General features: G+C 56.8%; 47 protein-coding genes (2 of these 47 only partly in view). 21 read left to right on the top strand and 26 right to left on the bottom strand.

The genetic code is table 11. The features are described from left to right. Positions 1 to 68 carry the beginning of an FAD-dependent oxidoreductase gene (locus EUU25_RS02330; RefSeq protein ID WP_158897933.1) on the bottom strand. The gene continues 2347 nt to the left of window position 1, outside the view, so only the first 68 of its 2415 coding nucleotides appear in the window; the start codon lies at positions 66 to 68; its stop codon lies off the left edge, out of view. Positions 69 to 283: 215 nt separating this feature from the next. Between EUU25_RS02330 and EUU25_RS02325 the strand changes: the two genes are divergently transcribed. Both EUU25_RS02325 and EUU25_RS02320 read left to right on the top strand, forming a co-directional pair. Further along, on the top strand, positions 284 to 1066 hold the full coding sequence (locus EUU25_RS02325; protein WP_246162863.1) for a lysophospholipid acyltransferase family protein: 783 nt from the start codon (positions 284 to 286) through the stop codon (positions 1064 to 1066). Between the two features lie 194 nt (positions 1067 to 1260). Continuing rightward, a complete protein-coding gene (locus tag EUU25_RS02320) occupies positions 1261 to 2214 on the top strand; it encodes an NAD(P)-dependent oxidoreductase (RefSeq protein ID WP_158897931.1) in 954 nt (317 codons plus the stop codon). On the opposite strand, the gene EUU25_RS02315 is transcribed toward EUU25_RS02320, so the two are convergent. The 7 genes from EUU25_RS02315 to EUU25_RS02285 form a co-directional block, all read right to left on the bottom strand. Then, the gene (locus tag EUU25_RS02315) at positions 2211 to 3140 is read right to left on the bottom strand and encodes a LysR substrate-binding domain-containing protein (RefSeq protein ID WP_158897929.1); all 930 of its coding nucleotides are present in this window, start codon (positions 3138 to 3140) and stop codon (positions 2211 to 2213) included. The genes EUU25_RS02320 and EUU25_RS02315 overlap by 4 nt on opposite strands. A gap of 75 nt (positions 3141 to 3215) precedes the next feature. Then, complete coding sequence (locus EUU25_RS02310) at positions 3216 to 4832, bottom strand: GMC family oxidoreductase (RefSeq protein WP_158897927.1); 1617 nt, start codon at positions 4830 to 4832, stop codon at positions 3216 to 3218. After that, positions 4829 to 6016, bottom strand: a complete 1188-nt coding sequence (locus EUU25_RS02305; protein WP_158897926.1) for a mandelate racemase/muconate lactonizing enzyme family protein — start codon at positions 6014 to 6016, stop codon at positions 4829 to 4831. Before EUU25_RS02305 ends, EUU25_RS02310 begins: the two co-directional genes overlap by 4 nt. Beyond that, complete coding sequence (locus EUU25_RS02300) at positions 6013 to 7449, bottom strand: aldehyde dehydrogenase family protein (RefSeq protein ID WP_158897924.1); 1437 nt, start codon at positions 7447 to 7449, stop codon at positions 6013 to 6015. Before EUU25_RS02300 ends, EUU25_RS02305 begins: the two co-directional genes overlap by 4 nt. Continuing rightward, entirely contained in the window at positions 7442 to 8752 is a 1311-nt protein-coding gene (locus EUU25_RS02295; protein ID WP_158897922.1) for a spinster family MFS transporter, read from the bottom strand. Before EUU25_RS02295 ends, EUU25_RS02300 begins: the two co-directional genes overlap by 8 nt. A gap of 11 nt (positions 8753 to 8763) precedes the next feature. Continuing rightward, on the bottom strand, positions 8764 to 10770 hold the full coding sequence (locus EUU25_RS02290) for a tetratricopeptide repeat-containing sulfotransferase family protein (protein ID WP_246162861.1): 2007 nt from the start codon (positions 10768 to 10770) through the stop codon (positions 8764 to 8766). Positions 10771 to 10893: 123 nt separating this feature from the next. Next, the gene (locus tag EUU25_RS02285) at positions 10894 to 13599 is read right to left on the bottom strand and encodes a TonB-dependent receptor (protein ID WP_158897920.1); all 2706 of its coding nucleotides are present in this window, start codon (positions 13597 to 13599) and stop codon (positions 10894 to 10896) included. A 234-nt stretch (positions 13600 to 13833) separates the two neighbouring features. Between EUU25_RS02285 and purU the strand changes: the two genes are divergently transcribed. Genes purU through fdhD form a run of 8 tightly spaced genes read left to right on the top strand, consistent with a single transcriptional unit; the run spans position 13834 to position 22135 of the window. Beyond that, on the top strand, positions 13834 to 14694 hold the full coding sequence (gene purU / locus EUU25_RS02280) for a formyltetrahydrofolate deformylase (RefSeq protein ID WP_158897919.1): 861 nt from the start codon (positions 13834 to 13836) through the stop codon (positions 14692 to 14694). Between the two features lie 56 nt (positions 14695 to 14750). Next, a complete protein-coding gene (locus EUU25_RS02275; protein ID WP_158897917.1) occupies positions 14751 to 15860 on the top strand; it encodes an S-(hydroxymethyl)glutathione dehydrogenase/class III alcohol dehydrogenase in 1110 nt (369 codons plus the stop codon). Beyond that, positions 15861 to 16271, top strand: coding sequence for an NAD(P)H-dependent oxidoreductase subunit E (locus tag EUU25_RS02270; protein WP_158897915.1), 411 nt, complete (start codon positions 15861 to 15863; stop codon positions 16269 to 16271). Then, positions 16268 to 17710, top strand: a complete 1443-nt coding sequence (locus EUU25_RS02265; protein ID WP_246162859.1) for an NADH-ubiquinone oxidoreductase-F iron-sulfur binding region domain-containing protein — start codon at positions 16268 to 16270, stop codon at positions 17708 to 17710. Before EUU25_RS02270 ends, EUU25_RS02265 begins: the two co-directional genes overlap by 4 nt. Next, entirely contained in the window at positions 17707 to 18246 is a 540-nt protein-coding gene (mobA, locus tag EUU25_RS02260) for a molybdenum cofactor guanylyltransferase (protein ID WP_158897913.1), read from the top strand. The genes EUU25_RS02265 and mobA overlap by 4 nt, the downstream gene beginning before the upstream one ends. 31 nt (positions 18247 to 18277) lie before the next feature. Continuing rightward, positions 18278 to 21136, top strand: a complete 2859-nt coding sequence (gene fdhF / locus EUU25_RS02255; RefSeq protein WP_158897911.1) for a formate dehydrogenase subunit alpha — start codon at positions 18278 to 18280, stop codon at positions 21134 to 21136. After that, the gene (locus EUU25_RS02250) at positions 21133 to 21345 is read left to right on the top strand and encodes a formate dehydrogenase subunit delta (protein WP_246162857.1); all 213 of its coding nucleotides are present in this window, start codon (positions 21133 to 21135) and stop codon (positions 21343 to 21345) included. Before fdhF ends, EUU25_RS02250 begins: the two co-directional genes overlap by 4 nt. Beyond that, a complete protein-coding gene (gene fdhD / locus EUU25_RS02245; protein WP_158897909.1) occupies positions 21332 to 22135 on the top strand; it encodes a formate dehydrogenase accessory sulfurtransferase FdhD in 804 nt (267 codons plus the stop codon). Before EUU25_RS02250 ends, fdhD begins: the two co-directional genes overlap by 14 nt. Here fdhD and EUU25_RS02240 read toward each other — a convergent pair. Beyond that, entirely contained in the window at positions 22083 to 22997 is a 915-nt protein-coding gene (locus EUU25_RS02240) for a LysR family transcriptional regulator (RefSeq protein ID WP_222848821.1), read from the bottom strand. The genes fdhD and EUU25_RS02240 overlap by 53 nt on opposite strands. 176 nt (positions 22998 to 23173) lie before the next feature. Between EUU25_RS02240 and EUU25_RS02235 the strand changes: the two genes are divergently transcribed. From EUU25_RS02235 to EUU25_RS02200, 8 genes are read left to right on the top strand one after another with little or no spacing between them, the layout of a single operon-like run. Then, the gene (locus EUU25_RS02235; RefSeq protein ID WP_158897907.1) at positions 23174 to 24385 is read left to right on the top strand and encodes an aromatic ring-hydroxylating oxygenase subunit alpha; all 1212 of its coding nucleotides are present in this window, start codon (positions 23174 to 23176) and stop codon (positions 24383 to 24385) included. Beyond that, positions 24378 to 25631 carry a cystathionine gamma-synthase family protein gene (locus tag EUU25_RS02230; RefSeq protein WP_187351287.1) on the top strand — a complete coding sequence of 418 codons (1254 nt, stop codon included), beginning with the start codon at positions 24378 to 24380 and terminating at the stop codon, positions 25629 to 25631. Before EUU25_RS02235 ends, EUU25_RS02230 begins: the two co-directional genes overlap by 8 nt. Then, positions 25631 to 27094 (top strand): FAD-dependent oxidoreductase, encoded by a 1464-nt coding sequence (locus EUU25_RS02225; RefSeq protein ID WP_158897903.1) that lies wholly within the window; start codon positions 25631 to 25633, stop codon positions 27092 to 27094. Before EUU25_RS02230 ends, EUU25_RS02225 begins: the two co-directional genes overlap by 1 nt. After that, positions 27091 to 28227 carry an NAD(P)/FAD-dependent oxidoreductase gene (locus EUU25_RS02220; RefSeq protein ID WP_158897901.1) on the top strand — a complete coding sequence of 379 codons (1137 nt, stop codon included), beginning with the start codon at positions 27091 to 27093 and terminating at the stop codon, positions 28225 to 28227. Before EUU25_RS02225 ends, EUU25_RS02220 begins: the two co-directional genes overlap by 4 nt. Next, positions 28224 to 29480: a sarcosine oxidase subunit beta family protein gene (locus EUU25_RS02215; RefSeq protein WP_158897899.1), complete on the top strand. Its 1257-nt coding sequence runs from the start codon at positions 28224 to 28226 to the stop codon at positions 29478 to 29480. Before EUU25_RS02220 ends, EUU25_RS02215 begins: the two co-directional genes overlap by 4 nt. Then, the gene (locus tag EUU25_RS02210; protein ID WP_158897897.1) at positions 29480 to 29743 is read left to right on the top strand and encodes a sarcosine oxidase subunit delta; all 264 of its coding nucleotides are present in this window, start codon (positions 29480 to 29482) and stop codon (positions 29741 to 29743) included. The genes EUU25_RS02215 and EUU25_RS02210 overlap by 1 nt, the downstream gene beginning before the upstream one ends. Next, entirely contained in the window at positions 29740 to 32508 is a 2769-nt protein-coding gene (locus EUU25_RS02205) for an FAD-dependent oxidoreductase (protein WP_158897895.1), read from the top strand. The genes EUU25_RS02210 and EUU25_RS02205 overlap by 4 nt, the downstream gene beginning before the upstream one ends. Beyond that, positions 32501 to 32989 (top strand): aminomethyltransferase family protein, encoded by a 489-nt coding sequence (locus EUU25_RS02200; RefSeq protein ID WP_158897893.1) that lies wholly within the window; start codon positions 32501 to 32503, stop codon positions 32987 to 32989. The genes EUU25_RS02205 and EUU25_RS02200 overlap by 8 nt, the downstream gene beginning before the upstream one ends. A 4-nt stretch (positions 32990 to 32993) precedes the next feature. On the opposite strand, the gene EUU25_RS02195 is transcribed toward EUU25_RS02200, so the two are convergent. The 16 genes from EUU25_RS02195 to EUU25_RS02120 all read right to left on the bottom strand — a co-directional run bounded on the left by EUU25_RS02195 (position 32994) and on the right by EUU25_RS02120 (position 53161). Next, positions 32994 to 34298: an alpha/beta hydrolase family protein gene (locus tag EUU25_RS02195; RefSeq protein WP_158897891.1), complete on the bottom strand. Its 1305-nt coding sequence runs from the start codon at positions 34296 to 34298 to the stop codon at positions 32994 to 32996. Beyond that, a complete protein-coding gene (locus EUU25_RS02190) occupies positions 34295 to 35284 on the bottom strand; it encodes a LysR family transcriptional regulator (protein WP_246162854.1) in 990 nt (329 codons plus the stop codon). The genes EUU25_RS02195 and EUU25_RS02190 overlap by 4 nt, the downstream gene beginning before the upstream one ends. A gap of 115 nt (positions 35285 to 35399) precedes the next feature. After that, positions 35400 to 36677 carry an MFS transporter gene (locus EUU25_RS02185; protein WP_158897889.1) on the bottom strand — a complete coding sequence of 426 codons (1278 nt, stop codon included), beginning with the start codon at positions 36675 to 36677 and terminating at the stop codon, positions 35400 to 35402. A 10-nt stretch (positions 36678 to 36687) separates the two neighbouring features. Beyond that, a complete protein-coding gene (locus EUU25_RS02180; protein ID WP_158897887.1) occupies positions 36688 to 38052 on the bottom strand; it encodes an FAD-dependent oxidoreductase in 1365 nt (454 codons plus the stop codon). After that, a complete protein-coding gene (gene betA, locus EUU25_RS02175) occupies positions 38049 to 39707 on the bottom strand; it encodes a choline dehydrogenase (protein ID WP_158897885.1) in 1659 nt (552 codons plus the stop codon). The genes EUU25_RS02180 and betA overlap by 4 nt, the downstream gene beginning before the upstream one ends. After that, positions 39700 to 41298, bottom strand: coding sequence for a BCCT family transporter (locus tag EUU25_RS02170; protein ID WP_222848820.1), 1599 nt, complete (start codon positions 41296 to 41298; stop codon positions 39700 to 39702). The genes betA and EUU25_RS02170 overlap by 8 nt, the downstream gene beginning before the upstream one ends. A gap of 29 nt (positions 41299 to 41327) precedes the next feature. Next, positions 41328 to 41834, bottom strand: a complete 507-nt coding sequence (locus EUU25_RS02165; protein WP_158897881.1) for a sarcosine oxidase subunit gamma — start codon at positions 41832 to 41834, stop codon at positions 41328 to 41330. Beyond that, complete coding sequence (locus EUU25_RS02160; protein WP_158897879.1) at positions 41827 to 44688, bottom strand: 2Fe-2S iron-sulfur cluster-binding protein; 2862 nt, start codon at positions 44686 to 44688, stop codon at positions 41827 to 41829. Before EUU25_RS02160 ends, EUU25_RS02165 begins: the two co-directional genes overlap by 8 nt. After that, a complete protein-coding gene (locus EUU25_RS02155) occupies positions 44685 to 44957 on the bottom strand; it encodes a sarcosine oxidase subunit delta (RefSeq protein WP_158897877.1) in 273 nt (90 codons plus the stop codon). The genes EUU25_RS02160 and EUU25_RS02155 overlap by 4 nt, the downstream gene beginning before the upstream one ends. Beyond that, positions 44957 to 46210: a sarcosine oxidase subunit beta family protein gene (locus tag EUU25_RS02150; protein WP_158897875.1), complete on the bottom strand. Its 1254-nt coding sequence runs from the start codon at positions 46208 to 46210 to the stop codon at positions 44957 to 44959. The genes EUU25_RS02155 and EUU25_RS02150 overlap by 1 nt, the downstream gene beginning before the upstream one ends. Next, on the bottom strand, positions 46207 to 46542 hold the full coding sequence (locus EUU25_RS02145) for a cupin domain-containing protein (protein ID WP_158897873.1): 336 nt from the start codon (positions 46540 to 46542) through the stop codon (positions 46207 to 46209). Before EUU25_RS02145 ends, EUU25_RS02150 begins: the two co-directional genes overlap by 4 nt. Continuing rightward, entirely contained in the window at positions 46539 to 47789 is a 1251-nt protein-coding gene (locus EUU25_RS02140; RefSeq protein WP_158897871.1) for an aromatic ring-hydroxylating oxygenase subunit alpha, read from the bottom strand. Before EUU25_RS02140 ends, EUU25_RS02145 begins: the two co-directional genes overlap by 4 nt. A gap of 4 nt (positions 47790 to 47793) precedes the next feature. Beyond that, positions 47794 to 50301, bottom strand: coding sequence for a GcvT family protein (locus EUU25_RS02135; protein ID WP_158897869.1), 2508 nt, complete (start codon positions 50299 to 50301; stop codon positions 47794 to 47796). A 133-nt stretch (positions 50302 to 50434) separates the two neighbouring features. Continuing rightward, positions 50435 to 51151: a hypothetical protein gene (locus EUU25_RS02130; protein ID WP_158897867.1), complete on the bottom strand. Its 717-nt coding sequence runs from the start codon at positions 51149 to 51151 to the stop codon at positions 50435 to 50437. A gap of 15 nt (positions 51152 to 51166) precedes the next feature. Further along, entirely contained in the window at positions 51167 to 52375 is a 1209-nt protein-coding gene (locus EUU25_RS02125) for a toxic anion resistance protein (RefSeq protein WP_158897865.1), read from the bottom strand. Between the two features lie 81 nt (positions 52376 to 52456). Further along, positions 52457 to 53161: an arylesterase gene (locus EUU25_RS02120; RefSeq protein ID WP_158897863.1), complete on the bottom strand. Its 705-nt coding sequence runs from the start codon at positions 53159 to 53161 to the stop codon at positions 52457 to 52459. Positions 53162 to 53203: 42 nt separating this feature from the next. Here EUU25_RS02120 and EUU25_RS02115 point away from each other — a divergent pair, with 42 nt between their 5' ends. Both EUU25_RS02115 and EUU25_RS02110 read left to right on the top strand, forming a co-directional pair. Continuing rightward, positions 53204 to 53875, top strand: a complete 672-nt coding sequence (locus EUU25_RS02115; RefSeq protein ID WP_187351286.1) for an ABC transporter ATP-binding protein — start codon at positions 53204 to 53206, stop codon at positions 53873 to 53875. Next, complete coding sequence (locus EUU25_RS02110; protein ID WP_158897859.1) at positions 53872 to 56370, top strand: ABC transporter permease; 2499 nt, start codon at positions 53872 to 53874, stop codon at positions 56368 to 56370. The genes EUU25_RS02115 and EUU25_RS02110 overlap by 4 nt, the downstream gene beginning before the upstream one ends. On the opposite strand, the gene EUU25_RS02105 is transcribed toward EUU25_RS02110, so the two are convergent. Then, complete coding sequence (locus EUU25_RS02105) at positions 56367 to 57329, bottom strand: bile acid:sodium symporter family protein (RefSeq protein ID WP_246162853.1); 963 nt, start codon at positions 57327 to 57329, stop codon at positions 56367 to 56369. The two genes, EUU25_RS02110 and EUU25_RS02105, sit on opposite strands and share 4 nt — an antisense overlap. Positions 57330 to 57456: 127 nt before the next feature. Here EUU25_RS02105 and EUU25_RS02100 point away from each other — a divergent pair, with 127 nt between their 5' ends. Beyond that, a protein-coding gene (locus EUU25_RS02100) for a tetratricopeptide repeat protein (protein ID WP_158897857.1) crosses the window boundary here: on the top strand, positions 57457 to 57671 show its start. It continues 721 nt past the right edge of the window; 215 of the gene's 936 nt are visible here — the first part of the coding sequence; the start codon lies at positions 57457 to 57459; its stop codon lies beyond the right edge, outside the window.

Here is a 57671-nt window from a genome sequence, read left to right as displayed (position 1 = left end):
AGATGGTAAAGCAGGGACGCCCCCATGATGCCGCCACCGATTATGACAACTCGCGCATTGGTTTGCATTTAAACTCCGTCTCTCCAGCGACATCCAACTTTTGCGATATTTGAAGGCATCCCGGATGAATGACAAATGTGCAATTCGCCGCGACTGGTTCAAAAAATTTCATTGTTGCACATAAGGCGCTTACCGACGGCGATGTAAAACGTCACAGCAGAGTCACAGACCTGCTGCATCAATCGATTGATAGCTCAACAATCCCACGCTAGGGCCGAATCGAATGTCTACAATCTCCATTTCGCTCCCGAAGGCAGAGCCTCAGGCCTATTTGCTCTGCGCGATGCGGATCATCTGGATTGCTCTCCCGTTACTATTCTTGCTGCCCTTGCATCTTGTCTGGCACCTGCTGAAGCTGCCGTCGCCGTGGGCTATGCTTTTCTTGCGGATCGCTGCCCGCGCATTGGGGGCCCGTGTAAAAGTCCATGGAACCCCGCTGCGTCGTGATGTTTTCTTCGTCGCCAACCATCTGTCATGGCACGATATTCCCATATTGGCAGGTATCACCGGAACGGCCTTTGTGGCGCAGGACGGTGTTCGCGACTGGCCGATTATCGGATGGCTTGCGACGCTCAACCGTACTATTTTTGTTAGCCGGACCGAAAAGCAGAATGTCGCAGGGCAAGTGGCCGAACTGCGCGAGGCCATTGCGGAGAACTGGTCTGTTACCTTGTTTCCGGAAGGTACAACCTCGGACGGGCGTCAGTTGCTGCCTTTCAAACAGTCGCTATTCGCAACGCTGGCCCCACCACCAAAGCCGATGCTCATTCAACCCGTGCTTCTCGATTTTGGCGATGCTGGCCCAGATATCGCTTGGCTTGGGGAAGAAACGGGCTGGGAAAGCGCATGGCGTGCCTTTACGCGTCCCGGAACCTATGACGTCGGCGTCCATTTTCTAGAGCCTTTCAACCCGGCCGAAATGGCTGACCGTAAAGTAGTCTGCGCTCTTTCCAGAGCGCGTCTTGCATCCGCCTTGTCCGCGACACTCGGCTATACAGTTACGTGAGCATCGGATTTGGCTAAGACCTAGCCGCCACTCTGGTTGAAAAATATTTCACCCGATAAGCCAAATTTTTCAATTGTGGTCTGCCCCGGCTGACGCTCTAACTTTGCTTTAAATTGCACAATTGCCGTGCCGTCCAGCGTCGCTCTGACACGACGTACAAGGGCGACATTTTGGGGGATGGACGGGGCACTCACATGAAAATTGGATTTATCGGCCTTGGTAATGTCGGCGGAAAGCTCGCCGGAAGCCTCATCCGGAACGGCCATGACGTTACCGTTCGCGATCTCGATGACAGTCTTGTCGCCGAATATGTCGGGCGCGGGGCAAAGTCGGCGACGTCTCCCAAAGAATTGGGAGAGATGGTCGACTTGATCGTGACGTGCCTGCCGTCCCCAGCGGCTAGTTCTGCCGTGGCCGAAGGCGAAGATGGATTTCTTCAAGTAATGCATCCGGGCCAAGTTTGGCTGGAAATGAGCACCACCGATTATAGCGAAATTATTCGCCTCGGTGCCTTGGTCGAAGCGCGTGGGGCGATGTTTATGGAATGCCCTGTTTCGGGCGGCTGCCATCGTGCCGACACCGGAAATATTGCCATATTCGCAGGCGGCCCAAGAGCGGCTTTTGAATTTGTCCTTCCTGTTTTGACAACAATGGGCCGCCGGATATTGCACACAGGTGATTTGGGGACGGCATCGCAATTGAAGGTAATGACCAATTATCTATGCACCGTGCATTTGGTTGCACTGGCGGAAGCTTTGACGACATGCAAAGCCATCGGCCTCGATATGAACACAACCTATGAAGCGATCCGCATTTCTTCAGGGAACAGTTTTGTCCATGAAACTGAAAGCCAGGTCATCCTGAACGGCAGCCGCGATATCAACTTCACGATGGATCTGGTCAGCAAAGATGTTGGCCTGTTCGATAAAATTGCCCATGAAGCGAAGGTTCCTGTCGAACTGTCCCCTTTGATTGTCAAAATCTTCAAGGAAGGCGAGGCGGCCTTTGGTTCGCGCGAGTTCTCGCCGAACATTATCCGCCGCTATGAAGAGCCTCTGGGCATAAAGGTGCTTGGAACAGGCTTCCCTGCAGAAATGGTCGACGATGAGCCCGAAGAGCCTGGATATGAGGTCGTCGCCAAACGCTAGGTCGTAAAGGCCATTCGGCTGGTTTCGACATTTTGCGTGATCCAATCCATGAACGTGCGGATACGCAGATTTTCTTTCATGTCGGCACGGCAGATTAATCCCCATGCACCGGGGCAGATTGCCTTATGGGCGATCGGCTGAACCAGGCGGCCAGCGGCGAGGTCTTGATCGACAAACGGACCATTCACTAGAGCAATGCCCTCACCATTCAACGCCATTTCGAGCGCAACCGCCAAGGTGTCGACCATCAGATAGGGTACCGACGGTTTGAACATTTCGCCCGCTGAAACAAACCATGTTTCCCAGTTCTGGACCTCGGTATAGATCGCAACAAGAGGCTTTGCCATGAGTTCGCGGGCGCAGGGATTTGGCCCTAGTGTCTTTGCCACATCCGGACTGCACACAGGGAAAAGCGCATATTCGTAAAGCGGCACCCAATGATATTTGGCGGGGTCCGGCGCGGTTTCGCAATAGACCAATCCTACATCGGCATGGACATCATCAAATTCCCACTCGACCGCACAGGTATTGAGTGTCAATTTTATCTCGGGATGATCGGCCAGAAATTGAGGAACGCGCCTTGCGAGCCAGCGAATGGAAGCCGTGACATAAGTCTGCACCCTCAAGGGCTTATCTAGCGCACTGCGATGTACTTCTTCAACGCCTTCCAAAAGGGATTCAAAGGCGGCCCGGACATAGGGATAAAGTACTCTGCCCTCTTCGGTCGAAACGATGTGCCTCCCCTCCTGCGCAAAGAGGCTGACGCCCAGGGCATCCTCGATCAGCTGGACTTGGTGGCTCACAGCGGGGTGCGTCAAACATAGCTCATCAGCGGCATCCCGAATGCTCTGGTGCCGCGTCGCTGCCTCAAAACCTTTCAGCGCTTTGAGCGGCGGTAATTGTCGAAGATCTATCTTTGGATGCATCGCCCTTCCCTCCCCGGACTCGCGTTGTGTTTGGATTAGCATAGCTGGGAAGGACTGGTAAATTAATTTAACGCATCATTTTGCGTCCGCGAGGACCATCGCCGCGCCCTTTTCCGCAACCATAACAGTCGGCGCATTTGTGTTACCCGAAGTAATCGTCGGAAATACCGATGCGTCGATCACGCGCAACCCCGCGGTGCGATGGACATTCAAACGCGCATCGACAACGGAAGACGTCGGGTCCGGACCCATCATGCAGGTGCTGGTCGGGTGGTAAACCGTGTCGGCGCGGGCACGGAAATCGGCGAGTAGCGCTTCGTCGCCTTCCACACCAGCACCGGGAATGAGTTCTTCTGTAATGATATCAGCCAGTGGACGGGTCTGTACAAGCTGACGCAACAATCGGTTCCCCGCCAGAACGTCATCGATATCATCTTGGGTAGCCAAATAATTGGGATGGATGACTGGGTAGGTTTGCGGGTCGGAACTCGCCAGCTCGAGGTGCCCCCTGCTCGTAGGGCGGCAGGGATTATGCGAGAGCAGAAAGGCCGAGAACGGGTCCGGGTTCAACAGCTTCCGTTCCGATAGCGGGGTTTTGGTGTAGCTGACGGGGCTAAAATAGAGCTGCAAATTGGGGTAGGCTTTTCGCGGATCACTGCGGACGAAGCCTCCGCTTTGATTAACACTCAGCGATAATGGTCCGGCGCGGTCCGCCATGTAACGCAGTCCAGCACGTATCTTGCCTAACATAGGATGCAGCAGATCGTTCAGCGTCGCTGTGCGCACCTTATAGAAATAGGAAACGGCAATATGATCTTGCAGATTCTGTCCGACGGCCGGTGTGTTCACCACGGATTCAATGCCCAAATTCTTCAGTTTCTGCGCGTCACCGACACCCGACAGCATCAGCAATTGCGGCGAATTAATTGCACCACCCGATAAGATAACTTCCCGGCGCGCCTTGGCTTTGCAGACCCGCCCCTTATGCGCATATTCTACACCGACAGCACGGCGGCCTTCAAAAAGGATGCGCTGCGCATGGGCGTGGGTATGCAGAGTGAGCGAACGCCGCTTGCGCGCAGGATGCAGAAAAGCATTGGCTGTCGATGCACGCCAGCCGCCCTTGGTGTTGATCTGGTAATAGCCCACACCTTCCGGCTTGCCTCCGTTAAAGTCGCTGCTGGCGGGAAATCCAAGCGCCTGTGCGGTTTCAACAAAGCTATGGCAGACAGGGTGCACATAGGGCGATATATCGGTCACATGCTGCGGACCGCCACGCCCGTGATGTGCGCTGTGCCAATCGAAGTCTTCCGATTTTTTGAAATAGGGCAATACATCGTCCCAGCCCCAACCCGGGTTGCCCAGCTCTTTCCAGTCATCAAAGTCACGCGGTTGTCCACGCACATAGACCATCGCGTTAATCGACCCTGACCCGCCAATCACCTTACCCCGCGGCCAATAGCTACGCCTTCCGCCCAGGGATTCCACAGGTTCGGTGTCGTACATCCAGTTAATTCGCCGATCGAAGAAGGTGCGCCCATAGCCGATCGGCATCTGTATCCAGATAGACCGATCGCTACCCCCGGCTTCGACAAGGAGAACCGTGAAACGTCCATCTTCGGTCAGGCGGTTGGCAAGGACGCATCCTGCCGTGCCTGCGCCGACGACGATAAAATCAAATTCGTCTGTCACTGGACCGGATTCTGCGTCATTTCGAGGTGGAGCATGGTTCCGGTGTAAGGGTTCGCATTGGCAACATCCTCATTCAGTTCGACGCCCAAACCCGGATCATTGGAAGGGATAACATGGCCTTCTTCAAAACGAATAGGGGTTTTCAATATCTCGCTATGAAAGCCGCCCCATGTTTCGATGCTTTCGAGGATCAAGAAATTGGGCGAGCAGGTCGCGATCTGGATATTCGCGGCCCCGACGATTGGACCGCAATAAAGATGCGGTGCGATTTGCACATGATCGACCTCGGCCATGGCGGCGATTTTCTTCGCTTCCAAAATACCGCCAACGCGTCCCAAATTCATTTGTAGAATGGCCGCAGCACCGGCCCGCAGTAAGCGCGCAAAATCATATTTTGTTGTCAGCCGCTCCCCCGTCGCAATGGGTATTGAGGTGGCGCGTGCCACCTTTGCCATTTCTTCGGGCGCATCCGGCGGGACAGGTTCTTCCAACCAAAGCGGGTCGGACGGCTCCAGCCTTTTGGCAAGACGGATCGCGCCTGCTGCCGTCATTTGTCCATGGGTGCCAAAAAGCAGATCCGCTTTCATGCCCACTGCTTCGCGTAGCTGGCGCGCAAAACGCTCGCATAGATCCAACGCCTCAAGCGATAATTGCCGGCCGTCAAAGGCCGAATAGGGTCCCGCTGGGTCGAATTTCAGGGCAGTAAAGCCTTGGTCCAGATATTCGGCCGCCCTCGTCGCAGCGAGATCGGGGTCATGATAAACATCGCTTTTGTCGCCGGGTCGCGGATAAATATAGGTGTAGGCACGCAACCGTTCGTGTACCTGCCCGCCCAGCAATTTATACACCGGCTTGCTGGCCTCTTTGCCAATAATGTCCCAGCATGCCATTTCCAGCGCGGACAATACGCCCATCAACGTGAGGTCCGGATGCTGGGTAAAGCCGCTGGAATATACGCGCCGCCACATGTTTTCGATATTATGGGGATCGTTTCCGGCGACATAGCGCGCGAAAACATCCTCAATCATCCGGGCGACAAGATGCGGTTCAAACGGAACGCAATAAGCCTCACCCACCCCCGACACGCCGCTGTCGGTGGTCAGTTTCACAAATACAAAATAGCGTCCGCCAAAATGGGGTGGCGGATTACCGACGACGAAAGTCTGGATGTCGGTAAGTTTCATCCTTCGAAACCGTTGATGACCTTGATTTCGAGGAAGTCATGCAGACCCCACTCGCCCCATTCTCGCCCATTGCCGGATTGTTTGTAGCCGCCGAAGGGCGAAGCGTAATCCTGACCAGCGCCGTTTATGCTGACTCCGCCCGCTCGCATCCGGCGGGATACACGGCGCGCACGTTCCATGTCACCGCTCTGCACATAGGCGGCCAATCCATAGGGTGTATCGTTGGCGATCTCGATGGCTTCCGCCTCATCCTTGAACGGAATCATGACCAGTACGGGGCCGAACACTTCTTCCTGGGCAATCGCCATCTTATTGTGGACGCCAGCAAATACTGTCGGCTTCACATAATAGCCACGATTGAACCCCTCGGCACGACCGACACCGCCCGCCACGACTTGAGCACCTTCGTCAATACCGATTTGGATCAGGCGCTGTATCTTATCAAACTGCAATTTGCTGACGACAGGGCCGAAATGGCGACCCTTTTCCATCGGATCACCTAGCTTGGCCGCTTTGGCCGTTTCCGCTGCAATAGCGACCGCCTCATCATATACCGATGCCTCTACCAGCATACGTGTTGGCGCATTACAGGACTGCCCGGCATTTTCGAAACAATGCAATACGCCGCGCTTCACTGATGCAGGCAGATCGGAGTCCGCAAAGACAATATTGGCGGACTTGCCACCCAGTTCCTGCGACACGCGTTTGACGGTATCCGCAGCCGATTTGGCGACCTGGATACCCGCCCGCGTCGACCCGGTGAAGGAAATCATGTCCACTTCCGGATGGCTGGTAAGGGCATCCCCTATCGCCGGGCCCGTGCCGTGCACCATATTGAATACGCCCGCCGGGAATCCAGCTTCGTCGATAAACTCAGCGAACAATTGAGCAGACAATGGCGCAACTTCGCTTGGTTTCAAAATCATCGTGCATCCAGCAACTAAGGCTGGTCCGATTTTCGCGGCAAGTTGGTTTACCGGCCAGTTCCACGGCGTGATAAGAACGCAAACGCCTATGGGTTCGCGGACAAGTCGTGCATTACTACCGATCTTGCGTTCCCATTCCATTTCGCGGGCTGCTGCAATAGTTTCCTTTAGGTGGCCAGGACCACATTCCGCCTGCGAATTATACGACAAGTCATAGGGCGCTCCCATCTCGGTCGAGATGGCAGTGACCATTTCATCATAGCGCCGCTCGAATATTGCGATCAGATTTTCAACAAGTGCGATGCGGTCATCGAGAGACATGGCGGCATAGCCATCAAAAGCCGCCCGCGCTGCCCGCGCAGCGCGATCTACATCATCATGGCCGCACACAGCTACCGTAGCGCAGATTTCCTCAGTCGCGGGATTGGTAGCCGTTACGATGTCCGTCGACGTCGCGGGAAGGACCCATTCGCCGTCGATATAAGATTTGAGTGTGCCTTCAGACATAACCAACAGCCCTTTTTTGATCTTCAATAATGTATTTTTCAGCGCGCCAATAATGCCAGGCGGCCCAGAACCCTGTCGGAGCCAGAACGAGCAGCGCAAGTCGTAACGAAGCCGCGTCAGCCCCTGCAGGCCCGGCAAAATAGTCGCTGAGCAATCCAACGCCTTGTGGTGCAACGATGAGGTTAAACACATTCGCGATTAACAAGGAAATCGCGATAAACATCGCTCGCATTTTGGGTGGCGCCAGATTTTGAGCCAAGGAAAAGGCTGGGCCAATGTAGAAATAAATGGCCGGAATGAATATCCACCACATTACGGTCGCGACACCCAACGACTGGGTGTAATAGGCGATGATTGATGGGATAGTCGCCAGACCCGTTACTACGCCAAGCAAACGCAATATTTTCCGTGGGTCTGTGTAGGCGGGACGTGCCACAAGCCAAGCAGTAAACAGCGAGGCCGCAATGCCCATGACGAGATGGATTGGCCCGACCACCGCGCCTGCTTCGCCCACATCCAGTCCGTAGGTGCGCTGGATAAAGGTCGGCGTGAACCACATCAGCCCCCAACCCCAAAGGGCAGATAGACCGCTGCCCATCATTGCGTGAACGGCGGCTTTTTGCGACCAGAGGAATTTGAGCGTCTCGAGTATCGGTGGCGCGGGTTGGTCAGAGACTGCATCCAGCCGTCCCCGTGCCGGTTCCTTGATCGTTAGATACACAACCAAGGCTAGAACAACGCCGGGCACGCCTAAAACGAAAAAGGCGTAGCGCCAGCCATATGTGGCGGCCACCGCCCCTGCCATATCGGCACCCAACCACGCACCTATGGGAGCGCCAAGCGCAAACACCGTCATTGCCATCGCACGGCGGCTCGCAGGGAAATAGTCGGCAACGATCGAATTGCAGGAAGGTGTGCCGCCCGCTTCTCCTATGCCTACGCCAATACGCGCAAGCAAGAGCTGCATATAGCCCTGCGACAAGCCACAAAAGGCAGTCATCGCAGACCACACAGCCATCGAAATAGCGAGCAAGTTTTTGCGATTATAACGGTCGGCAATCCATGATAAAGGAATTCCCATCGTAACGTAAAAAAGGGCAAGCGAAACACCGGTCAAAAAGGCGACACCGCTATCAGTCAGCTTGAGTTCAAGCCGAATAGGCTCAAGAACTGTCGACATGACATAACGGTCTGCAATGTTGATTGTGTATGCAAGCATCATGATGATGAGAACGTACCACCGTTGCCCTAATGTCGAGACTTCGTCGGCATTGACCGGTGTGGTCGGTGCATTACTCGCCATCTAAACTCCCCTCAAGTTGATGCCAATTGCGGCCCTAATATTGTGCGTAAAGGATCCAGATGGGTGCTGAAATTCTCCCATTGGTCCACTCCACTTTTAAAAATCGGTTGGCGCACCTGTTCCGAACTTGCAGTGCGGACGGCGCGTTCTGTCTGATGGAAATTTATGCATGCGTCTTCGAAGGGAAGCTCGCAATAATCGAGCAAACGGCGCACCTGCGTTTCCAGATCCACGACCACATCTTCATAGCGTACGCGCAAGATTTTGCCGGGCAGCACACGATCCCAATGATCCATCAAATCGACGTAATCTTTATAATATTGGCCAACTTCGTTCAGGCCGTAGGTGAATTCCTGCCCTTCGGCAAAAAGCTGTTTGAAACCCGAAAAACAACACCCCATCGCACCGCGCCGCGCATCGATAATTTTCGCGTTCGGCAGGATCATGTGGATCAATCCGATATGGCGAAAATTGTTCGGCATTTTATCGATGAAAAAGGGCGTACCTTCTTTGCGATATACGCGGGTATCACGGATAAATTCTTCACCGAACTGCAACAGATTTTCAGGCGTCAGGGTGCCCAGATTGCCCGGATATTCGGGTTCTTCGCCCACAAGCCGCTGCCGATCCAGACGATAGGCAAGCGCGAAAATATTCGGCAACTCCATTGTTCCTTCGACCTGGCTGTGCGATGCTAAAATCTGTTCAAGTAGTGTCGATCCCGCCCGAGGAAGACCAACGATAAAGATAGGGTCGCGCGCCGGGCATCCCGCACCAGCATAACGCTCAAACAGTTCGGAGGTCACCAATTCGCGCTGCAAATACATTTCCTTAGTCAACCGCGCCGGATCATATTTCAACTCTTCGCGCTTCAGGCGATTGCCCCGCTCATAATATTCAAAGGATCGATCATAATCGCCCCTGTCCTCCAACGCTTTTCCCAATGCAAAGCAGAGATGATAACGGTCATCCAATGCAGTAACAGGAGAAGATTCCCGCGCCTGCATCTGGGCAATTTCATCATCGGTGAACCGGTAGGTTTTCAGATTGGCAAGGCTCCAATACGCATCTCCACAATCGGGGCGTGCTTCATAGGCACGACGATAGGCTGAGATAGCATCGTCCTGACGACCAACAGTTTTGAGGGCATGTCCATAGGTCAGGTTGATACCGGGGTTGTTCGGCATTGATCCCAACAAGGCTTCGTATACGAGCATCGCCTGATCAAAATTGCCTACCGCCAGATTTTCGTTGGCGAAAAGCATTTCAAATTCGGGATTTCCAGGCTCTTTCTCTCGCAGCTCGGAAGCTTCGGCGAGCGCCTGTTCAAACTTCTGCCGCTTGCGCAAGACTTTGACATAGTCAAAATGTGCGCTGACATTTTCAGGCTCCAGAACCTTGCAGGATTCCAGCAGAAATTCGGCCTCGTCATAGGCGTTGAACTTCATACCGATTTCGGCAAGCAACCTCATCGCCTCGATATGATGGCCATTGCTTTGCAGGAATGCCCTGCAGAGTTGCTCAGCTTTAAAAATGCGGCCTTCCTGAATAAAACTCGCGACACTGAGCAATTCGGGTGGCAATTGGGATAGATGGGTAAATTGCGCGCGGGCAAAATCGGCTGGACCATCCCTACCTGCAGCACCATGCATCTCGCTCAACATGCGCCAACTGGCCACAAGAGCGCCATTGTGCGTCACCGCACGCTGATAGGCGGCGATCGCATCTTCACGTCGTCCGCTGTCACGAAGGCAGTGCCCGCGTTCCTGCCATGCGCGGCCGTAACTGGGATCGACGGCAATAAGCTGATCCAGCGTCGCGATTGCCGCGGGAATATCACGAGTCATCCGCTGCGTCACTGCCAGAGTATATAACGCGTCGATGTTTTCAGGCGCGGAATCGAGAACCTGACGGCACGCAACCATTGCTTCTGCCATCCGGGCATTCTGCAAATGCGTACGTGCTTCGCGCAAAGTTGCGTCGATTGTTTCCGGCGAAGCCTCCGCCAATATTGTCACACGACCTCCTGTGTAGTGACGAACAGTGGTGGGATTACTGCCGCACTTCGTGCATCGGACGCAATGCCGAAATGGGATTGCGGCGGAGCACCTGCGTTTATAGCAGGTGCTCCGTCTTTGTCGTTAGATCTTATACGAGAAACGAAGACCAATGGTACGTGGCCGCGATGTGGTGGTCCGAAGCTCACCATCATTTCCGCTCTTGTACAGTTCGGGCCGTTCGTCGGTTAGATTGTCACCGAACACTTCAAGGCGCCATTCATCCTTCGATACGCCGAATGAGGCGGAGAAGGTTGCGTAGGAGTCGAGCTGCTGCGCCGCAGGAATTGGCGCGATGACGTCACCGGGACGCACAAGTACGCCGTTGTAGGTGACCGGGATCGAAGCGACATAACCCAATGTCGGGTTAGATGCTTGATACCGGATGTCGACATTGTCGATCACGTCCGAGATGCTCTTGCCCACATAGTGGAAGCCAACTTGCGCAAATGGTGCGAGACCGGATGCCAATTCTTTTTCCCAGAACAGACGGGCGTTGAACTGGAACTTGGGGCTCAACGCCAACGGTCCGCCAAGAGGACGAAGAACCGTAGTGTTCTTGCGATACTTGGTCAGTTCCGAGTCATTGTATGAGAAGGCGCTGTTAAGCGTCAGCTCGTCCGTTGCGCGCCATGTGATGTCGCCTTCCAGACCGCGTATCCGGGCATCCACCAAGTTGGTGGTGAATGTCTGGTTAGAGATGTTCTGGTCGAACACGGTGATCTGGATGTTGCTCCAGTCAATCTGGTACGCAGCAACATTGACCTGAAGGCTACGGTTCAGCAGCGCAAACTTGCCGCCGATTTCATAGTTCTTCACCTTATCGGGCACGTAGGTACCCAAGCGGACGAAGTCTGCGTTGGTGGGGCAGATCGCACTTGGTACGCGGCACGGACGACGGTTAAAACCACCCGGACGGAAGCCATCCGAATAGGTTGCATAAACCAGCGAACCATCACCGATACGGTAGGTCAGGTTCCCCTTGAACAACACGCCGGTATATTTCGCAGGTGAAGCATCAGCATACAGAACGTTCAGGTTTGCGCTGACGTTGTAGAATGCAGGTGGCGTTGCCGAAGGCGAGTAGGTGCCAGTTGCGGGGTTATATACCCCACGTGCGCCACCGAAGCTGCCGTTCGAGGAACCGTTAATCGATGCCTTTTCATTATAATAGCGCAGACCACCGGTAAGTATCAGCTTTTCAGGAACGATGTCGAAGGAAGCCTCACCATAAGCGGCGAACTGCTTATCCTTACGCTGGATATCGTTGAAAAAGCCGACCTGTACCGGACGAACACTGGTATCATTTGCATTGACCGATGCGTTCGGCGCCCGTCGGTAAATGAAGCCGGCAGCTTCCTGCAGATAAGACCAGTCGGTGTTGTCGAACAGTTTGTTATTATCATAGAACAAACCGAACGTACCGCGGATACGCTTATCGGCAGGCGTGGTGATCCGGAATTCCTGCGTGAAACGCTTGGTCCGGTTGCGGACCTGATAGCTCTTGTTCGGAGCGTAGCAGGTGTTGCCGATGTTACCGTTGTAAGCTGCGGTATAATAAACGCCGCGATCGCACTCATAATAGGGCAGATACAGGCCAATGTTCGAATAACCGGCATAGTCGGCAATCTGTGTAGCACGATGGTTCATATATGAACCCGTGTAGATCAGATCGAGTGCACCCAAGCGGCCATTGATTGTCAGTGTCGACAGGTCGACCTTATCGCGCAACGAGTTTTCGTTGAACTTTGTGACCTGCAGATCGCCTACCGCGGGTTCGAAATCGAACACGCCATCGGTGTCGAGTTCCTGACGGACATGCATCAGGTCCAACGACCAATCATCGGTCACTTTCCAAGTCAGTGCGAGACGACCACCGCGATAGGTCGCGTCGTTATAGTTTTTCTCTACAAATTTGTCGTTGTTGATGACTTGACGTGTTGGTGGTGTGTAAAGGCTGCCTGTGCAGTTTGGAACAGCAGTTGTAGCTGTTGCCTGACAGGACTGGATAGCCCGCATGACAAGAAGCGGGTTGCCGGTCGGAAGCCGCCCAGCAATCCCCACATTTCCGTTGAAGGGCATCTGGAACGTTCCAGCTACGTTATCAATATAGCCGCCCTGACGGTCAGTGTAGAATACCGCCCGAAGCGCCAGCTTATCCTTGACGATCGGGATGTTGATGAATGCATCACCGGCAACGCTCTCATCACCACTTTTGGTGAAAGCATAGCTGGCGTTAAAACCGGCATGGAATTCACTCACATCCGGCTTGTTAGTGATATAGCGGACGGCCCCGCCCATTGCGCTCGCGCCGAACAGCGTGCCTTGCGGCCCTGCCAGGACCTCAACGCGCTGCAGGTCAACGGCATAGAGGTCAAGGTTACGACCAACCAGCGAAGCCGGCGCGTCGTTCACGTAAAGCGCCACGGTCGGCTGGGCGCCCGCAGTACCGGCAATCTGAAGACCCGGAGAGTCCGTCGACAGGCCGCGAATGAAGATCGAAGAAGCACCAGGGCCACGCGAGGCTGAACGCACATTTGGCAGATATTCGATCAGCTTGTCGAATTTGGTGATGTTAAGATCACCCAATGTGTCGCCGCCCAAAGCTGTAATCGCCAGAGGCACCTTATTAGCCGACTCTTCGCGCCGTGTTGCGGTAACGACAATGTCTTGAATGCCACGATCATTCTCTTCGGCCGTTTCCTGTGCAAACGCAGGCGCGGCACCTACGCCGGCACCAAGCGACGCAAGCACAAACGCCGCGGTCGATATCTTCAAATAGGTTTTCAATTTTCTTCCCCTCAACCATCCCCCGACAATGCGGGGTTTACAAATCTCCGCAGGCAGACTGAAACTGGAGTCCCCCTCAAGCAACTGACCAAATTTTCATGATTGGTAAAATAAATTCCTTGATCAATCACATCATCTACATGTTGCGATTAGAAGGGCTAATATATGCGGCGGGATATAGATAGCGCGTAAAGGCGGCGCTAGGCGGTCACCGGATTTGAGAGGGTTTAGACAATGGTGCAATCGGGGGCGGACTTTGTTCTTTTGATAGCTTGCGAAGACCGCAAGGGTATTGTTGCCGCAGTGGCAAATTCCATTGCGAGCCAGGACTGCAATATCATTGAAAGCTCCCAATATGGCGATGCAAGCACCGGCCGCTTTTTCATGCGGGTCGCCATATCCTGCCCGGAAGAGATGACATCTGAGCGCTTTAACTCGGCATTCCTTCCCGTGGCCACCGCATTTCGCCTCGACTGGCGGGTCCATGATTTACGCAAAAAATTGCGGGCGATGATCATGGTTAGCCAAGGCGGGCACTGCTTGAATGATCTGCTGTACCGGACATCGACTAAAAGACTGCCGATGGACGTCACCAGCATCGTCTCCAACCATATGACCTGGAAACGCAGGGCTGACCATGAGGGCATTGAATTCCATCATTTGCCGATCACACCTGAAAACAAGTTGGAACAAGAGGCCAAGTTGCTCGCTATGGTGGAGGAACAGCAGGTCGATCTCATTATACTTGCGCGCTATATGCAGGTGCTGTCCGACCAGTTGTGCCGCAAGCTGGATGGACGCGTCATCAACATTCACCACAGCTTTTTGCCGGGCTTCAAGGGCGCAAAACCCTATCATCGCGCCTATGAGCGCGGCGTCAAAATGGTTGGGGCAACGGCCCATTATGTAACGCCCGATTTGGATGAAGGCCCGATCATTACACAAGACGTCTCAATCGTCGATCATGCCGATACAATCGAAGACCTCATCGCCCAAGGTCAGGATACCGAAAGCCGGGTGTTGGCGCGCGCTGTTAAGCTACACCTCGAACACCGCGTTATGCTCAACGGGAACCGCACAATTGTTTTCAAATAGTTGAATCACGTTTATGCAAATGTGAAATCGCAATATTCGAATTGGAGAAGACCGAAATGAAGACCCGCGCCGCTGTAGCTTTTGAAGCGAAGAAGCCACTGGAGATTGTCGAACTTGATCTCGAAGGCCCGAAGGCGGGTGAAGTTCTGGTAGAAATTATGGCGACGGGCATTTGCCATACCGACGCTTACACGCTCGACGGATTGGACAGTGAAGGCCTCTTTCCCAGCGTTCTGGGCCATGAAGGTGCAGGCATCGTACGCGAAGTTGGTGCGGGCGTCACCAGTGTGAAGCCCGGCGATCACGTTATTCCGCTCTACACCCCCGAATGCGGCAAGTGCAAAACCTGCCTGTCCGGAAAATCGAACCTGTGCACCGCGATCCGCGCAACGCAAGGTAAAGGCCTGATGCCAGATGGCACAACAAGGTTCAGCTATAAAGGTCAGCCGATCTTCCATTATATGGGCTGCTCGACCTTTTCGAACTTCACGGTTTTGCCGGAAATCGCCGTCGCGAAAATCCGTGGCGACGCGCCGTTCCAGACCAGCTGCTACATTGGTTGCGGCGTGACGACGGGCGTCGGCGCTGTCACAAACACCGCAAAGGTGCAACCCGGCGACAATGTCATCGTCTTTGGTCTGGGTGGCATCGGCCTGAACGTGCTGCAAGGCGCGAAGATGGCGGGCGCGAACATGATTGTCGGCGTTGATATTAATCCCGACCGCGAAGAATGGGGCAAGAAATTCGGCATGACGCACTTCGTTAACCCCAAGGATGTCGAAGGCGATATTGTCCAGCATCTGGTGGCGCTGACCGACGGCGGGGCGGAATATACGTTCGACTGCACGGGTAACACGACCGTAATGCGCCAAGCACTCGAAGCATGCCATCGCGGTTGGGGCACCAGCATCATCATCGGCGTCGCCGAGGCAGGCAAAGAAATCAGCACGCGTCCATTCCAGCTGGTGACCGGCCGCAACTGGCGCGGGACTGCCTTTGGTGGGGCGAAAGGCCGTACCGACGTTCCGAAGATCGTCGATCTCTACATGGACGGCACGATCCAGATCGACCCCATGATCACCCATGTTCTGACGCTCGATGAAATCAACAAAGGCTTCGACCTTATGCATGCAGGCGAGAGCATCCGAAGCGTCGTAGTTTATTGAATGATATCGCTTGCCGACATTTTGGCCGAACATGCAGAGCGCGAAGGCCCTTTGCTCCCCATCCTGCATGATGTGCAGAAGGTGTTCGGCCATGTCAGCGAAGAGGCGATGCGGGAAATTGCGCATGCCCTGAATTTGACCCGTGCAGAGGTCTATGGCGTAGTCAGTTTCTATCATGATTTCCGGACAGAGGCCGAGACGCGACCGGTCCTCAAACTTTGTCGCGCGGAAGCGTGCAAGGCGCGAGGCGTGGAAGCGCTGGTTCCGGTCGCCGAGGGCCAGACCCGCGTAAAGGTGGAGCCCATCTATTGTCTGGGGCTATGCTCGGTGGGTCCCGCCGCACTGGTCGGTGAGACCGTACACGCCCGTTTGGATAGCACGCGGCTGACCGCGTTGTTGGCTAGCTTGTGAAAATTCGCATTTCCGATGACGCTCTTGCGATAGCTTGCGGTGCCGACACCGTTGCACAGGCGTTCATGCACGCCGGTGCAGAAGTTGAGCGCGTGTCGAGCTGGGGCATGCATTGGCTCGAACCGCTGGTCGATGTCGAAGGCGTCGGCTACGCGAATGTAACAGCCGATCAGGTTGGTACCATTTTGGCGGGCGAAGCCGAGTCAATCGGTGCGATTGCGGAACATCCGTTCCTCACCGTTCAATCGCGCCTGACTTTCGCGCGGGCTGGCAAGACCCGGCCGACATCGCTCGACGATTATTACGCTAGCGAGGGATGGCTCGGTCTTGCGAAAGCGCGGGCTATTGGCGCGGACGCGACGATTGAAACGGTGTTTGCATCCGGACTACGGGGCCGTGGAGGCGCGGGCTTTCCGGCGGGCATTAAATGGAAGACCGTCGCATCGGCTGAAGCGGATTCGAAGTATATCGTCTGCAACGCCGACGAAGGCGACAGCGCGACATTTGCGGACCGCATGGTGATGGAGGGCGATCCCTTCATGCTGATCGAAGGCATGGCTATCGCTGCGTTGGCGGTGGGCGCTAGCAAGGGATATGTATATATCCGGTCCGAATATCCGCACGCCATCGCCAAAATGGAAGCCGCCATCGCTGCATCGACACATCTGGTGGCACCTTTTGTAGTCGAGGTCCGCGTCGGGGCCGGCGCCTATGTGTGCGGCGAAGAAACATCCTTGCTGAACAGCCTTGAGGGAAAGCGCGGCGAAGTGCGCGCAAAACCTCCCCTTCCCGCGCTGGAAGGGCTTTTCGGCAAGCCGACCGTTGTCAACAATGTGCTGACACTTGCCGCCATTCCATGGATTTTGACGCATGGCGGCGAAGCCTATGCGTCCTATGGCATGGGACGCTCCAAAGGGACGATGCCTGTCCAATTGGCAGGTAATGTCAAATATGGCGGATTGTTCGAGGTCGGATTTGGCATCACATTGGGCGAACTGGTCAACGATATTGGCGGCGGCACCGAAAGCGGACGGCCGGTGCGTTGCGTTCAGGTCGGCGGGCCTTTGGGGGCCTATATTCCCCCTTCCCGTTTCGACCTGCCTTTCGACTATGAAGCCTTTGCCGCCGCCGACGCCTTGATCGGTCATGCCGGAATTACAGTTTTTGACGATACCGTGGACATGGCGCAGATGGCACGGTTTGCCATGGAATTCTGCGCAATAGAAAGCTGCGGCAAATGCACACCCTGCCGTTTGGGCAGCACGCGCGGCGTTGAAACTCTGGACCAAATTATCGCAGGCAAAAATGTCGAAGCGAATTTGGCGCTTCTGGCCGACCTTTCCGAAACGATGAAATTTGGTTCGCTGTGCGCGCTTGGCGGATTTACGCCTTACCCTGTTATGTCGGCCATCACCCATTTTCCGGAAGACTTTCGGTGAAGCGGTTGGGCGCTATCCTTGCCGGGGGGAAATCCACACGCTTTGGAAGCGATAAGGCAGCCGCATTGCTCAATGGCCGCCCCTTGATCGAGCATGTCGCGGAATGCTTGGGCACTCGGGTTGAAGCAATGATCATCTGTGGCCGGGAATGGCCCGGTATCCGGTGCGTTGCCGACCGCCCGGCTACCGATATGGGCCCATTGGGCGGATTGAATGCCGCGCTCCATTTTGCACGGGACAACGGTTTTGACTACGTCCTGACGGCTGGGTGCGACGTCTTGCCACTTCCACTAATTCCGGATCCTGCGGACACGCAATCGGCCTATTTTGTCGAGGGGCATTATCTTTTTGGCCTTTGGCCTGCTTCGCTCGCTCCCGTTCTGGAACGGCATCTGGAACAGCAGTTTAACCACTCAATGCGGCACTGGATTGAAACAATCGGTGCGCAAGCTTTGCCCGCGACCGTTGCCCATGCAAATTTCAATACGCCGGCCGATTTGGAAGAATTTTCGTGCAAATTTGCGGGACAAGGATGATGGCTTTCCCGATTTCGTGTAAGGTGAACCTATGACGTATCAGCCGCAGAAAGATTTCGGTACGCCAGCCAGCGGATCGAGCGATCTTGTGACGTGCACCATTGATGGGCGGCAAGTCACCGTTCCGGCAGGAACAAGCGTGATGCGTGCAGCGGCCGAACAAGGGACGTCGATCCCCAAGCTGTGCGCCACCGACAATATGAAGAGCTTTGGCTCGTGCCGCCTGTGCCTCGTCGAAATCGATGGCCGCAGGGGAACGCCAGCCAGTTGCACAACACCCGTCGAACAGGATATGGTCGTCCACACCCAAACGCCGCATCTGCAAAAGCTGCGCAAAGGCGTGATGGAACTCTATATTTCCGACCACCCGCTTGATTGTCTGACCTGCGCCGCCAACGGCGATTGCGAGTTGCAGGACCAAGCAGGCGCGGTCGGCCTGCGCGATGTGCGTTATGAGGTGCAAAGCACCCATTTGGGTCAGGAAAAGGACCATTCGAACCCCTATTTCGATTTCGATCCCAGCAAATGTATTGCCTGTTCGCGCTGCATACGCGCATGCGACGAGGTTCAGGGAACACTGGCGCTCACCATGGAAGGCCGTGGGTGGGATTCCAAAATTTCTGCCGGTTTGGCGAGCGACAATTTTCTGGGATCCGAATGCGTTTCCTGCGGCGCTTGTGTGCAAGCTTGCCCGACCGCCACGCTTGTCGAGAAAAAAGTCGTCGAGATTGGCACGCCCGAACGCAGTGTGGTCACCACATGCGCCTATTGCGGCGTCGGCTGCACCTTCCGTGCGGAGATGCGCGGCGAACAATTGGTGCGCATGGTGCCCTACAAGGATGGCAAGGCCAACCGCGGACACAGCTGCGTCAAAGGGCGTTTTGCGTGGGGTTACGCCCAGCATCAGGACCGCATCCTGAAACCGATGATCCGCAAATCGATCAACGACGCATGGCGTGAGGTCGAGTGGGATGAGGCATTCGCCTATACAGCTTCCGAACTTAAGCGCATTTCGGACACCTATGGCCGCCATGCCTTGGGCGGAATTACCTCTAGCCGCTGCACCAATGAAGAAACCTTCTTGGTCCAGAAACTTGTCCGCGCCGGGTTCGGAAACAACAATGTCGATACCTGCGCCCGCGTCTGCCATTCGCCTACCGGCTATGGATTAAAGACAACCTTCGGCACCAGCGCAGGCACTCAGGATTTCGACAGCGTTGAGGAATGCGACGTCATCCTCATCATCGGCGCAAATCCGACAGACGGGCATCCCGTGTTCGCCAGCCGCATGAAACGACGGCTGCGGGGACAGGATGGACGTCCGCCTGCAAAGCTGATCGTAATCGACCCGCGCCGCACAGACATTGTGCGGTCTCCGCATATCGAGGCAGATCATCACTTGCCCCTTCGCCCCGGGACAAACGTCGCTGTGCTGACGGCCATGGCGCATGTCATCGTTAGCGAGGGGCTCGCCAATGAGGCCTTTATTAAAGAACGTTGCGATTGGGATGAATATCGCCACTGGGCCGAATTTGTGGCGCAGCCCCGCAACAGCCCAGAAAGCCTGCAACCGGTAACTTTAGTCGATGCCGAAGAATTGCGCGCCGCAGCGCGGCTTTATGCAACCGGCGGCAATGGTGCGATCTATTATGGCTTGGGCGTCACCGAACATTCGCAAGGCAGTTCGACCGTCATGGCCATTGCCAATCTTGCCATGGCAACCGGCAATATCGGACGGCGCGGCGTTGGCGTGAACCCGTTGCGCGGTCAGAATAACGTCCAAGGCGCGTGTGACATGGGCAGCTTCCCGCATGAACTGTCGGGATATCGCCATGTCAGTGATGGTGATGCGCGAAAGCTGTTCGAAAATGATTGGGGCGTAGCGCTTGACCCCGAACCAGGACTGCGCATCCCCAATATGCTCGACGCCGCCGTCGATGGCGTGTTCAAGGCGCTATATGTGCAGGGCGAAGATATTTTGCAGTCAGACCCGAATACAAAACATGTGTCGGCAGGACTTGCGGCCATGGAATGCGTCATCGTGCACGATCTTTTCCTGAATGAGACTGCAAATTACGCACATATATTCCTGCCCGGATCGACCTTCCTGGAAAAGAACGGCACGTTCACAAATGCCGAACGTCGGATCCAACCCGTTCGCAAGGTGATGACACCTCTTAATGGCCTGGAAGATTGGGAGGTCACACAGCGCCTCGCCCAAGCTATGGGGCTCGGCTGGAATTATGCCCATCCGTCCGAAATCATGGACGAGATTGCACGGTTGACCCCAACATTTGCGGGGGTTTCCTTTGCCCGGCTGGACGAAGAAGGATCGCTGCAATGGCCGGTAACCGATGCCGCGCCGGACGGATCGCCGATCATGCATGTCGATGGTTTTGTGCGTGGCAAGGGCAAGTTTGTTGTGACGGATTATGTCCCGACCGATGAAAAAACCGGTCCGCGTTTCCCGCTATTGCTGACGACCGGCCGTATCTTGTCGCATTATAATGTGGGTGCCCAGACGCGGCGGACCGAAAATGTCGCATGGCACCCGGAAGATTTGCTCGAAATACATCCGGTGGATGCCGAAGATCGTGGCATAAAGTCGGGGGATTGGGTCAAACTGGCCAGCCGCGCAGGAGAAACGACGTTGCGCGCGACAGTCACGGACCGTGTCGCGCCGGGGGTCGTTTACACTACCTTCCACCACGCCGTTACACAGGCGAATGTGGTCACAACCGACTTTAGCGACTGGGCCACCAATTGCCCTGAATATAAAGTTACTGCGGTCCAGATCAGCTCGTCCAACGGTCCCACCGATTGGCAGGAGGAATATGAGGCACTTTCCGAACGCGCACGGCGGATAGCGACCGAGGTGCCAGCCGAGTGACAAGCCTTGAACGCCTTGTGTATATGCTCAACCGGATCGCTACTAATCTGGCGACGGACCCGGACCCTGTGACTGCGACGGCTGAGCATATCCACTTGTTCTGGGATCCGCGAATGAAGCAGATGATATTCGAAAGTAACCGCGAAGGTCTTTCTCCTGTCGCGGCGGCTGCGGTGCAGCGTTTAGCGCAAGCACATGCCTCAGCCTGAAAATGGCGCGATCCCGGTCGATTTTGACGTCGTCAAATCGGATGGCAGCGAAAATGCGCAAATCGTTCGGCACACCATAGTCGAAGCGGCAATCGCGATCGAGTATAATGGCATCGGCTATGCCGTCATGATGGCAACGCCTATCGACCTTCATGATTATGCAATAGGATTTAGTCTTTCCGAAGGGCTGATCGACAACCCTGACCAGATTCTAGCGATTGATATACACCAAAGCGAGTTGGGCTTGATTGTTAGGATACAGCTACCCAATGCGAACGCCGAGAAAGTAATCGAGCGCGCAAGGCAACGTGTTTCGGAGAGCAGTTGCGGGCTGTGCGGCATGGATAATCTGCAAGAAGTTATGCGCGCCCTGCCCTTTATAAAAAATTCTCTTGATGTGCCCGACAGCGCCTTATTTACAGCCCTGACTTCGTTGCGCGAGCATCAACGATTGAACGCAGCGACGGGGTCCGCACACGCGGCGGCTTTTTGCGCGCCCGACGGGTCTATACAAATGACCCGGGAAGATGTCGGAAGGCACAATGCGCTCGACAAGCTGATTGGCGCGCTCGCCGCGGCCCAGATTGCGCCCTCGGAGGGATTCATCCTACTGACAGCGCGCTGCAGTTTGGAATTGGTGCAAAAAACAATACTCGCCCAATGCCCGATGCTCGTGACAATTTCGGCGGCGACTGATCTTGCGATCCAAACGGCAGAAAAGAGCGGATTGCGGCTTGTCAGCCTTGCGCGTCCAGACGCGGCTCTGGTCGCAATGCCCCGAACCGGCTGATCAGCCAGCTCCGGATCATCGAAATGGCCGGATCGGCAAGATCATCCGCATGCAGCTTCAGATAATAGCCATAGCCGTCTTCGATAATGGCATCATAGGGCATCACCAACCTACCGTCGGCTATTTCCTGCGCGAACATATCCACGTCGCCCAGGAACACGCCATTGGCGGTCATCGCATATTGGGCTGCCGCAATCGTAGTATCGAACGCGAGGCCACCTTGCGTGGGAACAGCAAGACCACATTGCCGCAGATAGGCCAGCCAAAGCAGGTCGCGAGGTTCGCCATCCAGTTTCAGATGCAATAATTCTTCGCTGCTGAGAAACTGCTCCAGAGTTTGACCCACACTGGATTTGGCGGTTTCGGCAGAGCAAAGCGGGGCCACACGCACCATCCACAACAAGTCTGTAACGCGGTCATCAACATTAGGCCGGTCATAGGCGATGGCCATATCAAAATCCGTCGGCGGCAGTCCCGTGACATGGGCGCTTGAAACATCGAGGCGGATATCCGGATGTTCGGCCCGAAAGTCGCGCAGCATTGGCAAAAACAATTGCTGCAACAGCGATGGGGGAACATGTAATCGCAGCGAACGTCCGGTCATTTCGTCATCGCGGATCGAATTCATTGTCTGCTCAAGCCGGTCCAGACATTTGCTGACGACCGGCAAAAGCTCTTCGCCCGCCGCCGTCAGTGTGAGCCGCGAGGCATCGCGGACAAATAGCTGTTTTCCCAACAATTCTTCGAGGCCACCGACATGTCGGCTCATGGCGCTCTGGGACACGGACAGGGCGGAAGCGCCGCCGGTAAAACTCAAATTTTGTCCTACGGCCTCAAACGCACGAAGGGCATTGAGCGGCAACCAACGGCGGTTGATAGTGCTACGGTTGGAAATGATCTCGACCTTTCAACGTAACGCGACAGAACAGCGTGAGTGGTGCCCGACATTTTGACATAGGGCTATGCGAAAATGCGATTTTATTACACCGCTCAACTGGACCATTCCAGCATTGGAGAGAATTGAGCAAGGGTCAAATCATGGATTTGAAGCGGATAGAGTCGCTGTTCGTTCAGCGTCGCGAAGGGCATACTTTGCCGCAGGGTTTGTATACGGAACAGAATAGTTTCGATTTCGACATGACGGCGATCTATGGCCAGAGCTGGTTGATGGCCGGTCTGGAATGCGAGCTACCGAAAGCGGGTAGCTATGTTTCGATGATGGTCGGGCGGTGGCCGGTGCTGATTACGCGTGACCGGCAAGGTGAAATCCGTGCATTCCACAATAGTTGCCGCCATCGCGGATCGATGATTTGCGCGCCGGGCAGTGGCACTGCACCCAAGCTGGTTTGCCCCTACCATCGCTGGACCTATGATCTCGACGGTTCGCTTTTCGCAGCCGGACGCATGCCGGACGATTTTGACAAGACCGAACATGGCCTGAAGCCTGTGGCGATCGAGTGCATTTCCGGCACAATATTCATTTGTTTGGCCGACACTCCGCCGCCGATTGACGACTTCCGTGAAAAGCTGGAGCTATATGCCGCTCCACATCATCTGAAGGATGCCAAGCTCGCTTTCCAGAGTGTATTGGTCGAAAACGCCAACTGGAAGCTCGTGATGGAAAATGGCCGCGAATGCTATCATTGCAGCACCGGGCACCCCGAACTTTCCAAGACCTTCCCGGTCGGCATGTCGAAGCATTTCGACAGCGGCCATGATGAACGTGTGATCGCTTTCGAAAAAGCAATGGATGCCCATGGACTACCCCAAACGCCGGTTGAGGGACATTGGTGGCAAGTGGCACGCTTCGCGCTGAACGAAGGTTGCGTATCGATTTCAAGCGATGGCCAACACCTGTCCAAAAAGCTGATGTGCGAAGCCAATGGTGGGGACATCGGTTCTATGCGTTGGGCAGTCGATCCCCATTGCTTTGTTCACTGCACCGCGGATCATGTTTTCATGTTCAGCGCGATGCCCGTCGGCCCTGAAGAAACACATGTGACCGGCAAATGGTATGTCCACAAGGACGCCGTGGAAGGTGTCGATTATGACGTCGAAAAACTGGCTGCGCTTTGGACTGTCACCAATGCAGAAGACAAACAGCTGGCGGAAAACAATCAGATTGGCGTCTTGAGTCCAGGCTACACCCCGGGCCCCTATTCGCAGGAAGCCGAAATGCTCGCGCAGCGTTTTACTGACTGGTATTGCGATAAGGGGCGCGCTTATATTGCGGCCCATGCCAATGGATAAACCCAAGGGGATGCGCCCCGAAACGCTTGCTGTCGCTTATGGTTATGACGCCCAGATGGGCATGGGATCGGTAAAACCACCGATCTTCATGACCTCGACCTTTGTGTATCCTTCGGCACAGCATGCCAAGGATGTGCACGAAGCTTATTTCGATGGCACAGGGCCGCTCGTTGGGCAAACCAACCATATCTATTCGCGCCTAGGACATCCCGGCCTGGACTTTCTGGAAAAGCGCCTCGCCGCGATTGATGGTGCTGAAGAAGCGGTTGCCTATTGCAGTGGCATGGCGGCCCATTCCAGCATCGCGCTCGCCCATGTGCGCGCGGGCGATAGCGTGTTGCATGGTCGCCCCATCTATGGCGGTGTCGATATGCTGTACAACAGCATCATGCCCCAATTCGGATCGCACGCCGCCTCATATCTCGACGGGACGGACCAAGCCGATGTGCGCGCTGCGGCGCAGGCAGCAATGGCTAAAGGCACATTGAAACTGATCATTGCGGAAACGCCCGCCAATCCTACCGCAGCAATGGTCGATCTGGATCTGATGGTCCGGATGGCGGACGAAGTAGGTGCGCTTCAGGGGCACCGCCCGCTGGTCGTCGTCGACAACACCCTGCTTGGTCCCTTTGCACAACGCCCGATCGAACATGGCGTCGACTTGTGCATGACGTCGCTCACCAAATATTGCGGCGGGCACAGCGATTTGCTGGCCGGTGGTGTCAGCGGACGGAAAGATTTGATCGAACAATTGCGGATGCAGCGCACGACATGGGGCAATCATCTGGATCCCTATACATCCTGGCTCGTTCTCCGCTCATTAGAGTCCGTCGCCGTCCGCACCGAACGCGCCATGACCAACGCGCAATCGGTCGCTGAATATTTGCGCGACCACCCGAAGGTCGCGGGCGTCACCTATCTTGGCTTTCTGGAACAGGGCACACGGCCACGCGCCGTATATGACCGCCAGTGCAAGGCCGCCGGGTCGACTTTCTCTTTCCATCTTCATGGCGGCGAAGCGGAAGCATTTCGCATGCTGGACAATCTGCAGCTCCTGAAAGTGGCGGTCAGTCTGGGCGGTTCAGAAACGCTAATCTGCCATTCGGCGAGCACGACGCATTATGCTGTTGCGCCCGAACAAAGACTGGCTGGCGGAATCACCGATGGGACGATGCGTCTGTCTGTGGGCCTTGAACATGTAGATGATCTGATCGCCGATTTGGCGCAGGCACTGGAGGCGGTGTGATGGAATTGAATTTTACCGGAACAGATATTTGCGCGGTCAATGGCACGCGCAGCGCGCCTGAAGCGCATTATGGGCTCGTCGTGGTTGGCGCTGGCCCCAGTGGCGTAGCCGCCGCCATTGAAGCGGCAAAGGCAGGCACCAAGGTTTTACTCGTTGACGAAAACCCCGTCTCTGGCGCGCTGATGGGCAACGACGTGCCGCTTTACTTCGGCGGCCGGATGACGGCGGCGACACAGAATAGCGAGCGGATGCTTGAAGCTATCTTCATGAGCATGCCCGAGCTGGAAACAGCGATGGAAGCCGGGGTTGAACTTTTATTGGGGACGACCGCCTGGGGTGTTTACCGGAATGGCCCCGGCGTCGCCAGCCTGCCCGAGCAGGTTGTTGGCCTTGCGGATGCAGAACGGTCATGGCTGATCGGCTTTGATCACATCACGCTCGCCACCGGTGCACGGGACCTTGCCATGGCCTTTCCTGGCTGGAACCAGCCCGGCGTTATGGGTGCCGCGGCGTTGCAAATGTTGCTGACGCGCTATGACGCCTTTGCCGGGCACCGCATTTTGGTTCTTGGATCGCACGATCTCGCCATCGAAACCGCGATTATGGCGCACGCACGAGGGGTTGAAGTCGCTGGTCTTGTGGAAGTACGCGACGCGCCGCAAGCTTCGGCGGAGTTGCAAGCAAAGCTCGCGGAGACGGGCATCGCGATCCATTGCAACACCGCCATCACATCAGCCAAAGGCGGCATGGATGGCGTCGAAGCTGCAACACTTTCCAATGGCCAAGAAGTTCCGTGCGACACCATTTGCGTAGCAATTGGTCTGATACCATCGATTGAGTTGGTCGACGCCATGCACGGCGGACGCTCGCTGAACGCAACACGTGGCGGTTATGTGCCGCTTGGTGAAGCAACAGTTTCCGCCGTGGGCGATTGTGCGGGCTTGGCTGACACAGGGTTCGACCATGTCGCGTACCGTATGGAGTGGATGCAGGCCCTGACCACCATCAGTGCTGACGACACCATCATTTGCCAGTGCGAAGAAGTGACACGCGCGGATCTGATTGGGGTGCAACCGCCTAACTATCTGTCGCGCCCCGACCCAATGTGCGCCCGGTCGCTGGACACATTGCTGCAAGATGGCCCTGCCAATCCCGACCAGATCAAACGCCTCACCCGTGCTGGCATGGGTGTGTGCCAAGGTCGTCGGTGCCGTGATCAGGTGGCGATGCTCCTCGCGCTCGAATCCGGAAAACCTTTCGGTTCCATTCCCTTGGCATCGCATCGCGCCCCGGTCCGTCCGCTACCTATGAAAATCATGGCTGACTGGAATGAGCCGGAGGCCATGTCGGCGGCTTGGGACGTCTGGTTCGGTATCCCGACCCAATGGGTCCCGGTCGAGGATCTCGGCACGCAATATGAAGAGGACCATCGCCAGATGCTCTACACGGGGATGTACGAATGAGCGGGTCGGAAGTAGTCATCGTCGGTGGCGGCGTCACCGGACTCAGCGCAGGCTGGTGGCTGGCGCGGTCAGGCGTCAAGGTAACCGTGCTCGACAAGTTCATCGTCGGCTGGGAAGCGTCGGGCCGCAATGGTGGCGGGGCATCCCATTACCAAAGCCCCTTGTTTGATGAAGAACAGCGCATGTGGCCGCAAATGGATGAATTGCTCGGCTATCCGACCGAGCATCAGAAAGAACGCATCATCATCGCGATGACCGAACGGCAGTGGGAGCAATATCGTTTCGTCGCTGAGCGCCACCACCGCTTGGGGCATCCGGTCGAGGTGCTGGATGTCAAGCAAGTGCAAGAGGCGGTGCCTTTGGCCGGCGATAATTGCTTTGGCGGTGTGCACTATAAATTCGGCGGCCATGCGAACCCGCAACGAAGTGTGCAAGCCTATGCATGGGCCTTGCAGGATCTGGGCGGAAAGATTGTCCAGCATAGCCCCGTTACCGGCTTTGAAACCGCAGGCGGGAAAGTCACTGCGGTCAAAACGGCGACGGCGACCTATGGCTGCGATGCTGTCGTGGTTGCGGCCGGGCCGCAGATACCACAATTGATGGCGCAGTTCGGCATAGATATTCCGCTCGCCCCTGCCCGCGCAGAAATGATAATAACCGAGCCAGCGCCCATGATGCCCATTGGCGGCGTTGACGGACATAAACTCTATGGACGCCAGACCATGCGCGGCAATCTAGCTTATGGTGGCGGGCCGCATGAGTGGATCGAAGTTGATGCCACGGGTCCGAAAGACCGGCCATCGACTCCGTTGATGCGCAACCTCGCCAGCCGCTTGGCCGAGCTTTTGCCCAAGGCGGCCCATCTGAACATCATTCGTAGCTGGGCCGGGGTTATCGAAAACTCCCCCGATGGACGTCCAATTATCGACCGCCTGACGAGCCCCGACAATGTCGTCGTTGCATCCATGTCGGGCGTAGGCTTTGGCCTGTCGCCCGCATCGGGTCACGCCATCCGCGATCTGGTCCTTGATGGTGCCTGTTCCTTTGCGAATATCGACATATTGAAGCTGTCGCGCTTTGATAATCTGGAATCCGATTGGCGTGAAAAGCGCGGGTGGATGCCGATTTCATGAATCGCTACTCGGCTTTTGGATTGCTACGGGGGGCCCTGAACGGCCAGAAGCATTGGCAGCCTGCGTGGCGCGATACGGAACCGAAGTCGCATTATGACATCATCATCATCGGCGGTGGCGGGCATGGTCTGGCGACCGCCTATTATCTCGCCAAAGTTCATGGCCTGCGCAACATTGCCGTGCTGGAAAAGGGCTGGATCGGGGGCGGCAACACGGGCCGTAACACGACCATAGTGCGGTCGAATTACCGTTTGAAACCCTTGCACGACCTGTTCGAGTTCGGCCTTAAATTATGGCATAATCTGAGCGATGAGCTGAATTATAACGTGATGTTCAGTCCGCGCGGCGCGATGTTTTTGGGGCATAGCGATGCCGATATGGTCAAGCTTGCCGAGCGTGGTGATGCCATGCGTTGTGATGGAATTGATGCCGACCTGATGACCCGCGACGAGGTCGCAAAGCTCGAGCCCTTACTCGACATGTCGCGCAGTGCCCGCTTTCCCATCGAAGGCGGCTTGATCCAGCGGCGCGGTGGAACTGCGCGGCATGATGCCGTCGCATGGGGCTATGCTAGGGGCGCGGATTCCTTCGGTGTAGACATCATCCAGAAGTGCGAGGTTACCGGATTTGTCCGCGAAGGCGATGCGGTCGTTGGCGTTGAAACCACGCAGGGCCGGATCGGTGCGGGCCGGGTTGGTATCTGTGTGGCAGGACATAGCGGCCATGTTGCAGGTCTCGCAGGCCTGAAACTGCCGGTGGAATCGCAAACCTTACAGGCCATGGTGACCGAGGGCGTCAAGCCTATGATCAACAGCGTCATCATGTCGCAATCGCTGCATTGCTATATCAGCCAGTCAGACAAGGGCGGCATTGTCTTTGGCGGCGATCCCGACAATTGGCCAAGTTACGCACAACGTGGCCACCCGATGGTCATGGAAGGCGCCATTGCGCAAGGACTAGCCCTCGTCCCTGCCCTGTCGCGGTTGCGGATGGTGCGCACATGGTCGGGGGTTACCGATATGAGCTTCGACGGATCGCCCATCATCGGCGAAACACCGGTGCGCAACCTCTACCTCAACGGCGGATGGTGCTATGGCGGTTTCAAGGCGACACCGGCGTCCGGATGGACCTATGCGCACACGCTCGCCACGGGATCGGCCCATCCCCTAAATGCACCCTTCTCGCTAGAGCGATTTATGACCGGCGCGACCATTGATGAAACAGGGACCGGCCCGATGCCGAACAGCCGCTAATGATGCAGATTATTTGCCCCCATTGCGGCCCGCGCGCGCAGACCGAATTTGTCTATGAGCGCACAGTCGATTCCGTTGCACCGGTAAGTGCCTGCAATGAGGAGGCCATGCAGACGCTCTTCACCCGAGGCAATCCGCGCGGTGTTGACGACGAGATTTGGCGTCATACCTTCGGCTGTCGTGCGTGGATGGTGGTGACCCGCCACCGCGTCACAAACGAGATTTCAAACATACGCGCAGTCGGACCGGAGGCTTTGCCATGAACGGCCCTTCGCGCCCAAATTCCGGGCAGGACATCAGCTTCACCTTCGATGGAACGCGCTATACCGCGCGCACCGGCGATACACTTGCGGCGGCGTTGCTGGCCAATGGCATCGGCCTGGTCGGACGCAGTTTCAAATATCACCGCCCCCGCGGGATCATGACCGCCGGTGTCGAAGAACCCAACGCCCTAGTGACAGTGGGCGAAGGCGGGCGGGCCGAACCGAACACACGCGCCACTGACGTCTTTGTCTATGACGGTTTGGTCGCCCAGAGCCAAAACCGCTGGCCCAATCTGTCGCTCGACTTCGGCGCGATATTCGGGCTCGCTGCACCGGTTTTCTCGGCGGGCTTCTATTATAAAACCTTCTTTGGCTCGGCGAAACGCTGGATGTTCTATGAACATTTCATCCGCAAAGCCGCTGGGCTGGGAAATGCACCACGCGAAGCAGACCCGGACCGTTTTAGCCAGCGTGCTGCCTTTTGCGATGTCTTGGTCGTGGGCGCCGGCCCTGCCGGAATCGCCGCCGCACTGGAAGCTGCAGAAGCCGGAAAGCGCGTCATCTTGGTCGAGCAGGATGATATCCTCGGCGCCTCGCTCATCCGCGATCCGCAAGAGTTGGATAGTGCATGGGCCAAAGAAAGTGCAGACCGCATTCGTGCTGCAGGCGGCCATATTCTTACCCGCACAACGGCGTCCGGATACTGGGAACATGATCTGGTCACGCTGACTCAAAGGCTTGCCGAGCCTGGACAAGTGCCCGCCAATGGCGTTGCACAGCGGTTATGGCATGTCCGTGCAAACCACGTAATTTTGGCGACGGGGTCTATCGAACGCCCCATGGCCTTTCCCCATAATGACCGTCCCGGCGTCATGCTGTCACAAGCCGTGCGGACTTATGTTCGACGCTTTGGTGTATGCCCCGGCCAGCGTGTCGTGATAGCCACGAATAATGATGATGCTTATTTAACCGCGCATGCCTTGAAAGATGCAGGCGCGCAGATCGTCGCCATTCTCGATGCACGTCCTGCTCCGGCCGGTCAGGCGAATGGTTTTACGACCTTTAACAACGCCCATCCCTTGGCAACAAAAGGTTCGCGCCACTGCCTTAAAAGTGTGTCGGGAATTGTGGATGGCATAACCAAAAGCTGGGATGCCGATCTGCTGGCTGTCTCCGGCGGATTTACGCCTGTTGTCCATTTGCATTGCCAGGCCGGTGGCACGCTGGAATGGAACGATACAGCGCAAGCCTTTGTCCCTGCGCAATCACGGCAGAATGTGAAAACCATCGGCGGTGCGGCGGCCCCCGCCCCGGTCTTTTCCTCTGCGCCTGTCGTTCCGGCGAAAAAGAGTTTTGTCGATTTCCAGAATGACGTGACCTTGGCCGATGTCGATCTGGCCTGGGCCGAAGGTTACCGGTCGGTCGAGCATCTCAAACGCTATACGACTCTGGGCATGGCAACCGATCAGGGTAAAACCAGTAATATGGGTGCGCTCGCTAGGCTCGCCGAAAAGCAGGGCGTTGCCATTCCCGAGGCGGGCCTGACGACTTTCCGTCCACCCTATACGCCCGTCACCATGGGCCTGTTCGCAGGCACAGCGGCGAAGGATGCGGGGGCACATAAGCGCCGGTTGGCCTTTTATGATGTGCATGCGGCCAAGAACCCGATCTGGCAGCCGCTGGGCTATTGGTTCCGGCCGCGGGCCTATCCAATGACCGGCGAAAGCCTTGCCGAGGCAGCCATGCGGGAGGCACGGTCGGTGCGGACCGCGGTGGGCATGACTGATGTGTCCACATTGGCAAAATTTGAGGTCAGCGGACCCGACGCGGTGAAACTGCTCGAAACCGTCTGTGCCACCACCGTTGGCAAACTGGCGATTGGGCGTGGGCGCTACACTTTCATGTTGCGCGAAGATGGCTTCGTCTTCGACGACGGCACCATCTGGCGGATTGATGAAAATCGCTATCTGCTGACCAGCTCCACCGGCGGAGCGGACCGAATGGCGACGCATCTATCTTATGTACGCAATTATCTTCATCCGGAATTGCGCGTTTCTGTCGTGAATGTGCAGGAACATTATGCGGGAATCGCTATAGCGGGTCCGAAGGCCCAATCGGTCCTTGCAACACTCATTGGCGAAGAACCACCCCGCCATATGTCGACGATCGCAGCCAGAATTGCGGGCGTTGCAGTCCTCGTGCTCGCGGCGAGCTATAGCGGAGAACGTGCATTCGAAATCTATGTCGATGCGCGCAACGCAGAACCGGTTTGGGCGGCCTGCGAAACCGCTGTCGTCGGAACAGGCGGATGCCTTTACGGCCTTGAAGCCATGGAGTTTTTGCGCATCGAAAAGGGCCATCTGGTGGTGGGCGGCGAAATTGACGGCCGCATGACGCCGCACGATCTTGCGCTCGACAAAATGCTCAACAAAGCGGGTGGCTTCATAGGCGCAGCAGGCCTGACCCGTCCGGCACTGTCCGAAGCGGGTCGCCGGCAGCTTGTGGGACTCGAAGCGGTTGAGGGTTCTATTCCCGAGGGGGCCATGCTCGTCACCCCTGACGGCAAATCGCCAGAAGGTCATGTCAGCGCATCGGCCTTCCGCATCATGGATGGCGGGTCACTCGCTTTGGGGCAATTGACAGACGGCTTTCTGCGTCATGGGGAGGAACTGATCGCCACATCGCCAACCCGCGGACAACGGGCGCGCGTGCGCGTTGTTGCGCCCCATTTCTATGACGTCGCGGGGGAACGCTATCGTGACTGATGTATCCGTTTCCACCCTACCCCATGCGCCCCTTTGGGCATTAGAGATTTGGAGCAATCCGAACGCTGTGGCGACACGTTTCGCGGCGGCGGCTGGTTTTGCTTTGCCAAAAATGGGGGCCTCCAGCGGTGGCGATGCGCTGCGCCTGATACGATATGAACCAACGGTTTGGCTAGTCGAAGGCGATACTACCGCATTGCCGTCCATTCTCGAAAATGATGGTGCTTTGACAGCGATTGGTGGCGGTGTGACGCGGGTGTTGCTGTCGGGCGAAGGCTGGCGTCGTTTGTTGATGGAAGGCGGCGTGTTCGATGCAGAAAACCCGGCCTTTGCGGTCGGTTCTAGCGCCACAACCATCATCGACCATGTCAACATCCGGCTGCATGTGCTCAGCGAAAACACTTGCCTTGCTTATGTCCCGCTCAGCTATACCCAAGGCATCATCCATTTCTGGCAAGAGGCGGCGAAAGCTTTAGATTAGGCGGCTATTTAGCAGGCTGGGCATGGCGCAACTCCATGCCCCGGGCATGGCGTCGCTGGAAACCTTTCCACAAGCTGGCCTCTGGTGCGCCGGGACTATATGACCCCCAAGGGGTTCCCGCCGGCGCATTCCATTCGCCCTTATCGGAATCGGGATCGGAAACATCCAGATAGCTTTTCTTCGCTGTATCCCCGCGCAGATGAACGGCCAAAAATGCGGTGATGAAATGCAGGTTGATGGCGTTGATGCGATCCTGCCGCCAGATGGGATCTTCGAACCAATCCATATCCCACAGCGAACCGCGCATTTCATCGGGCACGGGATTGAGCGCAATGGAGTGCCCGGCCTGCTTATAGGTGAGAAGATAGCGTTCCGCATTTACCGTCGCGCCAAACACCGCGAGCGCACCGCTTTTATAATCCACAACCGGATCCTGATCACCTTGGATCAGCAAGAGCGGGGCGGTGATTTCCTTGAGCCCTTCGGGTCCCCATGCGCTTTTGGGAAAGCCGCCGCCCGGTGCGAGCGCAACGACCGCTTTGACGCCCGCTACTTTCAGGCTTCCCGCTTCTTTGGTCCCCCGCGCAAATTTCGTGAGCCATCCGCCCGCCACCAGCGACATATTCGGACCGTCTGGATCCAGACTGGCGCCGCCTGCCGTCAGGACGCCATAGCCGCCCTGCGAATAGCCGATCAGAGCCACTTTGTCGGGATCAATCTGATTACCCAACTCGGTGCGAAGCCTCTCGGTCACGAACACGATGTCGCGCGGCCGGTTGAAATTGGGTGCCGCCCGCGTGGTGGCAGATGACACATAGGGATTGGGATCCTGATGATGGATCGCCGCCACCACATAGCCTTTCGAGGCCAGATTTTCGGACAGCCAAGTCATTACTGCCGGGTTGTTGCTATAGCCGTGGCTAATAACAATCAGGGGGTGCCGACGCCCTTCGGGCGCAGCATCGGCAATTGCTATTCCTTTTTGGGAAAAGCTTACTGGCTGGCGTGGCGGTTCACCCCATAAAGTATCGCGGTACACCATAGATGTCGCACCCGCTTTGGGCGCTTGGGCGGGATACCAGATCGATACCTGCAACCGGCGATCCCGCAGAGCGACGGGTGCGTCGAAACCGGCAGCGTTTTCGATATCAGGTTGATTTTTATGGGTGAATGTCAGCATTCGATAGCCGACAGGCGACGGCCCGATAAAAGCCAGTTCGGGTGCATCCACACCAGGCTTACTGGGGACGTCAGCTTGAGCCGGTATTGCGCATAGCAGCAATGCCGACCACAAAAGGGATCGCATCATGCGATCAACTCATGATCTTCGACATTCATATTGGGCCAGCTTAACTGCTGCGCCATCCATGGATATTGCTCAAATACCGGAGGGAATGTCTTTTCCTGTAAGACCTGCTGGCATAAGCTGGCGGTCAGACGCGGGATATCGCCGAGCTCGTTCGTCCGTGCGACGACCTGCACCGAACGGGAAAAACGCCCTCGCCGCATGGGCTCGGCGCGCAATTGCGGAAATAGTTCCTGCACCGATGCGAAGCAGACCGGTGTCGTGATCGTCCAACCAAGGCCCGCTGCCACCAGCGCCATTTGCTGGTGCGAGGATTCGACTTCCACGATTTGCGGAAGCTTCAGCTTCATCCGGACGATCTGCCGTTCAATCTGCTGCCCTGTACCCGTCAAACGGGAAAAGCGGATGAACGGAAGGTAGGACGGCACGCCGACTAGATCGAGCGGTTCGTTAAAGTCCTTCGGGAAGACCAGAATGAAGCTTTCCTCAAAAATAGGGTGGAGCTCGACTGTGTCCCGATGTTCAAGATTAAAGCTGCCCGTTACCAGCATATCGATATCGCGCGCCAGAAACTCGCCCTGATGCTCCAAGGAAATTCCCGAACGGATATTCCAACGATCGGCCCGCGAGCCGAGCTGGCTTAAAATCGGCGCGGTTAGCTGGTTGGCAAGACTGAACGACATGGCGACCGTCACGCTCGAAATGGGCAGATTTGCGCCCTCGCGCACTTCATCATAGGCCAGACGGGCATGGGCGATCAGCTTCTGCCCGCGTGCGAAAAGCGACTTTCCGCTGGCCGTTAAACCCAGGGGCCGCATGGTGCGATCAAAGAGCGGGGCGCCGATACCGGTTTCGAGCTTTGCGATTGTCTGCGACACAGCCGACTGCGTTACCTGAAGATGGTTGGCGCATTGGGACATACCGCCAAGCTCGACAGTCATCACGAACACCTCTAACGCATGTAAATCAAATTCCTGCGGCAATTTCACGCGGCTGCCCTCCCAAGCGCGCTCGCCAGAAGTCTGGCTAGCATTACCTCGGCTAATGGCTAATGGACAGCGTTGGTAATAGTGTCATGCATTTTCGATATACGCCCAATATTTTTCAGTGGCGTTGCATGGATACATCACTTTGCAAGATTTCGCGGGCTTCTATTCCCTTTCCGGGTTGCCGCCGCTCACGAACCAGCAGCAGCACGGTCGAGATAAATGCAACCAAGCTTAGCAGCGCAAACATCAATAGCATGGCATCGTAGCCTTCGGGATTTTCTGGCCCGGCATTAAACAGATCGTTGAGATGCCCTGCCCCGTAATTGGCCGCCGCCAGTCCAAGCGACTGGATCATATTGATCAGCCCGAATGCGGTGCCCACCCGGTGTTTTTCCACCAGCATCGCCGTCGAAGGCCAGATGACCGCAGGGATTACGGAAAAACTCAGCCCCATTAAAATGGTCGTCACCCACAAGCCATAGTCGGTTGCCGCCAGCAGGATGAAAGTCAGCGGCATCAACGCGGCGGCGAATGTCAGAAGGCTCGCCCTTAGTCCGATCCGGTCCGCCAAAAGGCCGAAGAGCGGGGTTGCGAAAATCGCGGCCGCGAAGACATAGGAATTGGCGGTCCCGGCGTCGGCCAGGTTCATGCCCTTCACGTCCATGAAATATTGGATGGAGAAGGTCGAACGAAAGGGAAAAAACACGCTCGCGAACAGGACATTGAGCCACAATATGTACCAAAAAGACCGGCTGAAACCGGTCAGGTCCTTTAGCCGGAAACGCTCTGACTTTTGGCCAACCGCACGAAGGTGCGGCAGTTTTTTGTCGATCATGAAATATAGGACCGCCGTGATCACTCCGGTCGCCGTCAGCCCAGCCGCCAGCCATAAGGGTGCCTGCCAGCCTTGCGCGTAGACATCGGCAAACCAGCTTGTCGATTTGTCGGCGCTATACGACCCCACACGCGCCATAGAGAAGAACAACGCAATCGCGAGCGCTCCGCCGCCCAGATGGAACCATTGCGCGATCCCGACCAGCAGCGCGATGTACAGCGTTTCATTGCCCAATCCGAATAGCAACCGGCCCACGAGCATCAATCCATAAGGTTCGCCGACCGCCGTCAATGTCGCACCAATCGTGCAGATGACAGCCGCGATCAAGATTGCTTTGGCCGCGCCGATACGGTCGATCAAAATGCCACCAATCAACGCCAGCGCGATATTCGGTAAATTGAACACGGCGTTGAGCAGGCCGATTTGGCTCTGGGTAAAGCCGCGTTCATCACGCAATAGCCCCGCAACCGGCGCGATGGAATCATAAGTGTAGTAACTGCCCATGATAGTGAGCGCGGCAAGCGCCAACATGACCCATTTGACATGTTCTTCGCGCATGATTCCGCCCCTATTCAATCCGCGCCCCTTGCCGGCGCAATTCCTGTTGCAGCATCGCAATATCGAGTTCGGCAAAGCCGCGCCCTGTTTTGACGCCAAGTGCGGCCGCTACGCCGGCCCCCTGGCCCGCAACGGCACAGCACATCATGTTGCGGACGGCGGCATGGCTGATTTTGTCCCCGCCAATCGTCCGCCCCGTCACGATCAGGTTCCGGACCTGTTTGGGAAGCATGGCGCGGTAGGGCACATGAAAATAGCGACCCGTGGTGGGTAATATCAGATAGCCGTAGCCGTCGATGAATTCCGGGAAGATACCTATGCTATCGCTGAAGCGCGCCTCTCCCTGCACATCATCCGCCGTCATATTATAGGCGGCATCGATCTTGCGCGTATCGCGTATACCCAAGGTCATCCCGAAATTGCGGAGCTTTGCATCCTCGCACCCCGGCATGAACGCCTTCAGCGCTTTTACCGCGTGCATCGCCTGTTTCCGTCCTTCCATTTCCCCATGGGTCAGGGCGTCCGGATCGGTCCCGTCGAGATAGAGATGGCACATGTTCAAATAGGTCAGGTCCCCTTGGTCCGATACCGTCCCCCAAGTGCCTGCCATAGTTTTTACGCTGTCCGGAATTAGCCCAGCCTCCAGCGCTTTTTGAAAAGGCTTGCGCAAGAATGGGGAGAACAGCGCGTCTTCTTTTCCCGATGTCGTCACCTCCCACTCGCCGCCTACGGCCCAGTCGCTATAGGTTTGCGGGTCCGATTTGACCGCATCGATGAAGCGAGTCTTGTTTACACCGCACATTGAAAACATAACGGACACCGACATCATCTCGTCCACCGGATGCTTGTGTGTCGGGGCACCCGCCCGGTAGGCGATGTCGGCATCGCCCGTCGCATCGACGACCCGTTTGGCGAGTATCGCCTCACGCCCTGCTTTACTCTCAACGATCACACCCTTGATCGTATCCCCTTCCATGATGGGGGCGACGAAGAGGCGGTGCAGCATCGGGATTACCCCGGCCTCTTCGACCAGCGTGTCAGCCACATATTTGAAGCTTTCGGCGTCCAAACTGTGGCTGATCGATTGCGGTTCGGGCATCGCCGCACCCATGTGCTTGGCACGCTCTTCAAATTCGCGGCCAATGCCTTCGCTGTCGATCGTTTGCGGATGCCGGTACCAGGCGAAGCCTTCGACACCGACCTGCGTTATGTTGCCGCCAAAACATCCATAGCGTTCAAGCAAGATCGTTTCGACACCCGCCCGCGCCGACGCCAAAGCCGCGGCAAGTCCGCCGGGGCCTGAGCCGACAACCAGCACGTCGGTCTCGCGAATAACGTCAATCTGGCGCGCAGGCTCATGAATGACCGGTCTCATCTCTGGGCCGTTTCCCAATTGTCAGCGACATAATAGGGTGCGTTTGACGGCGCCAGCAACGGCTTGCCCAAAATATGATCGGCACCTTTTTCACCAATCATGATGGTCGGGGCATTCAGATTCCCTGTGGTGATCGACGGCATGACCGAGCTATCGACAACACGCAGTCCATCGACACCGATGACCCGCAATTCGTTATCCACGACAGCCATCGGATCAGCGGTGTCCCCGATCTTGCACGTCCCGCACGGATGATAGCCACTTTCGATTTTATCGCGGATAAAGGCATCAATCTCATCATCCGAAACAACATCTGCGCCGGGTGCGATTTCTGCGCCGCGAAAGGGGTCGAACGCAGACTGGGCAAAAATCTCGCGCGTCAAACGGACACCTGCGCGCATTTCGGCCCAGTCATCGGGGTGGCTCATATAGTTGAAGCGGATAACCGGCTTGCCCTTCGTATCTCCCGACCGCAACGTGATGCTTCCCCGGCTTTTGGAGCGCATGGGGCTGACATGCGCCTGAAATCCATGCCCCTCGACCATAGATTTGCCATCATAGCGAACCGCAAGCGGGAAGAAATGATATTGGATATCCGGATATTTGATACCCGCCCGGCTCCGGATAAATCCGCAGCTTTCAAAATGGTTGGTCGCGCCCAACCCTTTGCGTGTCAAAAGCCATTGGGCCCCGATCAGCCCTTTGGCAAACCAGTTCATATAGGGGTAAAGCGATACCGGCCTTTTACAGGCGACCTGAAAATAAAATTCCAGATGATCCTGCAAATTTGCCCCAACGCCAGGGCGATCGGCAACGATTTCAATGCCATGACGGCGAAGTTCCGCAGCTGGCCCTATTCCCGACAGCATGAGCAATTGGGGTGAGTTTATCGGACCGCCCGACAATATGACTTCGCGACTGGCGTAGGCAACATGCGCCTGCCCTGCCCGCTGATAGCGGATGCCGACGGCCTTGCGCCCTTCCATCACTATCTGTTCTGCCATGGCGTGGGTGACGACGGTCAGATTGGGGCGCTTCATCGCTGGTCGCAAATAGGCCTTGGCGGCACTACACCGCGCGCCGTCGCGCACGGTCATGTCCATCCGGCCAAAGCCTTCCTGCTGCTCTCCATTTATGTCGGATGTGATGGGATAGCCTGCCTGCGCCGCGGCATCGATCCACGCCTGATACAGCGGATTGCGCATCGGTCCGTAGCGCGTGTCGAGCGGACCGTCCCCGCCCCTGTAGCTATCACCACCTTCATCGCGTCGCTCGGCCCGCTTGAAATAGGGAAGAACATTGGCATAGCCCCAACCCTGCGCGCCCTGATCCTTCCAAAGTTCGAAATCGAGTGGGTTGCCACGAACATAGACAAGGCCATTAATCGACGACGACCCGCCAAGCCCTTTACCACGCGGCGTGTGCATCCGGCGTCCGTTCAAATGGGGTTCCGGCTCGCTTTCATATTGCCAATTATATTTGCGCGTGTTCATCGGGATCGAAAGCGCGCTCGGCATCTGGATAAAGACTGACCGGTCCGACCCGCCATATTCCAGCACCAGCACCCGGTTTTGGCCATCGGCGGTCAATCGGTCGGCCAGCACACATCCCGCCGATCCTGCGCCGACAATGATGAAGTCATAATGCTCAGCCATCGAGAGTTTCTATTGCCCCCGATTGCGCCGGCAGACGGTGCAAGGCGAGCAGGCCCTTCAATGTCCCGGCACACATCAAAAGCAAGACCCCTGCCAGAGGCAGGCCTGTTGCAATAGCGCCCGCTTGTAACGATGTGAGGCCCCCGCTGAGCAGCAGAACGATGCCGATACCGCCTACGACAAACAGCCAGATTGTCTTCTGTCGCAGCGGCGTGTCGGTACGCCCGCCCGACGTCATTGTGTCAATCACCAGAGTGCCCGAATCCCATCCGGTGACGAAAAAGATCAGGATCAGCGCAATCGCGACGACCGAGGTAAATTGCGCCCAGGGCAGCGATGCGAGCAGGACGAACAGCTGCGTATCCAGTGATGCCTTCGTCAATTCCGCGCCGTTCCCTGCCACAATATGCGCAATGCTGGCGTCGCCAAAAATGGTCAGCCAGATGATGCCCAGCAATGTCGGCGCAATCATGGCCCCTGCAATGAATTCACGGACAGTGCGGCCGAGCGAAATGCGGGCCATGAACATGCCGACAAAGGGCGCCCAACTGATCCACCATGCCCAATAATAGACCGACCAGTCGTTATAAAAACCCGTATCGGTGCGCCCAACCGGGTTGGAGAGCGCAGGCAGAAGGCTAAGATAGGTGACAATATTGCGTCCGAGATCGCCGAGCAATTGCAGCGTGGACCCGGTCGACAGGACGAAGACCAGCAATGCAAAAGCGACCCACATATTGACCTCGCTCAAGATGCGAATGCCCCGGTCAATGCCGCCCCGAACGGACAAGAAGGTCACGGCAGCCATGACGGCAATCAACATCAAAATCGTCGTCGAGGAACTCGCCACACCAAAGAGATAGCTGATCCCAGCCATCGCCTGTTGCGCGCCTAAACCCAAGGAAGTGGCGAGTCCGAATATCGTGGCCAGCACTGCCAATATCTCGATCACATCCCCGGCCCTGCCCCATACAGCTTTGCCAAATAGGGGGTAGAATGCCGACCGCATCGAGAGTGGCATTTTATAGTCGAAAGTGAACACCGCCAGCGCCAGACCCGTGACCGTGAAGATCGCCCATGGATGGAGCCCCCAGTCGAATATCGTGGCCGCCATCGCCAGCCCTCGCGATGCCGCTGCGTCACCCGTCGCGCCGCCCAAAGGTGCGCCTGATCCGCCCGCCATCGATGTCGTAAAGTGGGTCACCGGCTCACCCACGCCGTAGAAGACGAGGCCAATGCCCATCCCGGCCCCAAATAGCATCGCGAACCAGGACAGCCGGGAATAGTCAGGCTTTGATCCCTTGCCCCCCAGCCTTATATTCCCGAGCGGAGAAAGCGCCACGATCACGCAGAACAGCAGAAGCACATTTCCCGCAGACATGAAGAACCAATCGAAATTGGCCACCGCCCCGCTCCGCAATGCCGAGAAAAAATCCGCCGATGCCTGTGGCGCGACAAGACTGAATATTATCACGACGAGCGAGATAAAAGCGGTGGGCAGGAACACTGCGGGGTTGATGTGCATACCTAGCCAATTACGGTTCGACTTGCCGTAATCCCCCAGATCAATCGCTTTATCCCAATCCGCCAATATGTCCCCCCTTTGATACCGACTTGATGCTAATGATGCGCCGCTGTCGTTAGTGCGGTCCACATCCATGGCGCGAAGCTGCGCCAGATTTCGACATGGAACCGGTCCTCGGCCAACCGAAGCAGCACGATTTCGACGGTTTCGAATATCGTTCGTGTCGCCCGTCCGACCGCAAATTTATCCAGATCAAGCGGGCATCCTGCGTTCAATATTTCCGCACTGCGTGGTCCCTCCACCACAAGACAGATCGCCCGTTCGCTGATATCGACTATCGACACCGGCAACCCCGCGCCGCTGACTATCTTGGAACCCATTGGCGCGCGCAGCAACCATTCATCGGGTCCAAGGCACGCAATCCCCTCTTCCGTCGCGCCTATCTTCTTGGGCATCTTGACCCCGAGCAGGGTTTCAAGAGCCTGCGGCTGACGCGCGCGCAGTGAATAACGCATCATGGGTGCGGCCAGAGAAATGGATATGCCTTCCCCGACAAAGGGTGCAGATGGCACGGGTTCAACGCGCGTGAGAGTGTCAGACATGCAGACGCGCTCCTTCCGGATCGTAAAAGACCATCGAACCTATAGTCGCCTTATGCGAGCCGTCAGGCATTGGAACATATATTGTCTCACCCGTCATGGCATGACCATTTGCAACCAGCGCCATCGCGATCGAACGCCCGAGCGTTTCGCTCCAATAGGAGGAGGTGACATGACCGATCATAGTCATGGGGACGGACTGGTTTGGATCCGCCACAATCTGCGCGCCCTCTTCCAATACCATCTTGGGGTCTTCGGTCAGTAACCCGACCAACTGCCTACGGCCAGCGGCTACAATATCCGGCCGTGCAAGTGAGCGCCGCCCGACAAAGTCTGGCTTCTTCTTACCGACAGCCCAGTCGAGACCGGCATCATAAGGCGTAACCGTGCCGTCTGTATCCTGTCCGACAATGATGAAGCCTTTTTCGGCGCGCAAGACGTGCATCGTTTCGGTGCCATAAGGCGTAATTCCATAGTCCGCACCTTCGGCCATCAACCGTTCCCAAAGGGTACGGCCAAAGGCGGTGGGGACATTGATCTCGAAACCCAGTTCGCCGGTGAAGCTGACGCGGAACAGGCGCGTGGGAATGCCGCAGATCAGGCCCTCACGGATCGCCATGTGCGGGAATGCCTCTGCCGACAGGTCGATGCCCTCCACCAGCGGCTCCAGCAGCTTGCGAGCGTTGGGCCCCTGCAGCGCGATGACCGCATATTGCTCGGTCGTGCTCGTCAGCCAGACGTTGAGGTCAGGCCATTCGGTCTGGAGATAATCCTCCATCATGTTCAATACCCGCGCAGCGCCGCCCGTTGTCGTGGTCAGGTGGAACCGGTCAGGTGCCAGCCGCGCGGAAACGCCATCATCGGTGATGAAGCCATCTTCCTTGAGCAATAAGCCATAGCGGCAACGCCCCGGCTCAAGCGCCTTCCACGGATTGGTGTACATGCGGTTCAAAAACTCGGCCGCATCCGGACCAACCACCTCTATTTTGCCCAAGGTCGATGCGTCGAATATGCCGACGCTCGTGCGCACCGCGCGGCATTCGCGATTGACGGCCGCGTGCATGTCTTCGCCGAATTTCGGGAAGTAACGCGCACGGCGCCATTGCGCGACCAGTTCGAAAATCGCACCATTTTCTTCGGCCCAACCGTCGATATTGGTGGTACGCGTCGCCTGAAACAACGCGCCTTTCGCATGGCCCGCCAACGCCCCAAAGGTCTGCGGCGTGTAAGGCGGACGAAACGTCGTAAGGCCGATGTCGGGCACAGCCTTTGCCAAAGCGGTCGAGGCGATTTGCAGGCCGTTCAGGTTCGACGTCTTCCCTTGGTCGGTGGCCATGCCGTTGGTCGTATAGCGCTTGATGTGCTCGATCGACCGGAAGCCTTCGCGCACCGCGAGGTTGATGTCCTTTGCGGTCACATCATTCTGGAAATCGACAAAGGCCTTGATCCGCGCCTGATCCTTTGGTGTCGGCAATACATCAAACACAGCGCCTTTACCGAAATCCCAATCGCCCGAACAGGCCCCGATGCTGCGGCAATTTTCGTTGGGCTGATCCGGCACATAAGCGCCCAGATTGTCGCGCCATTTGAGGCTACCCTTGCTGTGCGACCAGAGATGGACACTTGGTGTCCAGCCGCCTGCCATTAATAGCGTGTCGCAAGAGATGCTGCGGCGGCCGTCGCCGCTATTGGCGCAAATCTCGATGGAAGTGACCTGATGCCTACCTTTGACACCGATCACGCTGTGGTTGAGATAGACGGCGACGCCCAGCGCGGCTGCCTCTGCCAACAAGCTTTCGTCGACCGCATCGCGCGCATCGATAATCGCCGCAATGCCTACACCGGCCTTTTTCAAAGCGAAAACATCGTGCCAGCCGCTATTGTGCACGGCCATTAGGGCAAGCGATTTGCCGACCGCAACGCCATAACGGTTGGCGAATATCTTGGCCGCCGATGACAGCATGACACCGGGGGTATCATTGCCATCGAACACCAGCGGCCGTTCAATCGCCCCTTGCGCCAGCAGCACTTCGCCCGCCCGGATGCGCCACAATTTTTCGCGCGGGGTTTCCGAATTTTCAGGCAGATGGTCCGTCAGCCTCTGGACAGCCCCGACGAAATTGTCGTGATAATAGCCAAAGGCCGTCGTCCGCGTCAGGACCGTCACATTGGCCGCCGCGTTCAACGCTTTCATGCTACGGTCCAGCCAGGGCCATAAAGCCGGATCGGCCAAGGCCCCGCCGCCAGCCTCATCCTGTTCGTCGATCAGGATAACACGCTTCGCCGTGCCAGATGCCTCCAGCGCGGCGTCCAGACCTGCGGGCCCTGCACCTACAATCAGCAGATCGCAATGCGCATAGATCGCGGCATAGGTATCGGGATCAACCTCGGTCGGAGCATCACCCAATCCCGCCATTTTACGGATGGCAGGCTCATAAAGCCGGTCCCAGAATGAACGCGGCCACATGAAGGTCTTGTTGTAGAAACCGGCGGGAAAGAACATGCCCAGCCGGTCATTGATCGCACCAAAATCGGTCTTCAGCGATGGCCAGCGGTTCTGGCTGCTCGCGTTCAGCCCGTCATGAATTTCCACATTTGTCGCGCGTAGATTGGGTGTGAAACGCCCCGGCCCGCGATGGACCGAAACCAGCGCATTTGGCTCCTCGCCGCCCGCCGCCAATAGTCCGCGTGGCCGATGATATTTGAACGAGCGGCCAAAGAGCGAGACGCCGTTTGCCAGCAAGGCCGACGCCAATGTATCGCCGGCAAAGCCCTGATAGCGCTTTCCGTCAAATTCGAACGCGACCGGCTTGCTGCGATCGATACGGCCACCGGCAGGTAAACGATAGCCGCTCATTTGCGGGGCTCCCCTGCCTTGTAGGTTGTTTCGAACTTGTCCGTCACGGTGTCGCGCACCGCATTGAAGAAGCGCCCGCAGCCATGGCTATGCCGCCACCGTTCATGATGCCGCCCGCGCGGGTTGGCGCGGATGAACAGGAAATGCTCCCATTCTTCATCGCTATAGCTGTCGGGGTCTGCGGGACGAGCAATATGCGCTTGGCCCGCATAGGCAAATTCGATTTCGGGACGTTGTTCGTCGCAATAGGGGCAATGGATCAGGATCATCAGTGTGCCACCGCCGCTGCCGCTGCTTCGTCAATCAACCGCCCGTTGCGGAACCGGTCGAGATTGAATGGCGCGTTGATCCGGTGCGGTTCGTCCTTTGCTATGGTATAGGCCAGCAAGTCCCCCGCCCCCGGCGTCGCCTTGAACCCGCCGGTGCCCCATCCGCAATTCACATAGAGACCCTTCACCGGTGTCTTGCCCAATATCGGTGACCGGTCGGGCGTCACATCGACTATCCCGCCCCATGTTCGCAACATCCGCACCCGCCGGTAAATGGGGAAAATCTCGCAGATCGCGGCCAAAGTATGCTCGACAATATGCAGCGCACCGCGTTGCGAATAGCTGACATATTGGTCGGTCCCCGCACCGATCACCAGCTCGCCCTTGTCCGACTGGCTCATATAAGCATGGACTGTGTTCGACATGACCACGCACGGAAATGTCGGCTTGATTGGTTCGGACACCAATGCCTGCAGGGGATAGCTTTCGAGCGGGAAATCGAGGCCAGCCATTTGCATGACGACCGACGTATTGCCAGCCGCAGACACGCCGACCCGTTTTGACGCGATATAGCCGCGTGTTGTTTCCACGCCCTCAATTGCGCCGTCGGCACCCCGGCGGATACCGGTTACAGCGCAATTCTGGATGATATCCACCCCAAGCGCAGCCGCTGCACGTGCATATCCCCACGCCACCGTATCATGCCGCGCCGTTCCGCCACGACGTTGCAAAGCGGCGCCCAGCACCGGATAGCGGGCATCGGCGGCGATATTGAGAGGGGGGCAATAGGCTTTGGCTTCTTCAGGGGTCAGCCATTCATTATCGACCCCATTCAGCCGGTTCGCATGGATATGCCGTTTGAAGCTCTGGATATCATGGACGTTGTGCGCCAGCATCATCACGCCGCGCTTGGAATACATGGTGTTGTAATTCAGTTCCTGGCTAAGCCCGTCCCACAGCTTGACCGCATGGTCGTAGAGATGCGCGCTTTCATCATATAGATAGTTGGACCGGATGATCGTCGTATTACGGCCTGTATTACCGCCACCAATCCATCCCTTTTCCAGCACCGCCACATTGGTGATGCCATATTTCTTGGCGAGATAATAAGCCGCGCCAAGGCCATGCCCGCCTCCTCCGACTATGATCGCATCATAGGTTGTTTTAGGCGCTGCATCGGGCCATTGTTCGGGCCAATCCTTGTGCGCGCCCAAGGCTTTGGCAAATAGGCTGAAGGCACTGAAGCGGGTCATGCGGGCCCTCCCGACAACGGCGCGTAGACGATAAACATCGTGCAGCCATCTTTACTTCCGGCGCGGTGCATAGCGCCGGGCATGCGCAGCAGAAAATCCCCGGGGCCATAGCTTTCATCGTCATCGAAAAAGTCGCCCTCCATCACATAAATCTGTTCGATTTCATCATGCGCATGCATGATGCCCAATGGGCCGGGGGCCACTTTTAATAGCATAGTATGGTAACCTCGGGGATCATCGACAAGCAACCTAATCATTTCGCCCGGCCGTTCACCCGGTTGCCAGTCACCGGCAGCCAGCTTGGCGGAGCCTCCTGCAGGTAGCCTTTTCATGCCTGTACTCGCTGTAGCGACTTTAACGACGCATCCACATAGAAATCCTTGAAATCCTCAACCAGCTTTTCCTCAACGGCATAGGGTCCCTGTTGATAGCCATCGGAGCTTATCCCCTGATGGTTCAGCATAGAAAAATGCCCGTCCTGTGTATTGGTTGTGCGCCAAAGGGCAGCGATATGATCGGGATCATAGTCCACCCCTTCGACCGCATCTTCGTGGACGAGCCAGCTGGTGCGCAGCAATGTCTTGTCGGCCGCAACTGGCGTGAGCGAGAAGGTAACGACATGATCACAGCATAAGTGATGCCAGCTGTTCGGCTGGGTCCATACCGACAGGCTTGAGCTTTCAGGCTCGGTAAAAGGTCCGATCAGCTTCTTGCAGGCCAGCTTTCCGTCGATCGATTGAGTCACTGCGCCATTGGCGAGCGGCAGCCGCGCCATCCGGTGCCACCATCCATCGGGAAATTCGATGAGCTCGCGGAAAATACCCAGATCCTTCCACTGCGCCCGCTTGGCCTCTACCATCGCGTCAAAGGCGGCGTCATCCACCACATCCGCCTCGCCATCTTCGGGCAGGCCTTTGCCAAAGCCATAGGTGCCCAGCACGCTAATCAGTTCCGGATGCCCCGCGTCGCAATGATAGCATTCGCGGTTATTCTCCATCACCAGTTTCCAGTTGGCGTCCTCGATATAATTGTCCTGCACAACGACCTTCAGCCGTTCGATGTCATATATCGCGATCTGATCTTCAATATCGGCCTTAACCCGTTCAATCGACGGTGGATTATCATCCATACAAATGAAGATCAGTCCGCCGACATTTTCCAGCGCGACTGGATTCAACCCGTGATCCTGCTTATCGAAATCCTCTGCCATACTGCGCGCGGCGAGCAGTTTTCCATCAAGGCCATAGGTCCATTGATGGTAGGGACACATGAGCCTTGGGACCCGCCCGCGCTGCTCCACACAGATTTTCGCACCACGGTGGCGGCAACTGTTCCAGAAAGCGCGGATTTCATTGTCGCGGCCCCGGACAATGATGATCGCATTATGCCCGACCTCGAAGACAAAAAAGTCGCCGGCATTTTTGACGTGCGCCGCGGTGCATGCGTAAAGCCAGACCGATTTCAGCATGACCTGCGTGTCGAACTGGAAAGCGTCTTCGCCGACATATAACTCACGCGGGAGGGTATGCCCCTTCCGGTCTTGCTGCAAAAGTGCCTGTATGGATTCAAAGCGCGCCATTGGCCTAGCTCCTGAGCGCCGTGTTTTCGGGGTCGAAGGGCGAATCTTCAATAATCGTGGCACGGTATCGCGTGCCCAAAATGGCGATTTCCAGTTCGACTCCCGTCACAGCCAGATCCGGCCGCACCATCGCCAACGCGAGCGATTTGCCCACCCGCCAGCCAAAGCCACCGGAGGTCGCACGACCTACGATCTCACCGCCCTGATAAATGGCTTCGGAGCCGCGTGCATCGGCATCCGTCACGCCGTGCACTTCCATCGTGACCAGCGCATTGGCAAATCCCTTGGCCTGCCACGCAAGCAACGCGTCTCTCCCGTGAAAGCCGGCTTTTTTCAAGCTGACAAAGCGGTCCAATCCGCTCTCAAAGGCGGCATATTCGACCGACAGTTCGCGTGGGATCAGTTTGTAGCTTTTTTCGAGCGCCATCGACGTCATCGCCCGGATACCGAACGGCTTGATGTCAAACTCGGCTCCGGCGGCCATCAATTCGTCAAAAATATAGTTTTGCATTTCGATGGGATGATGGATTTCCCAACCCAGTTCGCCAATGAAGTTGACCCGCAGTGCCTCGACCTGCGCAAGACCGATGCTGATCTTCTGTCCGGTCAGCCAGGGGAAAGCTTCGTTCGACAGATTTGCGTCGGTCAGTTTCTGCAAAAGTGCGCGCGATTTAGGACCCGCCAACACCAGCACGCCCATCGACGTGGTGAGCCGTTCGAAGCTTACCGAACCGTCCTTGGGCATCGCTTTTTTCAGATAGTCATGGTCGTGCCGCTCATAAGCGCCTGCCGACACCAGATAATAACGCTGGGGTGCCATTTTGTAGACGGTGAATTCACACCGCACTCCGCCCTTGTCGGTCAGCAAATAGGATAGCGTGACCCGGCCTACCTTTTTCGGCACGGCGTTGGTTAGCAACTGGTCCAGCCATGCCTCCGCGCCCGGCCCTGAAATTTCGCATTTGGCAAAGGCACTCATATCCTGAATGCCAACATTTTCATGTACATGGCGACATTCATTGCCAACATGTGTGAAATAGTTGGACCGGCGGAACGACCATTTCTCCCGGACAGCCTCGCCCGCAACAACGGGGTGATTATCGTTCAACAGCACATCCGGCTTGTCCAGATCGGCCTCGGTCAGGGCATAGCCCTCTGGCGCGAACCAGTTGGGACGCTCCCAGCCAAAAACGCTGCCAAAGACCGCACCCAAAGCCTTCATCCGGTCGTAACAAGGTGTCCGCCGCAAGGCGCGTCCGGCCTCCCTCTCTTCGTCGGGATAGTGGACGGTAAAGACTTTGGCGTAAGCTTCCTCGTTCTTTTCGATCAGGAAGCGGCGGCCGGCATAATCGCCAAAGCGGCGCGGATCGACGCCCATCATGTCGATGGTCGGTTCACCATCGACAATCCAGTGGGCAAGCTGCCAACCCGCGCCGCCTGCGGCCGTGACCCCGAAACTATGGCCTTCGTTGAGCCAGAAGTTTTTGAGGCCCCATGCCGGACCGACGATGGGCGACCCGTCGGGCGTATAGGCAATTGCGCCATTATAGACTTTCTTGATTCCGACTTCACCAAAGGCCGGGACACGTTTCATCGCGGCCAATATATATGGCTCCAGCCGTTCGAGAGCGTCGGGAAACAGTTCATATTCGCTGTTCGCCGCCGGGCCGTCGACATAGCAAGCAGGCGCACCGACTTCATAGGGGCCAAGCAGAAGGCCGCCTGCTTCTTCGCGCATATAATAGCTGGCGTCGGATTCCCGCAGCACGCCCATCTCGGGCAATCCGGCCTTTTTGCGGGCCATGATGTCGGGATGCTGTTCGGTTACGATATACTGGTGTTCGACCGGGATGACGGGGATATCCAGCCCGACCATCGCCCCTGTCGCCCGTGCAAAATTGCCGGAGCAGGAAACGACATGTTCGCATGTTATTTCGCCCTGATCGGTCGATACCAGCCATTCACCATTGGGCTGCTGCGTAATCGCGGTCACGGTCGTGTTGCGGTAAATGGTCGCACCACGCTGCCGCGCGCCTTTGGCCAAGGCCTGGGTCAGGTCGGCGGGTTGGATATAGCCATCGTCCGGATGCTGGATCGCGCCGATCACGCCATCCATATCGGCAAGCGGCCAGATGTCCTTCACCTGATCAGGCGTAAGGAAGTTGACGTTCACGCCAATCGTGCGCGCAACACCGGCATAATAATGATATTCATCCATGCGGTCGCGCGTGGTGGCAAGACGGATGTTGGTAACTTGCGAAAACCCTGCATGCAGGCCGGTCTCGGCTTCGAGGCTCGGATAAAGTCCGACCGAATATTGGTGAAGTTTTCCAACCGAATAGCTGAGGTTGAACAGCGGCAGCAGACCCGCTGCGTGCCAGGTCGACCCGGATGTCAGTTCCTTGCGTTCCAGCAGGACAACATCGCTCCACCCCATTTTGGCCAGATGGTATAATGTGCTGACGCCCACGACGCCGCCGCCAATTACCACTGCCCGTGCCGTCGTTTTCATGCAATCCACCCCAACCTTCAATGGATTTGCTATGTCAGAACAGTCCTGCGCGCAGCAATGCTATTGAACTGGTTGAGGGCCTGTATCGGGTATTCTAATAGCAACTATTAGCAATTATGAATTTGGAACGGAGCTAGGCGTTCGATGCGTCGGTGTCGTATTTCAGTTCGAGATAGCGGCCGCGCACCGCCAATTTATCGAGTTCACCCCGCGAAATCTGGCCGGTCATCGTTTCGATTTCGCGGTCGATCAGTTTCAAGCCGTCCAGAAGCTGCTGCTCAGGGGTTTTGCCGCCATGTTCCTTGCGCTTCAGGCTATCGGGTATCCGTTTGTAGCCGTTGATAAGCTCGGGCAAATGCTCACCCACCAGTTTGCGGACCTCGCGTGCTGCCGGATCATTGTCATCCAAAGTCTGCAATTGCGGCGCCAGTTGATCCAGCCGGATGCCGATATCCTGCATGACCGTCACCGCCGGTGCCGGCAAGGCAGGACGTTGCGATTCCAGCCAGATTTCGGTCTTGCCGGCCAAAGTGCCCAGATCGGTCTGGCGCAGGCTTTCGGTCGTCGGCATCGGCATATCGGGATAGCGCATCAGCAGATAGGCCGCCGCCGCGCCCACAAGGCCGGTAATCATCACGCCCCAAAATCCGATGCCGTCTATAATCGCACCGACAATACCAGCCCCGACGAGAACGGCCCCGACCGCAAGCGCTGCCTTGCTGACCTTGCCCCAGAAATGTGCGCGGCGCAGGGCCTGCGATTTGGTACCGATGGGCGGCATACGCACATTGCGCAGCGCACGGCGGCTGCTTTCAAGAATTTCGTCAGATTGCGAAGCGGGGCTGGTCATTCAAATCCTAAAGTTTCAGTTTTCCAACGAAGCGAGAAGTCCGCTGTCCTGTGTGGATTGCAGGGCCTGTGCCTGCCCTTCGGCGCGCGCAATATAGCCCTTCGACTTCTGCACTTCCTGCTCCAGCGCTTCCGACGTCTGCTTCATGCTGTCGAGCGCCTTCAGCTTGAACGTGTCGATGGCATCCATGGTGTCATAGATATTCTGGAATGCACGGCTCAATGTTTCGAGCGGGATGGTTGCGCCTGCCGCTTGTTCATGGATGCGCGCCGTATTGTCGCGCAGAAGCTGGCCGGTGGAATCGATGATGTTCGCCGTCGTCGTGTTCAACGCGGTAATCTGGTCGAGAACGAGTTTCTGGTTCGTCATGGCCTGTGCCACCGTCACCGCCGTCCGCAATGCGCCAACGGTGGTCGTCGAGGCGCGGTCCACGCCCTTCACCAGCTCGACATTGTTCTTTTTGACGAGATCAAGCGCCAGATAACCCTGGACGGTCACCGCCATCTGGGTCAGCAAATCCTGCGTGCGCTGGCGCACGTAGAATAGCGCGCTTTCCTTGATGGCGCGCGATTTTGCCGGATCGGACAGCTCCAGTTCCGCCGCCTTTTCCTCCAACTTGGCATCCAGCTGCTTGGACATGACGATCATCTGTTCCAGCTTGCCCATGGCAACCCAGAGATTCTGCCGCTCCACATCAATGGCGGCATTGTCCATCAACAACTCGTCCTTGCCATTGCCCAACCGTCCAAGGATCGAACTGATATGGGTTTGCGAGCTTTGGTAGCTGTCGAAATAATTGCGCAGCTTGCTGCCCCAGGGAATGATGCCAAAGAGCTTTTCCTTGGTCATCAGATTGCCCTTTTTCGAAGGGTCCAGATCCTCAACCACGCGGCGCAGTTCGGCAAGATCGGCGCCAACGCCTGATCCTTCGTCCATCCGCCGGATCGGTTTGTCGAGGAAACGGTTCGATTGCGCCGAAGCCTCCATGATTTCCTTGCGGCCCATATTGGTCAACTGGTCGACGCGTTTGCCGAATTCGGGGCTGTTCACATCCTGCGCGATCAGATCGGCAACATAGGCCTCGACGCGTTCTTCCAGCTTCGACTTCTGTTCATCGGTTACCGGGACCAGCCCCATGGCCTGTTGCGGGGCAACGGTGGGCACTGGATCAGGCGGTGTCAGCTTCAGTTCGCTGACGGTCTGGGTAACGGTTTCAGTCGACATGGTCACTTTCCTCTGTCTATCAGATACGCAACAGATGGAACGAGTGCCTGACCTTTTCAAGCACTTACGTCCCCAGCTGTATTATTTTTCTAATACAGCGCTCCGATTATCCATCAATGTGGCTTCGACCAGAGGCGATAATCCTTCGACAACGCGCGTCACGCCCTTGGCATTGGGATGAACATTATCCTTGAGCATCAATGATTTATCCATAACAACACCTTCCAGAAAGAAGGGATAGAGCTTTGCGCCATATTGCGCGGCCAGTTCCGGATAAAGCGGATTGAACTCGCGGGCATAATCGGCCCCCAAATTCGGCGCGGATAGCATGCCGGTCATGACCACCTTGATTTTACGCCGCTGCAGCTCTTGCAGCATGGCTTCGAGGTTGGCCCGCGTCTCCTTTGGCTTGATACCGCGTAGCATGTCATTACCGCCAAGGCCGAGAACGACCAGATCGGGCTTGCGCTCCAGATTGTCGAGCACGAAGTTCAGACGTGTCCGGCCTGCTGCGGTAGTATCGCCCGATACGCCGGCATTGTGGACACGGGCGTTTATCCCGTCTTCTTTCAGGGCCGCCTGCAATTGCGGTGCTAGCCCTTCATTGGGGGCCAATTGATATCCGGCAAAAAGGCTATCACCGAAGGCGACGACCAATTTATCGCCAGCACCTTGCTCGCCCGATGCCATTTCAATGGGTTCATCTTCTACGGGATTATTCCCGCATGCCGCCAACCCTTGGATTGCGACAAGAAGCACACCATATATCCAAAAACCTCTGCTCATAAGGACATCTCCTTGCACGCTCCTGTTAACTTGGCATCTGATATGGCAATCCGCGCATCAAATGTCACCCTAAGCCTTGGCAGTAATGATGCTGCCGTGTCGATTTTACGCGGCGTCGACCTTGAGATACCCTATGACAGCAGCGTTGCTTTGCTCGGCCCTTCGGGTTCGGGTAAGTCGTCGCTGATGGCCGTGCTGGCCGGACTGGAGCAGGCAAGCGGCGGCACCGTGCAAGTCGACGGTCTGGATTTCCGGCAATTGAACGAGGACGAACTGGCACGCGCCCGCCGTGGGCGCATTGGCATCGTGCTGCAGGCATTCCACCTTCTCCCCACCATGTCGGCGCTGGAAAATGTCGCCACACCCATGGAACTCGCCGGAATTGAAGATCCCTTCGGCCGTGCCGAGGCTGAATTGCAAGCGGTCGGGCTGGGGCACCGCCTGACCCACTATCCATCGCAGCTTTCGGGCGGGGAACAGCAGCGCGTGGCCATCGCCCGTGCCATGGCCGCTGCGCCGAAGATCATCTTCGCCGATGAACCAACCGGCAATCTGGACGGCACCACCGGCGCATCCATTATTGATCTGTTATTCGAACGCCGCGCCGCGCTGGGTGCGACATTGCTGATCATCACGCATGACCCTGAGCTGGCGCGCAAATGCGACCGAGTCATCGCCATGCAGGACGGCCATATCGTGGAAAGCGCTGCATGAGCCTTTCGCTTGCCGCCATATGGCGCATTTCCCGGCGTGATCTGTCGACCCGGATTCGCGGACTGCGACTGCTCGCCATCTGCCTGTTCCTGGGCGTGGCCACCCTTGCCGCAATCGGCAGCCTGACCGCCGGAATCAGCGAAGAGCTGTCCCGCCGTGGCCAGACCATATTGGGCGGCGATGTCGAAATCGGGATTGCCCAACGCCAAGCCAATGCCGCCGAACTCGCCTCTATGCGTAAGGCAGGCGCAGTGTCCGAAACGGTCCGCCTGCGGGCCATGGCCATAGGCGAGGACAGCCTGCTGGCCGAACTGAAGGCCGTCGACGGCCTCTACCCCCATTATGGAAGCCTGAAACTGGCCGGCACCGGCACCGCACAGACACCCGAAAAGGGTGAAATCTACATCGGCCCGACCCTGTCCGACCGTCTCGGCATAAAGCAGAATGAGACAGTCCGCTTTGGCGAGGCAACGTTTAAGGTCGCCGGTATCATATCGGAAGAACCCGACCGCCTTGGTGAAGGCTTCACACTCGGCCCTGTGGCCATCATCAACATGGCGTCCTTACCGGACACAAAGCTGATCCAGCCGGGCAGCATGTATGAGGCAAAATACCGGATCAAACTGCCCCCGCAACAGGATGCCGCTGCGGTCGCCAAAGCGCTGGAGGCGCAATTTCCGTCGGCGGGTTGGGAAATCACCGACCGGTCAAACGGCGCACCCGGAACGCGGCGCTTTATCGAACGCATGGGCCAGTTTTTGACGCTGGTCGGCTTGGCGGCACTCGTCATTGCAGGCATCGGTGTCGGCAATGGCGTCGGCAGCTATCTTGCCAGCAAACGCGCAAGCATTGCCACGTTGAAGGTAAATGGCGCCGACAGCGGCGTTATCTTCCGCATCTATATGCTCCAGATCCTCACCGTTTCCATTGGTGCAATCCTTGTAGGGCTTGCGGTCGGAAGCGTCATGCCCTTGGCAATCGGTTGGGTCGCAGGCGATATATTGCCCGTTGCACCGGGCTATACGGTGCATCCAATTCCCTTGGCGGTCAGCGCCCTTTACGGATTGCTCATCGCCATTGCCTTCGCACTTCCGCCTTTGGCCCGCGCGCGGACCGTTCCGGCTGCGGGGCTTTTCCGCTCCATTGTCGAGGGCGATTCCCGTATCGACCGCCGCAGCCTTGCCTGGGTGATTGGCGCCATAGTCGCCATTATCGCCATTGCCGTCGGTACAGCGCGTGAGCCCCTCTTTTCGCTCGCCTTTGTCGGTGCCGCGTTTGGTTTGCTCTTGCTGCTGACCGGCATCGCATGGCTGCTGCGCTTCATCGTCATCCGCTTGCCACGTCCCAAAGCGCCACTGCCCCGTCTCGCGCTTGCCAATTTGCACAGGCCGGGTGCCCAGACGCAGGCCCTCGTCGTGGCGCTTGGACTAGGGCTGACGCTGTTCGTCACGCTCGCGGCAATCCAGACGAGCATCGGCAACGAAATTAAAAACAGCATCCCCGAAAGGGCGCCCAGCTTTTTCATTCTCGATATCCCGCGTGACGGCACGGAACGTTTTACCGAAATGGTCAAAAGCGCCGACCCCAAAGCAACGGTCAACATGATCCCTGCACTGCGCGGCACCATCGTCGAATTTGGCGGGCAACGCGTCGACCAGTTGAAGGAACTCCCCGAAGGCGCATGGGTATTGAACGGCGATCGCGGCCTGACCTACAGCGCCGAACTGCCTAAGGGCAGCGAAGTGGTTGCGGGCGAATGGTGGCCCGCCGATTATAAGGGACCGCCCCTGATCAGCCTCGAAGCCGAAGTCGCGGCGACCTTGGGCCTGAAAGTCGGCGACAGCATGACGGTCAGCCTGCTCGGCGTCGAAGTGCCCGCAAAGATCGCCTCTTTACGGACGGTCAAATGGGACAATTTCGGGCTGAATTATGTGATCGTCTTTTCGCCGGGCAGCCTGGATGCCGCACCCCATAATATGGTCGCGACATTGACCGTGTCAAAACCGGCCGAAGCCGTTCTGGCAAAAGCCCTGCCCCCTGTCTTTCCCTCCGCCTCGCTAATCGAAGTGGGCGAAGTGACCGCGCAGATCACGACGCTCCTGTCGCAAATGGCACAAGCCATTGCCGCAGCGGCGTCCATCGCGATTTTGGCGGGTATCGCCGTTCTGGTCGGCGCGATCGCCGCGGCCCGCCAGTCGCGGATTTACGACAGCGTGATCATGAAGATGCTCGGATCGTCGCGCGGCCAGATTTTGGGAGCGCAGGCATTGGAATATGGCATCCTCGCGCTGGTCCTTGGTCTGCTGTCGCTTGGTCTTGGCATGGCCGCCGGATGGTATGTCATCGTCCAGATCTTCGACTTCAGCTTTTCGCCTGATCCGGTAATCTTGGCGATTACCTTGATTGGTGGCGCAGGGATCACCTTCATCTTGGGGATCGTAGGGTCACTTCCCATCCTCGCGGCACGTCCGGCGGAAGCCTTGCGCAGCCTCTAATCGGGGGTGCGCGCCAGCCGCTTTGCCAAGGGGGCAGAGGCGATCAGTTGCAGTTGGTGGTACAGGATAGTGGGCACGATCATCAATCCCGCCAGCGTGGGCGGAAATAGCAGGGCCGCCATGGGTGCGCCAATCGCAATACTCTTGTGCGCCCCTGCGAATAACAGGCTAATGCGGTCCTCATATGGAAAGCCGAAGACTCCGCCGATCAGCCACGCTGCGCCGAAGGCAATGGCCAGAAATATGCCTGCAAACAGCAGAAGGTAGAAGAGCGACAGGGCCTCGATACCCGCCAAGGCTCCGCTGGTGACAGCCGCGCCGAAGGCGACATAGACGGCAAGCAGAATGACGCCTCGGTCGAAAAATGTTAGCAAATATCGCTGGTCCACCGCCCATTTGCCGAGCCATTTCTGCGTCGCCTGCCCCAATATAAAGGGCAGAAGAAGCATTGTGATGATCTTGACCACAACATTTCCACCAATCGCCACGCCCGATGCGCTGCCCAGCAGCAGCGCGAATAGCAGCGGGGTCAGAAATATGCCCGACAGGTTGGACAAGGCCGAACCGATGACCGATGCGGCAATATTCCCTCGGGCAAGCGATGTGTAGCTAACCGCGGACTGCACCGTGGAAGGCAAGATGGCTGCATAGAGTAGGCCCACCGCCAGAGCGGCAGGAAGAAACTGGGCGGCGATTTTCGATATTCCGATCCCGAGCAAAGGCATCAGAATGAAGGTGAAAGCAAGCATCGTCCCCTGCAACCGCCAGCCGAGCATGGCCCGGGCAACTTCCTGGCGTGGCAATCGCAAACCATGCAAGAAAAACAGGCAGAAAATTCCTGCAAATGATATATTCTGTGCCCAAGGAAGCGCTTCTTTGGACAGCGGAAACATCCACGCAACCAACAGCGTGCCAAAAAGCATCAGTACAAAATTATCGGGAAGGAATTTTCGGAGCACGTCGGGCCAGCACTGTTGAAGCAGCCGCCTGATGGCTCAAAATTGGCAGAGCAGCAAGCATACACTTTACCAGACATACAAAGTCATGCTATGTATATTGGGAATTTTTGGAAAAAGGACTGATTCAATGGGCATCTTGAACCGTAAACTCGTGCTGGTCACATCGTCGGCCATTTTGGCATTTGCCGCTGCGCCTTCTTATTCCGCAGGCGGCGGCGGGGGTGGCGGGGGCGGCACCCCGAGCCAGTCTGCGCCCGAATATGATCCCGCGGTCGACTATCAAAAGGGTGCGACCGCATTTCGCGCCGGACAATATGCCGACGCGGCAAAGTCCTTCAAAAG

Source organism: Sphingorhabdus lacus, from assembly GCF_009768975.1.
GTDB lineage: Bacteria > Pseudomonadota > Alphaproteobacteria > Sphingomonadales > Sphingomonadaceae > Sphingorhabdus_B > Sphingorhabdus_B lacus.
This window is presented reverse-complemented; position numbering and strand designations above follow the sequence as displayed.

Coding starts and splice junctions, on each gene's coding strand:
- EUU25_RS02325 (WP_246162863.1), top strand. CDS start 284: ATGTCTACAATCTCCATTTCGCTCCCGAAGGCAGAGCCTCAGGCCTAT.
- EUU25_RS02320 (WP_158897931.1), top strand. CDS start 1,261: ATGAAAATTGGATTTATCGGCCTTGGTAATGTCGGCGGAAAGCTCGCC.
- EUU25_RS02315 (WP_158897929.1), bottom strand. CDS start 3,140: ATGCATCCAAAGATAGATCTTCGACAATTACCGCCGCTCAAAGCGCTG.
- EUU25_RS02305 (WP_158897926.1), bottom strand. CDS start 6,016: ATGAAACTTACCGACATCCAGACTTTCGTCGTCGGTAATCCGCCACCC.
- EUU25_RS02300 (WP_158897924.1), bottom strand. CDS start 7,449: ATGTCTGAAGGCACACTCAAATCTTATATCGACGGCGAATGGGTCCTT.
- EUU25_RS02295 (WP_158897922.1), bottom strand. CDS start 8,752: ATGGCGAGTAATGCACCGACCACACCGGTCAATGCCGACGAAGTCTCG.
- purU (WP_158897919.1), top strand. CDS start 13,834: ATGGTGCAATCGGGGGCGGACTTTGTTCTTTTGATAGCTTGCGAAGAC.
- EUU25_RS02275 (WP_158897917.1), top strand. CDS start 14,751: ATGAAGACCCGCGCCGCTGTAGCTTTTGAAGCGAAGAAGCCACTGGAG.
- EUU25_RS02270 (WP_158897915.1), top strand. CDS start 15,861: ATGATATCGCTTGCCGACATTTTGGCCGAACATGCAGAGCGCGAAGGC.
- fdhF (WP_158897911.1), top strand. CDS start 18,278: ATGACGTATCAGCCGCAGAAAGATTTCGGTACGCCAGCCAGCGGATCG.
- fdhD (WP_158897909.1), top strand. CDS start 21,332: ATGCCTCAGCCTGAAAATGGCGCGATCCCGGTCGATTTTGACGTCGTC.
- EUU25_RS02235 (WP_158897907.1), top strand. CDS start 23,174: ATGGATTTGAAGCGGATAGAGTCGCTGTTCGTTCAGCGTCGCGAAGGG.
- EUU25_RS02230 (WP_187351287.1), top strand. CDS start 24,378: ATGGATAAACCCAAGGGGATGCGCCCCGAAACGCTTGCTGTCGCTTAT.
- EUU25_RS02225 (WP_158897903.1), top strand. CDS start 25,631: ATGGAATTGAATTTTACCGGAACAGATATTTGCGCGGTCAATGGCACG.
- EUU25_RS02220 (WP_158897901.1), top strand. CDS start 27,091: ATGAGCGGGTCGGAAGTAGTCATCGTCGGTGGCGGCGTCACCGGACTC.
- EUU25_RS02215 (WP_158897899.1), top strand. CDS start 28,224: ATGAATCGCTACTCGGCTTTTGGATTGCTACGGGGGGCCCTGAACGGC.
- EUU25_RS02210 (WP_158897897.1), top strand. CDS start 29,480: ATGATGCAGATTATTTGCCCCCATTGCGGCCCGCGCGCGCAGACCGAA.
- EUU25_RS02205 (WP_158897895.1), top strand. CDS start 29,740: ATGAACGGCCCTTCGCGCCCAAATTCCGGGCAGGACATCAGCTTCACC.
- EUU25_RS02195 (WP_158897891.1), bottom strand. CDS start 34,298: ATGATGCGATCCCTTTTGTGGTCGGCATTGCTGCTATGCGCAATACCG.
- EUU25_RS02185 (WP_158897889.1), bottom strand. CDS start 36,677: ATGCGCGAAGAACATGTCAAATGGGTCATGTTGGCGCTTGCCGCGCTC.
- EUU25_RS02180 (WP_158897887.1), bottom strand. CDS start 38,052: ATGAGACCGGTCATTCATGAGCCTGCGCGCCAGATTGACGTTATTCGC.
- betA (WP_158897885.1), bottom strand. CDS start 39,707: ATGGCTGAGCATTATGACTTCATCATTGTCGGCGCAGGATCGGCGGGA.
- EUU25_RS02165 (WP_158897881.1), bottom strand. CDS start 41,834: ATGTCTGACACTCTCACGCGCGTTGAACCCGTGCCATCTGCACCCTTT.
- EUU25_RS02160 (WP_158897879.1), bottom strand. CDS start 44,688: ATGAGCGGCTATCGTTTACCTGCCGGTGGCCGTATCGATCGCAGCAAG.
- EUU25_RS02155 (WP_158897877.1), bottom strand. CDS start 44,957: ATGATCCTGATCCATTGCCCCTATTGCGACGAACAACGTCCCGAAATC.
- EUU25_RS02150 (WP_158897875.1), bottom strand. CDS start 46,210: ATGACCCGCTTCAGTGCCTTCAGCCTATTTGCCAAAGCCTTGGGCGCG.
- EUU25_RS02145 (WP_158897873.1), bottom strand. CDS start 46,542: ATGAAAAGGCTACCTGCAGGAGGCTCCGCCAAGCTGGCTGCCGGTGAC.
- EUU25_RS02140 (WP_158897871.1), bottom strand. CDS start 47,789: ATGGCGCGCTTTGAATCCATACAGGCACTTTTGCAGCAAGACCGGAAG.
- EUU25_RS02135 (WP_158897869.1), bottom strand. CDS start 50,301: ATGAAAACGACGGCACGGGCAGTGGTAATTGGCGGCGGCGTCGTGGGC.
- EUU25_RS02130 (WP_158897867.1), bottom strand. CDS start 51,151: ATGACCAGCCCCGCTTCGCAATCTGACGAAATTCTTGAAAGCAGCCGC.
- EUU25_RS02125 (WP_158897865.1), bottom strand. CDS start 52,375: ATGTCGACTGAAACCGTTACCCAGACCGTCAGCGAACTGAAGCTGACA.
- EUU25_RS02120 (WP_158897863.1), bottom strand. CDS start 53,161: ATGAGCAGAGGTTTTTGGATATATGGTGTGCTTCTTGTCGCAATCCAA.
- EUU25_RS02115 (WP_187351286.1), top strand. CDS start 53,204: ATGGCAATCCGCGCATCAAATGTCACCCTAAGCCTTGGCAGTAATGAT.
- EUU25_RS02110 (WP_158897859.1), top strand. CDS start 53,872: ATGAGCCTTTCGCTTGCCGCCATATGGCGCATTTCCCGGCGTGATCTG.